The following is a 55604-nucleotide window of genomic DNA, read 5'->3' as shown; positions in this document are numbered from 1 at the left end:
CGGCATCGAGGCCCGCGACCTCCAGGCCATCGCCGCCGCGCTGCCCGCGCACGGCGTGACCGTCGCCCTGGTGGAGCAGCCCTGGCGGGTCGCGGGCAAGAAGGTGGCGCCCGCACCCAGGACGCTGGACACGGGATGGCGGGGGATCTGGCCCGCCCTGGAGAAGAAGGGCCTGCCGGTGATCTCCGGCGGCCGCAGCGCCGGGGCCCGCGTCGCCTGCCGCACCGCGACCGAGCTGGGCGCCGCGGCCGTGCTCGCGCTCTCCTTCCCGCTGCACCCGCCGGGCAGGCCGGAGAAGTCCCGCGCCCCCGAACTCCTCGGCGCGGGCGTGCCCACGCTCGTCGTCCAGGGCGGCAACGACCCGTTCGGCAGGCCCGCCGAGTTCCCCGACGGTGCGTACGAACTCGTCGAGATCCCGTACGGAGACCACGGGTTCGCGGTGCCGAAGCGCGCGGAGATCGACCAGGACGAGGCCGTGAAGCTCATCACGGACGCCGTCGTCCGCTGGGCGGGAATGTTGGGCGGGTGACCTCTGTTGTGGCGAACAGACGGCAAACGCCGTCGCAGGCTGTTCGTACGAGAGGAAGTCCGCCGCATGGGTTCGACCATCTGCCCGAACCGCTCCACGTCGTCTGACCTGGAGTGGACGGTGCTGAGCGCACCCAAAACCGCATCTATTCGGGCGGCGCGGGGCACGGGTCGTCGTCTATCCTCCGATTCGAGTGGGGCTGGTTTCGGCCTCACCACGTCGTTGGAGGAGGTGGGTCCGGTCACTGGGACCGACGCAGGGACCGAGCACGGCCAGGCGGAGCGCCCGGACGAGGGTTCTGAGACGGCAGCGGAGCGCACGGCCCGCTTCGAGCGGGACGCGCTGACGTTCCTCGACCAGATGTACTCGGCGGCGCTGCGCATGACGCGCAACCCGGCGGACGCGGAGGACCTGGTGCAGGAGACCTACGCGAAGGCGTACGCGTCGTTCCACCAGTTCCGCGAGGGCACCAACCTCAAGGCGTGGCTGTACCGCATCCTCACCAACACTTTCATCAACTCGTACCGCAAGAAGCAGCGCGAGCCCCAGCGCAGTGCCGCCGAGGAGATCGAGGACTGGCAGCTGGCGCGCGCCGAGTCGCACATGTCCACCGGTCTGCGCTCCGCCGAGTCGCAGGCGCTGGACCACCTGCCCGACTCGGATGTGAAGCAGGCGCTGCAGGCGATCCCCGAGGAATTCCGCATCGCCGTCTATCTGGCCGACGTAGAGGGCTTTGCGTACAAGGAGATCGCCGACATTATGGGGACACCCATCGGCACGGTGATGTCCCGACTGCACCGGGGCCGACGCCAACTGCGCGGCATGCTGGAGGACTACGCCCGTGAGCGAGGGCTGGTCCCGGCGGGTGCCGGGGAGTCGAACGGAACGAAAGGCTCGGGCTCATGAGCTGCGGAGAGCCGCACGAGACTGACTGCAGTGAAGTCCTGGATCATCTCTATGAGTTCCTGGACCACGAAATGCCGGACAGTGACTGCACCAAGTTCGAGACGCACTTCGAGGAGTGCTCTCCGTGCCTGGAGAAGTACGGCCTCGAGCAGGCCGTCAAGAAGCTGGTGAAGCGCTGCTGCGGCCAGGACGACGTGCCCGTCGACCTGCGGGCCAAGGTCATGGGGCGCATCGACCTCATCCGCTCCGGGCAGGCCGTGCCCGAGCAGGACGTCACGCAGGACGTGACGGCCTCGGAGGCGTGAACCACCGGGCGATGCCCGGTGGTTGAAGCAAAGACGAGAACTGGGCAGGCCGTGTGACCCACGCGGCCTGCTCTTCGTTTCCGGCCCCGTTCTCCCCTCCCGTCACTCGAACGTGCTAATTGGCGCCACTCGGGCGCTGGGCGGGAGGCCGCCGTTCTAGTCTCCGGACCTGAACGGGGAGGAGAACTCCATGCGGTCGGTGCCGGCGGGGGCCCGCGTCTACATCCTGTGCGTCGCCCTGGCGGGCGCTTTCTGTGCCGTGCCCGCGCTCACGCCCGCCACGCCGTGGCCCGCCGTCGCGCTGCTCGCCGTGCTCTACGCCGGGTGCGAGCAGATCACCCGGTGCCGCTTCGTCGGCCGCCGTGCCCCGCGCGGCCTCGGCACCTTCTTCCCCGTGCTGCTCGCCGGGGTCTTCCTGCTGCCCGCGCCCGCCGCCGCCCTCGTCGCGGTGCCCGGGGCGCTGCTCGCCCGCGTCGACCGCCACCCCCGGTGGGTGCGCCGGATGTGGCGCGCCGCCCAGCTGGCGCTGGCCGCCTGGGCGGCGACACGGGTGTACGGCGCGCTCGGCGGGCCCGCCGCCTGCGCCGCGCCCGACTTCCCGTACGTGCTCGCGCCCGCGGGCGCCGCCGTCCTCGCCTTCTCCGCCGTGCTCGCCGCCCTCGACGGCGGGGTCGTGGCGACCGCCGAGCGGGTCCCCATGCGCACCGCCTGGCGCGGGCTCTTCCTGCACTCCCTCGTGCCCGTCGTCGTGCACGGGCTCGCCGGGCTGATGATGGCCGTGCTCTGGACCAGTCCGTACGGCCCGCCGGCCGCGCTGCTCGTCCTGCTCCCCATGGGCGTCTCCTGCTGGCTGTTCGCGCAGTACCACCGCGAGCGCGCCGCCCATCAGGCCACCATCCGGGCACTCGTCCAGGCCGTCGACATCAAGGACAGGTACACGCGCGGGCACAGCGAGCGGGTCGGCCGCGCCTCCGTGATGATCGCGCGGGAGCTGGGCATGGACGACGAGCGCGTCGAGGTCCTGCGGTTCGCCGGGATCCTGCACGACGTCGGCAAGCTCGGCGTACCGACACGGCTGCTGCGGAAGGACGGGCCCTTGACCCCGGAGGAGCGGCGCGTCATCGAACTCCACCCCGAGTACGGGCACGAGATGGTGCGCGGCATCGAATTCCTGGGGGAGGCGCGGGCGGCGATCCTGCACCACCACGAGCGGATCGACGGCAGCGGGTACCCGTACGGGCTCGCGGGGCCGCAGATCCCCGAGTGCGCGCGGGTGGTGGCGGTGGCGGACGCGTTCGACGCGATGACGTCCACGCGGTCCTACCGGCGGGCGCGGCCCGTGCCGGTGGCGCTGGAGGAACTGGACCGGTGCGCGGGGGAGCAGTTCGACCCCGTGATGGTCACGGCGCTGGCGCGTGCGCTGGCGCGGGAGGGCTGGCACGCGGGGGTCACCTCGGACGTGCCGGAGCAGGGGAGCGCGCCCTCCGAGGCGCCCGTGTCCGCACCCGCGGTGCCGGGCCCGGCACCCCGGTGAGCGCCCCCGTCCCGGCACCCGGCACCGGGGGCCGCGCCCGCCCCGCCCCGGGCGCCCGGCCGCATACGGCCACAGGACACCCCGCGTGCCGCGCGGAACGCCTGCTCACGGCGGTGACGACCGGGCTCGCCGGGGCACTCGCCGTGGCGTCCCTCGGGTGGACCCTCCGGCACGGGGTCACCGAGGGGCGGGTGGCGCTCGTCTTCGGGGTGCTGATCGCGCTGGGGGAGCTGGCCCGGTGGGGGATCGGGACGGAGCGGGAGCCCGCGCCGCTCGGGGCCGCCGGCGCGCTCGCGTACGCGCTGCTCGGCGAGAACGCCGGGCAGGCCACCCACCACGGCGTCCTGCAGGTGATCGCCGTGGTCGTCGCGGCGGCCCTCGTGGGCGCCGTGCCGCACGTGGCGCTCGGCCGGGGTCCCGTCCTCGACCAGCTGGCGCGGCGCGTACTGACCGTCGGCTTCGCGGCCGCGTGCTTCCAACCCCTCTACAACTCCGGAAAGTTGGGCGAGTGGGTCGGGCACGGCCCCTACTTCGCGCTCGTCATCGTCGCCGTGCTCGTCCTGACCGCGCTCTGCGACGCCGTGCTCGCCGCCGCCACCGCCCACGCCCGTACGCGGTGGCCGTTCGGGCCGCTGCTCCGTGACGAGCTGCGCGCCCTGCTCGGCATCGGCTCGGCCGTGTGCGCGACGGGCGCCGTGATGGCGCTCGCGGTGGCCGTGGCCGGGCTCTGGGCGCTGCCCGTGTTCAGCCTTCCGCTGCTGCTCACCCAGCTCTCCTTCCGGCGGTACGCGGCGGTCCGCGCGACCTACCGGCAGACCATGGCGTCCCTGGCCAGGGCCACCGAGATCGCCGGATACACCCCGCAGGGCCACGCCCACCGCGTCGCGGACCTGAGCCGGGCCGTGGGCCGCGACCTCGGACTCTCCGAGCCGGACCTCACCGTCCTGGAGCACGCGGCCCTGATGCACGACATCGGGCAGCTCTCCCTCGTCGACCCGGTCCCCGAGGGCGCCACCGCGGCCCTCCCCGAGGCGGAGCAGCGCCGGATAGCCCTGCTCGGCGGTGCCGTCGTGCGGCAGACGGGGGTGGACTCCGCGGTCGCCGTCGTGGTGGAGCGCCAGGCCGATCCGTACCGCGATCAGCCGCTCACCGCACGTATTGTGCGCACCGCGAACGCGTACGACGAGATGGCGCGGGGAGAAGGCCCGTCGGGGGCCCTCGGCGGGCCGCTGAACGCCCTGGAGCGGCTGCGCCTGGCCACCGGCCGCGACTACCAGCCGGAGGTCGTGGAGTCCCTCGCGCGGGTGCTGTCGAGGGGCGGCCTTAGCTCGCGCCCGGTTGGGTAACCCATGGGTAATGAGCGGCCGTCCGACCGTACGTGGTTGGATGCGAAGAAGAAGGTGCACGGGGGTACGGCGCGCCTTCTCGACATATGGCTTCCGAGAAACTTTCCGAAAACGTACAGGCGGGAATCAGGCGGGAATCGTGAGGATCTTCGGCAAGGGACGGCACCGGCCCTCCGCCTCATGGCGGCAGGCGACCGACCGCGCGTTCACGCTGATCGGCGACGGCCGGTACGAGGACGCGGGGGCACTGCTCACGCGCGCGGCGGATCTCGAACCCTGGCTGTCCGAGTCCTGGTTCAACCTCGCGCTGCTGCACAAGTTCCGCCACGACTGGGAGCAGGCGCGGGCCGCCGGTCTGCGCGCCGTGGCGCTCCTGGACCGCTCCGCGGGCGCCCCCGACTGGTGGAACGTCGGCATCGCGGCGACCGCCCTGCAGGACTGGCCGCTCGCCCGCCGCGCCTGGCAGGCGTACGGCCTGCGGGTGCCGGGCGGGGTGGCCGCCTCCGGCGAGCCCGGGGGCATGGAGCTGGGCAGCGCGGCCGTGCGGCTCTCCCCGGAGGGCGAGGCGGAGGTCGTGTGGGGCCGGCGGCTCGACCCGGCCCGCATCGAGGTCCTGTCCATCCCGCTGCCCTCCTCCGGGCGCCGCTGGGGCGAGGTCGTGCTGCACGACGGCGTCCCGCACGGCGAGCGGACGACGGCGGCCGGGCACTCGTACCCCGTCTTCGACGAGATCGAGCTCTGGGCGCCCTCGCCGGTGCCGACCTGGGTGGTCCTCCTGGAGGCCGCCACCGAGGCCGACCGGGACGCCCTGGAGCAGCTGGCGGCCGACGCGGGCTTCGCCGCCGAGGACTGGTCGTCCTCGGTGCGGCTGCTGTGCCGGATGTGCTCGGAGTCGCGGATGCCCAGCGACGAGGGCGACGGCGAGCACCTCGACCCGCACGACCACAGCGAGCCGGGCCATCCGGGTCCGCTCGGCCACCGCAGTCCCGGCGCGCTCTGGGTGCCCGAGCGCGAGTGCGGCATCGCGGCGCCCGCGGGCCTGGTGCGCGGCCTGCTGGACGGCTGGGTCGCCGACAGCCCGGACTCCCGGGACTGGCGGGATCTCGAAGAGGTCTGCTGACGCTTCGCCGTAGGCTGTACCGGCACAAACTCTTGAGGGTTCCAAGGAAGGCGTACGGCGGACATGGCGCAGGACACTGAGCAGCAGTACTCCGACGGGGTTCTCCCCGTCGACGACGAGGGCTTCGTCATCGACACGGAGGACTGCGAGGAGCGCGAGACGGCCTACCGCGAGCGCGGCACCTCCCGGCCGATCACGGTCGTCGGCAACCCTGTGCTGCACAAGGAGTGCAAGGACGTCACCGCCTTCGACGACGAGCTCGCGAAGCTCGTCGACGACATGTTCGCCAGCCAGCGGACCGCGCAGGGCGTGGGCCTGGCCGCCAACCAGATCGGCGTCGACCTGAAGGTCTTCGTCTACGACTGCATGGACGACGAGGGCGTGCGCCACGTCGGCGTGGTCTGCAACCCGGTGCTGCAGGAGCTGCCCGCCGACCGGCGCCACCTCGACGACTCGGGCGAGGGCTGCCTCTCCGTCCCCACCGCCTACGCGCCGCTGGCCCGCCCGGACTACGCCGAGGTGACCGGTCAGGACGAGAAGGGCAACCCGATCAAGGTGCGGGGCACGGGCTACTTCTCGCGCTGCCTTCAGCACGAGACGGACCACCTGTACGGCCACCTGTACATCGACCGCCTCTCCAAGAGGGAGCGCAAGGACGCACTGCGCCAGATGGAAGAGGGCACTCCGCGCTACCCCGTGGTGGCCAATGACTGACTCACGCGACGCCTGAGAGGCGTGGGCACCGCGTGACGCGAGCGGCCCCTGGTCCGGGAACTCCTCCCTGACCAGGGGCCGTTGGCATGAGCCGCTCGCGTGTGCGAGCAGAATCGGCTGATGGAGATCCATATTCAGTCACGTAAGGGGAGGTTCTCGGCACTGGGGGGTAGTGAATGGCGCAAATCTGTTCCCTGAACGGTCAGTTGTGGTGCTGAATGGAAAGCGCGGGGATACGCAACGGCGCGCGCCCGGCACGGCGGGAGGGGCGTGGGCCCTCAAGCGGATGAAAGGGGTTTGTTCGTGCCTGCATATTCCGGAAGCACTTCACAGACACATCCACACACGCGACCTCGCACACCGGTGGTCTCGGTTCCGCCGGCAGTGGCTCTCCCAGTGATCGAAGCCGCGTTTCCTCGCCGCCTGCATCCGTATTGGCCAAAGCTTCAGGAGAAGTCGCGGACATGGCTGCGGGAAATGCGCCTGATGCCCCCGGACAAGGTCGAGCGCTACGCGGACAGCCTGTGCTACACGGATCTGGTCGCGGGCTACTACATTGGCGCCCCGGACGAGTTGCTGACCGCGATAGCGGACCTCAGCAGCTGGTTCTTCGCCTGGGACGACCGGCACGACCGGGACTCGGTGCACGGCAGGACGGCACAGTGGCGGCGGCTGTGCCGGGGCCTGCACGCCACCCTGAACGCGCCCCGGCAGTACCTGCACCACAGGGATCCGTTGGTCGCGGGGTTCGCGGACTGCGTCCTGCGCCTGTACTCCTTCCTGGGCCCCAGCTGGAACGCCCGCTTCGCCCGGCACTTCCACCCGGTCATCGAGGCGTACGACCAGGAGTTCAGGAACCGGCGCTGCGGCGCGGTGCCCACGGTCGAGGCGTACATCGAGCTGCGCCGCCTCACGTTCGCGCACTGGGCGTGGATCGACCTGCTCGAACCCACCGCGCGGTGTGAACTGCCGCGCGGCATAAGGAAGCACCCCGCATATCGGCGGGCGGCACTGGCGACCCAGGACTTCTCGGCCTGGTACAACGACCTGTGCTCGCTCCCGAAGGAACTCGCGGGAGACGAGCTGCACAATCTCGGGATCAGCCTGATCCATCACGAGGGAATGCGGCTCGAAGAGGCGGTGCGGGAAGTCCACCGGCGCGTCACCCGATGCGTATCGGATTTCCTGGAAGCCGAACCGGAAGTAATGCTGCTCGCCGATGAATTGGCGGACGGCACCCCGGAGGGAACCGAACTCGCGGACGCGGTCAGGTCCTGCGTCTTCAATATGCGGAATTGGTTCTCTTCCGTGTACTGGTTCCATCATGAATCAGGTCGCTATCGGGTGGACAGCTGGGACGACAGGGCCATTCCCCCGTATGTGACCGAGGACAGCCTGGCGGAAAACGAACTGGTTGGTGAGGAATGAGCGTCGAATCCGCAATACCCGCGCCCGCCGCGTCAGGACCGGGCCCGCTGCGCACCCCGCCCCTCGTGGGCGGTGGTGTGCCCCTGCTCGGTCACGCCTGGAACCTCGTGCGCGACCCGCTCGCCTTCCTCGCCGCGCTGCGGGACCACGGTGATCTCGTACGGATCAGGCTGGGGCCCAAGACGGCGTACGTGGTCTGCGATCCCGAGCTCGTCGGCGCCATGCTCAAGAGCCCCGAGTACATCGTCGGCGGGCCACTCTGGGACACCCTTGAAGTGCTCCTGGGCAAGGGCGTGGCGACCAGCAACGGCAGGCTGCACCGGCGTCAACGCCGCATGATGCAGCCCGCGTTCAGGCCCGAGCGGATCGCCGACTACGCCAAGGTGATGGAGGAGGAGGCGCGCGCCACGGCGGCCCGCTGGCGCCCCGGCGAGACGGTCGACGTCGGCGCGGAGATGTTCCGCACGGCGGTGCGCATCGTCTCGCGCTCGCTCCTGGAGGTCGAGTCGATCGGCGAGAAGGCGGACCGCATCGCCGACTCGCTGCACACCGTCTTCGACGGCCTCTACCGCCGGATGGTGCTCTCGGCCGGACCGCTGTACCGGGTGCCGACGCCCGCCAACCGGCGCTTCGAGAGCGCGCTCGCCGATCTGCACGCGCTCGTCGACGAGATCATCGCGGAACGCCGCGCGGCCGGCCCCGGACCGGATGATCTGCTCGCGGAATTGCTGCGGGCCAAGGACGAATCCGGGGAGCCCCTCACCGACCAGGAGATCCACGACCACGTCGTTTCCCTCGTCGTGGCAGGTGCGGAGAATGTGGCGTCCACGCTGGCGTGGACCTTCCATCTGATGACCGAACACCCGGAGCAGGAACGGCGGTTGGTTGAAGAGGTAAATTCCGTGGCCCCGGGGCGCGCGATCACATTCGCCGACCTCAAGGAGCTGCCGCACACCCGCAATGTCATCACCGAGGCGATGCGTATACGCCCGGCGGCCTGGATATTCACGCGCCGGTCCGTGGCCGAAACCGATCTGGGCGGCTATCGCATTCCGGCGGACGCCGACATCGTCTACAGCGTCTACGCGATGCAGCGCGACCCGCGTTCCTTCGAACGGCACCTGGAGTTCGACCCGGACCGCTGGAATCCGGAACGCGCGGGCGACGTACCGGAGTTCGCGATGATGCCGTTCAGCGTCGGCAACAGGAAGTGCCCCGGCGACCACTTCAGCCTGGCCGAACTCGCCCTGATCCTCGGGACGGTGGCCCCGAAGTGGCGCCTGGAGAAGGTGGCGGAGACCGACACGGACACCCGGATCGGCATCACGCTCCACCCCAAGCGGCTCGTCCTGCGGGCCGAACCGCGCTGAGCGGAGGGTGTGCCCGCCCCACCCCCGTACCACGGGGCGGGCACACCGGGACCAGTTCGCGCCAGAGCCGTGGCGCGTCGGCGACGGCTAGAACTCGTCGTCGAAGGAGACCGAACCCTCGACCGCGACCTGGTACGCGGAGGGCCGGCGCTCGAAGAAGTTGGTCAGCTCCTGCACGCCCTGGAGCTCCATGAAGGAGAACGGGTTCGACGAGCCGTAGACCGGCGCGAAGCCCAGGCGCTGGAGGCGCTGGTCGGCGACGCACTGGAGGTACTCACGCATCGACTCGGTGTTCATGCCGGGCAGGCCCTCGCCGCACAGGTCGCGGCCGAACTGCAGCTCCGCCTCCACGGCCTCCTTGATCATGTCCGTGACCTGGACCCGGAGCGCGTCGTCGAAGAGCTCCGGCTCCTCCTTGCGGACGGTGTCCACGACCTCGAAGGCGAAGTTCATGTGCATCGTCTCGTCGCGGAACACCCAGTTGGTGCCGGTCGCCAGGCCGTGCAGCAGACCGCGCGAGCGGAACCAGTAGACGTACGCGAAGGCACCGTAGAAGAACAGGCCCTCGATGCAGGCCGCGAAGCAGATCAGGTTCAGCAGGAAGCGACGGCGGTCGGCCTGCGTCTGAAGCTGGTCGATCTCCTCGACGTGGTCCATCCACTTGAAGCAGAACTGCGCCTTCTCGCGGATGGAGGGGATGTTCTCCACGGCGGCGAAGGCGGCCGCGCGGTCCTCGGGGTCGGGCAGATAGGTGTCGAGCAGCGTCAGATAGAACTGGACGTGCACGGCCTCCTCGAAGAGCTGACGGCTCAGGTACAGCCGCGCCTCGGGGGAGTTGATGTGCTTGTACAGCGTCAGCACGAGGTTGTTCGCCACGATCGAGTCGCCCGTCGCGAAGAACGCGACCAGCCGGCCGATCATGTGCTGCTCGCCCGGCGAGAGCTTCGCGAGGTCGGCGACGTCCGAGTGGAGGTCGACCTCCTCGACGGTCCAGGTGTTCTTGATGGCGTCCCGGTAGCGCTCGTAGAAGTCCGGGTAGCGCATGGGACGCAGAGTCAGCTCGAAGCCCGGGTCGAGCAGGTTCTTCTCGGAAGACGCGGTCTTCTCGTTGCTGGTGGTGCTCATTACTGGCAGGCCTCGCAGGACTCGGGGTTTTCCAGGGAGCAGGCGACGGCCTCTTCGGGGGTCGCCTGCACGGGGACGGGCGCGGTGGCGGCGGCGCTCGTCCCGCCGGCCGCGCGGGCGATGCGCGTCGCGGGGCGCGAGCGCAGGTAGTACGTGGTCTTCAGGCCCTGCTGCCAGGCGTACGCGTACATCGAGGAGAGCTTGCCGATGGTCGGCGTCTCCAGGAACAGGTTCAGGGACTGCGCCTGGTCCAGGAACGGCGTGCGCGCGGCGGCCATGTCGATCAGGCCGCGCTGCGGGATCTCCCACGCCGTGCGGTACAGCGCGCGGACCTCCTGCGGCACCCAGTCGAAGCCCTGCACCGAGCCGTTGGACTCGCGCAGCGCCTCGCGGGTCTGCGCGTCCCAGACGCCCAGCCGCTTCAGCTCCTCCACCAGGTAGGAGTTGACCTGCAGGAACTCACCCGACAGCGTCTCGCGCTTGAAGAGGTTGGAGACCTGCGGCTCGATGCACTCGTAGACACCGGCGATGGAGGCGATGGTCGCGGTCGGCGCGATGGCGAGGAGCAGCGAGTTGCGCATGCCGGTCGTGGCGATGCGCTCCCGCAGGGCCGCCCAGCGCTCCGGCCAGGTGAGCTCGACGCCGTAGTGGTCGGGGTGCAGGACACCGCGCGCGGTGCGGGTCTTCTCCCAGGCGGGCAGCGGGCCGTTGCGCTCGGCGAGGTCCGCGGACGCCTCGTACGCCGCGAGCATGATGCGCTCGGCGATGCGCGTGGACAGGGCGCGCGCCTCGGGCGAGTCGAAGGGCAGCTTCAGCTGGAAGAAGACGTCCTGGAGACCCATGGCGCCCAGGCCCACCGGACGCCACTTGGCGTTCGAGCGCCCGGCCTGCTCGGTCGGATAGAAGTTGATGTCGACGACGCGGTCGAGGAAGGTCACCGCGGTGCGCACGGTCTCGTCGAGCCGGTCCCAGGCCAGGTCGCCGTTCTCCACGAACGCGCCGAGGTTGACCGAGCCGAGGTTGCAGACGGCCGTCTCCCCGTCGTCCGTCACCTCCAGGATCTCCGTGCAGAGGTTGGAGGAGTGGACGGTGTGGCCGGGCTCCGCGGTCTGGTTGGCGGTGCGGTTGGCGGCGTCCTTGAAGGTCATCCAGCCGTTGCCGGTCTGCGCCAGGGTGCGCATCATGCGGCCGTACAGGTCGCGGGCCGGCATGGTCTTCCTGGCGAGCCCGGCTGCCTCCGCCGTGCGGTAGGCGGCGTCGAACTCCTCGCCCCACAGGTCGACCAGCTCGGGCACGTCGGACGGCGAGAACAGCGACCAGTCCTGGTCGGCGGCGACCCGGCGCATGAACTCGTCGGGGATCCAGTGCGCGAGGTTGAGGTTGTGCGTGCGGCGCGCGTCCTCACCGGTGTTGTCGCGCAGCTCCAGGAACTCCTCGATGTCGGAGTGCCAGGTCTCCAGGTAGACCGCGGCCGCGCCCTTGCGGCGCCCGCCCTGGTTCACGGCGGCGACCGAGGCGTCCAGGGTCTTGAGGAACGGCACGATGCCGTTGGAGTGCCCGTTCGTGCCGCGGATCAGCGAACCGCGCGAGCGGATGCGGGAGTACGAGAGGCCGATGCCGCCCGCGTGCTTGGAGAGCCGGGCCACCTGGTGGTAGCGGTCGTAGATGGAGTCCAGCTCGTCCAGCGGGGAGTCGAGGAGGTAGCAGGAGGACATCTGCGGGTGCCGGGTGCCGGAGTTGAAGAGCGTCGGCGAGGACGGCAGGTAGTCCAGGCGGCTCATCAGGCCGTACAGCGCGGCGACCTCGTCGACGGCGCGGGCGCTCTCGTCCTCCGCCAGACCGCTCGCCACGCGCAGCATGAAGTGCTGCGGGGTCTCGACGACCTGCCGGGTGATGGGGTGGCGCAGCAGATAGCGGCTGTGCAGGGTGCGCAGGCCGAAGTAGCCGAAGCGGAAGTCGGCGCCGTCCGCGAGGGCGGTGTCCACGAGGGCGTCGAGACGGGCCGCGTGGGCGGTCACGAACGACGCGGTGCGGTCGGCGATCAGGCCCTCGCGGTGGCCGACCGCGATGGCGTCGGTGAAGGAGCGCACGCCCTGCGTGGCCGCCTCCTCGCGGATGCCGATCGACAGGAGCCGGGCCGCGAGCTTCGAGTACGCCGGGTCCTCGGAGATGAGCCCCGCGGCCGCCTCGGTCGCCAGCTCCCGCAGCTCGGCCTCGTCGGCGCGCGCCGACCGGCCGCGCAGGGCGGCGGCGGCGACCCGGCCGGGGTCGGCGTCGGGGAGGTCGGCGGTGAGGTCGGTCAGGGTGCGCAGCAGCGCGGTCCCTGGCCCGTCGGTACCCTCGGCGGTCGGCGTCGTCGGCGCTGACGCGGGTTCGGCAGGCGCGATGGTCACGTGGAGCTCTCCCTCGCTCGGCTCTGGGCCTGGGGGAGGGGAACGGCACACACGGGCGCGCCCGGGCAGGGCGGCGTCGCGTCCACCGGCCCATTCCACGAGGCCCGGACGGTCGGCACCCGGGCCGGACGGCTCGGGTGCACTGTCGGCAGGTCCTCGGACTTGCGCGTACGACAAAGACGTACACATACACCGTTGCGGGACAGTTCCGGACTTGCACCGGATTCCCCTGCGACGACAGCGAGCACGAGCATACATCTTGTGCCGGGTTCTTGAAGCAGGCCCACATCTTGTGTCGGTCGGTCAGGTGCGTGAAGGCCGTACTGTTCCGGGGGCGGGGCGCCGCCGCGCCCGGGACGGGGGCGCCGCGGCCCCTGGGGCCGGGTTCTAGAGCCTCAACTCGTAGGTGAGCAGCGACACGTCGTCGATCGGCTGCCAGTCCCGCTCGGGCGTCCGCACGAAGCCCAGGCGCTCGTAGAGCCGGTGGGCGGCGTGCATCGAGGCCTGGGTGGACAGGACCAGGGCGGTGCGGCCCGCGTCCCTGGAGCGCCGTATGCACTCCCGCATCAGTGCCTCCCCGGCGCCCCGGCCGCGCACCGCGCCGGCGACGGCCAGCATCCGGATCTCCGACTCGTCCGCCCGGGACACCTCGGCCATCGCCCCGCCGGACGGGACGAAGGTGACGCCGCCGAGCAGCTCGTCGTCGGCCACGGCCACCAGGACCTCGGCCCGGGCGGCCCGCGCGGCCACGTCGCGCAGCACGTCGAGGTAGGGGTCCTCGGCCCCGAAGTCCAGGTGTCCGCCGTCGAGGTAGGCGTGGGCGGTGAGGGCGCCGAGCGCCTCGTACTCCGCGGGCAGGGCCCGCCTGATCGTGATGTCCATGGGGCGAAGTCTGCAACAGGGGCCGGGCGTGGCGAAGGGCCGCCGGGGGAGTCCCGGCGGCCCTTCGTGGCGTGCGTGCCGCGCCGTGCGCGGAGCGCGGGGTCAGTGCCCGGAGCCCGCCCCCACCTTGGGGAGCTCGACCGAGACGCCCTTGTCGCCGGCGTCCGCGGTGTAGTCCTCGGGCGAGGTCTCGTCGACGCCCTCGGGGGCCTTCAGCGCCTTCAGGACGAAGGTGAGGACCACCGTCACGACGACGTTCAGGACGAACGCGGTGAGGCCGATGTAGCCGATCTCGCCGATGCCCGGGATCGTGTCGGAGGAGCCGCCGAAGTGCTTCTGCGTCGGCGAGGCGACGCCGTACGCGGCCAGCGTGCCGTAGACCATGCCGACCGCCCAGCCGGCGAGCAGCGCCCAGCGGTGGAACCACCGGGTGAACAGGCCGCCGACCAGCGCGGGCATCGTCTGGAGGATCCAGATGCCGCCGAGCAGCTGGAAGTTGATCGCCACGGTCTTGTCCATGCCGAGGACGAAGACCAGGGCGCCCACCTTCACCAGGAGCGAGACCAGCTTGGAGACCTTGGTCTCCTGCTCGGGCGTCGCGTCGGGCTTGAGGAAGTCCTTGTAGATGTTGCGGGTGAAGAGGTTCGCGGCCGCGATGGACATGATGGCCGCGGGGACGAGCGCGCCGATGCCGATCGCCGCGAAGGCCACACCGGTGAACCAGTCGGGGAACATGTCCTCGAAGAGCTGCGGGATCGCCAGCTGGCCGTTGTCGACCTTGATCCCGGCCGCGATCGCCATGAAGCCGAGCAGCGCCAGCAGGCCCAGCATCAGCGAGTACAGCGGCAGGATCGTGGTGTTGCGGCGGATCACGTTGCGGTTCTTGGAGGAGAGCGTCGCCGTGATCGAGTGCGGGTACATGAACAGCGCGAGGGCCGAGCCGAGCGCCAGCGTCGCGTACGTCCACTGGCCGGCCTCCGGCGGTGCGAGCGCGCCGCGCGGCTTGTCGGTCGCCGGGTTGGTCTGCGAGAAGGCCTCACCGGCCTTGGCGAAGATCTCGTCGAAGCCGCCCAGCTTGATCGGGATGTAGATGATCGCGACGGCGATGACGAGATAGATCAGGCCGTCCTTCACGAACGCGATCAGCGCGGGCGCGCGCAGGCCCGAGGAGTACGTGTACGCGGCGAGCACCGCGAACGCGATCAGCAGCGGCAGGTCCTTGATGAACCAGTTGGTGTCCGGACCGCCGCCGATGCCCATGACGTCCAGGACGGCCTGGATGCCGACGAGTTGGAGCGCGATGTACGGCATCGTGGCGAGGATGCCGGTGACCGCGACGGCCAGCGAGAGCCCCTTGGAGCCGAAGCGCCCGCGCACGAAGTCGGAGGTGGTCACATAGCCGTGCTTGTGCGAGACCGACCACAGGCGCGGCAGGAAGGTGAAGATCAGCGGGTAGACGAGGATCGTGTACGGCACGGCGAAGAAGCCGGCCGCGCCCGCCGCGTAGATCGCCGCGGGGACGGCCACGAAGGTGTACGCGGTGTAGAGGTCGCCGCCGAGCAGGAACCAGGTGACCCAGGTGCCGAACGACCGTCCGCCCAGGCCCCATTCGTCCAGGCTCTGCTCGTTCTCCGCCCTGCGCCAGCGGGCGGCCAGGAAGCCCATGACCGTGACCGCGACGAAGAAGAAGATGAAGACGCCGAGCGCGACGCCGTTGACGCCGCCCGAGGCGAGCGTCTGTGTTCCCGATGCGTACGTGTTCACTGTCCGGCACCCCCGTGGGCCTGCTCGGCCTTGCGGGCGCGCTGGTCACGCTGCCACAGCTTGTAGGCGATCATCGTGAGCACCGTGGAGATGAGCACCCACAGCATCTGGTACCAGTAGAAGAACGGGATGCCGATGAAGGTCGGCTCGATCCTGGCGTACGAGCTGACCCAGAGCATCGCCACGAACGGTGCGACAAGACAGACGGCGATGACCACGCGGACCGGCGTGACCACCGGTCTGTTCACTTCAGGCGCATCTGACATATCGCGGCTCCGTTCCCTCACTTATCCCATGCTTAACGTGCGGGAAATCTAAGCCACAGTCTCGCGGTATGGAACCCCTGTCCGGATAACGGACAGATGAATGTGCCCAGTTCAGCGAGGCGCGTCGGCCCCGACGGCAGACATGCCCGCCTCAGCAGCAGCGGAATCCCTGGCGCGGGTCCGACTCCTCACGGTCCGTCCGCATGCGCTCGAACTCGCGGCGGCTGGGCACGGCCGCGGCGGGATGCGCCTTGCGTACGTGCGTCACATAGCGGTCGTACGCCGACTCGTCGGTCAGTTCGCGGACGTACCACCGCATCCAGCGCACCCCGCGCAGCAGCCAGGTCATCGCACCGGCTCCCGCTTCGTCCCGCGCCTGTCCTCGCGCTTTGCGAAGAGGCCGTCCGGTGCCGTCAACTTCGACTCCACGTAGGGTGCTTCGCTCAGGCGGGAGGAGTGCGGGTCGCGGACGTGCCGGACGCAGATCCGGGCCGCGTCCAGGATCACGACGACGACGAGCAGGGCGAGCGCCGCCGAAAGGACGCCGTCCACCGTGGAGTTGGTGACGACGGTGTGCATGTCGTCCATGGTCTTGGCGGGCGGCAGGATCTTCCCCTCGTCGATGGCGTCCTGGTAGTTCGCGCGCTGCTGGAAGAAGCCGACGCGCGGGTCGCTGGAGAACACCTTCTGCCAGCTCGCGGTGAGCGTCACCGTGGCGTCCCAGACGAGCGGGATCCCGGTGACCCAGGCCCACTTGAGGCGTCCGGACTTCACGAGCAGTGTCGTGCAGACGGCCAGTGCGACGGCCGCGAGGAGCTGGTTGGCGATGCCGAAGATCGGGAAGAGCTGGTTGATCCCGCCGAGCGGCTCGTGCACGCCGACCCACAGGAAGTAGCCCCACAGGCCGGTGACGACGGCGCTGGTCGCGATGAGTCCGGGCTTCCAGCTCACCCGCCTGAAGGGCTTGTAGACGTTGCCCAGCATGTCCTGGAGCATGAAGCGGCCCACGCGCGTGCCCGCGTCGAGCGCGGTCAGGATGAACAGCGCCTCGAACATGATCGCGAAGTGATACCAGAACGCCCGCATCGAGCCGCCGGTGACCTTGGAGAAGATCTCGGAGACGCCGATCGCGAGCGTGGGGGCGCCGCCGGTGCGCGAGAGCAGCGAGGATTCCTCGACGTTCTTGGCGGCCTGCGCCAAGTCGTCCGGGGAGATGCTGTACCCGAAGCTCGCGACGGCCTTCGAGGCCTCCTGGACGGTGTCGCCGACGACGCCCGCCGGCGCGTTCATCGCGAAGTAGAGACCCGGGTCGATGATCGACGCGGCGACGAGCGCCATGATCGCGACGGACGACTCCATCAGCATGGAGCCGTAGCCGATCATCCGGACCTGCGTCTCCTTCTGGATCATCTTCGGCGTCGTGCCCGAGGAGATCAGCGCGTGGAAGCCGGAGAGCGCCCCGCACGCGATGGTGATGAAGACGAAGGGGAAGAGCGAGCCCGCGAAGACCGGCCCGTCGCCGCGCGAGGCGAAGTCGGTCACCGGGTCCATCTTCAGCGTGGGCAGCGCGATCACGACGCCCAGCGCGAGCAGCACGATGGTGCCGATCTTCATGAACGTCGACAGGTAGTCGCGCGGCGCGAGCAGCATCCACACCGGCAGGATCGAGGCGATGAAGCCGTACGCCACCAGCCAGACGACCAGCGTCGAGGGCGCCAGCGTGAAGGTGTCCGCGAGGGGCGACTCGGCGACCCAGCGGCCGGCGACGAGCGCGAGCAGGAGCAGCGCGACGCCGATGAGCGAGACCTCGCTGACCCGGCCGGGCCGCAGGACCCGCAGGTAGAAGCCCATCAGCAGCGCGATCGGGATGGTCATCGCGATGGAGAAGGTGCCCCAGGGCGACTCGGCGAGCGCGTTGACGATGACGAGCGCAAGCACCCCGAGCAGGATGATCATGATGGCGAAGGTGGCGAGCAGCGCGGCGGCCCCGCCGAACGGGCCGATCTCCTCGCGCGCCATCTGCCCGAGCGACCTGCCGTCGCGCCGGGTCGAGAAGAACAGCACGACCATGTCCTGCACGGCGCCCGCGAAGATCACGCCGACGATGATCCAGATGGTGCCGGGCAGATAGCCCATCTGCGCCGCGAGGACGGGCCCCACCAGCGGTCCCGCGCCCGCGATCGCCGCGAAGTGGTGGCCGAGCAGCACCCGGCGGTCGGTCGGGTGGAAGTCGATGCCGTTGTCGAGCCGCTCGGCCGGGGTGGCCCGGGTCCGGTCGACCTTGAGGACCTTGTACGCGATGAACTTGGCGTAGAAGCGGTACGCGATGGCGTACGAGCCGAGGGCCGCCGCCACCATCCAGGCGGCCGACACCTCCTCGTCGCGCGCGAGTGCCAGGACGGTCCAGCCCGCGGCGCCGACCAGCGCGACGAGGGACCAGATGACGATGGATCGAGGATCTGCTCTGCGCACCGGGTCGTCCTCCCGTTCATCATGCGATGACGGGAGGAACGTAGAGCAGCGCGGTGATCTGCGCCAGACCCCGGGCGGCGCCGGTGGCGAACCCCGTGCGCCGGGGCCCGGGGGGACGGGCTCAGTCCGTGGGGCGCTTGAGGCGGGCGACGAACTTGTAGCGGTCGCCGCGGTAGACGGAGCGCACCCACTCCACCGGCTGGCCGTCGCCGTCCAGCGAGTGGCGGGACAGGAGCAGCATCGGCAGGCCGACGTCGGTGCCGAGCAGGCCGGCCTCGCGCGGGGTGGCCAGCGAGGTCTCGATGGTCTCCTCGGCCTCCGCGAGATGTACGTCGTACACCTCGGCGAGGGCGGTGTAGAGCGAGGTGTACTTGACCAGGGAGCGGCGCAGGGCGGGGAAGCGCTTGGCGGACAAATGGGTCGTCTCGATCGCCATGGCCTCGCCGTTGGCCAGCCGGAGCCGCTCGATCCGCAGCACCCGGCCGCCCGCGCTGATGTCGAGGAGTCCGGCGAGGGTGTCGTCGGCGGTGATGTAGCCGATGTCCAGGAGCTGGGAGGTCGGCTCCAGGCCCTGGGCCCTCATGTCCTCGGTGTACGAGGTGAGTTGGAGGGCCTGGGAGACCTTGGGCTTGGCGACGAACGTGCCCTTGCCCTGGATGCGCTCCAGGCGGCCCTCGACGACCAGCTCCTGGAGGGCCTGGCGCACGGTGGTGCGGGAGGTGTCGAACTCTGCGGCGAGCGTGCGCTCCGGGGGGACGGGGGTGCCCGGCGGCAGCGTCTCCGTCATGTCGAGCAAGTGGCGCTTCAGGCGGTAGTACTTGGGCACGCGCGCGGTGCGGCCGACGGTCGCGGCCTCGGTCGAGGGCGCGCCCACCTCGGTCCCGGTACTGCCCGCCTCAGTGCCCATCGGTTGCCTCTCCGGCTCCTGTGCTGCTGCCGTCACCGGCTCCTCCGTCTGTCGCGGCTCACATCGTGGCACGGTACGGGCCGAGCAGACTCCGCCTGCTCAGGTGTCGGTCCGATAACGGACGTGACTGCCCTTCTTATACACCCTTGACACCCCTAAAGGTCTAGGCCAAGCTCCCCGTACTGGTCTACACCATTAAAGACCAGGTTCCAGTCCCACGGGCAGATCTCGGTCCATTCGGTCGCTGCGGGTGGGGGGTTGACTGGCATCCCTTGAGGAGGGTGACGTGAAGCGCAAGCTCATAGCGGCCATCGGTGTCGCGGGCATGTTGGTCTCGATCGCGGCCTGCGGCAGTGACGACGACAAGAAGGCCGGCGGAGCCGACGGCTTCAAGGGCGAGACCCTGACGCTCTGGGCGATGGACGGTTCGACGCCCGACCAGTGGCAGAAGGACGTCACGGCGGCCTTCGAGAAGAAGACCGGCGCCAAGCTGAAGTTCGAAGTCCAGCAGTGGAACGGCATCCAGCAGAAGCTGACCACCGCCCTCTCCGAGGAGAACCCGCCGGACGTCTTCGAGATCGGCAACACCCAGACCGCCGCGTACGCCAAGACCGGCGGCCTCGCCGAGCTCGACGACCTCAAGAAGTCGATCGGCGCCGACTGGACCGAGTCGATGAACAAGGCCTCGGTCATCGACGGCAAGCAGTACGCCGCCCCGTGGTTCGTCCTCAACCGCGTCGTGGTCTACAACAAGAAGATCTGGGCCGACGCCGGCATCAAGGACACCCCCAAGACCCGCGACGAGTTCCTCAAGGACCTCAAGCAGATCGGCGCCAAGACCGACGCCGAGCCGATCTACCTGCCCGGCCAGAACTGGTACCACTTCGTCGGCCTGACCATCGGTGAGGGCGCCGAGCTGGTCAAGAAGGACGGCGACAAGTACGTCTCCAACCTGGACGACCCGAAGGTCGCCAAGGCCATGAAGACGTACAAGCAGTTCGCGGACCTCTCCAAGGCCCCCAAGAACAAGGACGAGGCCACCCCGCAGCAGGCCGAGGTCTTCGCCAAGGGCAAGACCGGCGCCTTCATCGGCATGAGCTGGGAGGCCGCGACCGCGATCAAGGCCAACAAGAAGATCGAGAAGGACATCGGCTTCTTCACGATCCCCGGCGCCACGGCCGACAAGCCCGAGGGCGTCTTCCTCGGCGGCTCCAACCTCGCCATCGCCGCGACCAGCAAGAAGCAGGAGCTCGCCAAGGAGTTCCTGAAGATCGCGCTGTCCGACAAGTTCGAGGGTCAGTTCGCCAAGGAAGGCGGCACGATCCCGAACAAGAAGGCGCTGGAGTCCAACCTCAAGGGCAACCCGGCCGCCGAGGCCGCCGCCCCCGCCACCGCCGGCGGCGGCACCACCCCGCTGATCCCGGAGTGGGCCGCGGTGGAGAACCCGCCGAACCCGATCAAGAACTACATGACCGCGGTGCTCAACGGTAAGTCGCCTGCCGCCGCCGCCAAGCAGGTCGAGGGCGAGCTCAACAAGCGCCTGGCGCAGAAGCAGTAACAACGCGTCCTCTTGCCGGGGGTGGCGGGTGACGTGACCCCGCCGCCCCCGGCGTACCCATGAGTACCGAGCGTTCTCCGTCGCGTACTCCGCGTTCTCCGCGCCGATCACGGCGCCCGCGCTGATCACGCGCCCTCCGCGCTGCTCACAGCGCTTCGCGTTGCCCACGAAAGAGATGGCGAGCATGACCGTGCAGAAGACCGAACGGCCGCCCTCCGGCCCGACGGAGGTGCAGACACCGGATGGCGGACCACGGCCAGGAAGTCCGGGATCCTCTCGGCGGCTGGCCGGCCTGACGCCCTATCTGCTGCTGACCCCCGCGATCGTCGCCACCCTGCTGCTGCTCGGCTGGCCGTTGGTCAACAACGGGATCCTGTCGTTCCAGAACCTCAACATGCGGCAGTTCATTCTGCACTTGACCGAGTGGAACGGATTCGACAACTACAAGGAAGTCCTCACCGGTCCGGACTTCTGGCGGGTCACCGGCCGCTCGGTCGCCTTCACCGCCGTCAACGTCGTACTGATCATGGCCCTCGGCACGCTGGTGGGACTGCTCCTCGCGCGCCTCGGCCGCAAGATGCGCACCTTCCTCCTGCTCGGCCTCGTGCTCGCCTGGGCGATGCCCGTCGTCGCGGCGAGCACCGTCTACCAGTGGCTGTTCGCGCAGCGCTTCGGCGTCGTCAACTGGGTGCTCGCCAAGATCGGCTTCGAGTCGATGGCCGACCACGACTGGCTCGCCACGCAGTACTCGACCTTCTTCGTCGTCCTGCTGCTGATCGTCTGGATGTCCATCCCCTTCGTGGCGATCAACCTGTACGCCGCCACGACCACCATTCCCAAGGAGCTGTACGAGGCCGCGGCGCTGGACGGCGCGGGGGCCTGGAAGCAGTTCACCCAGGTGACGCTGCCGTACCTGCGGCCCTTCCTCTACGCCACGACGTTCCTGGAGATCATCTGGGTCTTCAAGGCGTTCGTGCAGGTCTTCACGATCAACGAGGGCGGTCCCGACCGGCTCACCGAGATCCTTCCCGTCTACGCCTACATCGAGGGCATGGGCAACCAGCACTTCGGCATGGGTGCCGCGATCGCGCTGCTCACCATCATCATCCTGCTGGCCATCACCTCGTTCTACCTGCGGATCGTGCTCAAGCAAGAGGAGGACGAGCTGTGAAGCGCTCGCTGTTCGGCCGCATCTGGCCCAACCTGACGGCCGTCATTCTCTTCGTCCTCTGTGTCTTCCCCGTGTACTGGATGTTCGCGACGGCCTTCAAGCCGACCGGCGACATCATCAGCGAGGACCCGGTCTGGTTCCCGACCGACGCCACCCTTGAACACTTCAAGACGGCGATGAGCGTGGACCACTTCTGGACCATGGTCGGCAACTCGATCACCGTCACGGTCCTCGCGGTGCTCTTCTCGCTCATCATCGGCGTGACCGCGGCGTTCGCCCTCGCCCGCATGCGCTTCAAGGGGCGGCGCGGCTTCATCATCGGCTTCATGCTGGCGCAGATGGCGCCGTGGGAAGTCATGGTCATCGCGATCTACATCATCGTGCGCGACGCGGACATGCTGAACAGCCTGATCCCGCTGACCCTCTTCTACATGGTGATGATCCTGCCCTTCACCCTCCTCACGCTGCGCGGCTTCGTCGCCGCCGTGCCGAGGGAGCTGGAGGAGTCCGCCATGGTGGACGGCTGCACCCGCATGCAGGCCTTCCGCCGGGTGATCCTGCCGCTGCTCGCGCCGGGCCTGATGTCGACCTCGCTCTTCGGCTTCATCACGGCCTGGAACGAGTTCCCGATGGTGCTCGTGCTCAACAAGGAGGCGGACGCCAAGACCCTGCCGGTGTGGTTGTCCAGCTTCCAGACCGCCTTCGGCGACGACTGGGGCGCCACGATGGCGGCGGCCTCGCTCTTCGCCGTCCCGATCCTGATCCTCTTCGTCTTCCTGCAGCGCAGGGCCGTCAGCGGCCTGACCGACGGCGCAGTGAAGGGATAACGCACACCATGACGACACTGACCCACGCCGGTGACACCCTCACCCGCAACGCCCTCGCCGTCCTCCAGCCCGGCTTCGACGGCACCACCGCCGTGCCGGACTGGGTACGCCGCCGGATCGGCGAGGGCCTCGGCTCCGTCAGCCTGTTCGGCCGCAACGTGCGGACCGCCGAGCAGGTCACCGCGCTCACCGCGCAGCTGCGCGCGGAGCGCGAGGACCTCATCGTCGCCATCGACGAGGAGAGCGGCGACGTGACCCGCCTGGAGGTGCGCACCGGCTCCTCCTACCCGGGCAACCACGCGCTCGGCGGCGTCGACGACACGGCGCTCACCCGCGAGGTGGCCGCCGACCTCGGCCGCCGCCTGGCCGCCTGCGGCATCAACTTCAACTGGGCGCCGTCCGCCGACGTCAACGCCAACCCGGACAACCCGGTCATCGGCGTACGCTCCTTCGGCGCCGACCCGCTCCTGGTGGCCCGGCACACCGCCGCGTATGTCGAGGGCATGCAGTCCGCCGGCGTCGCCACCTCCGCCAAGCACTTCCCCGGGCACGGCGACACCGCGGTCGACTCGCACCACTCCGTGCCGGTGATCGACGTGGACCGGGACGTGCTCAACTCCCGTGACCTGGCGCCGTTCCGCGCGGCGATCGCCGCCGGCACGCGGGCCGTGATGAGCGCCCACGTCCTGGCCCCGGCGCTCGACCCGGACAACCCCGGGACGATCTCCCGCCGCATCCTCACCGGCCTGCTCCGCGAGGAGTTCGGCTACGACGGCCTCATCGTCACCGACGGCATGGACATGCAGGCCATCGCGGGCCGGTACGGCTTCGAGCGCGGCTGCGTGCTCGCCGTCGCCGCGGGCGCCGACGCGATCTGCACGGGCGGCGGCCCCTCGGACGAGGGGACCGTGCTGCGCCTGCGGGACGCCTTCGTCGAGGCCGTGCGCTCGGGAGAGCTGCCCGAGGAGCGGCTCGCCGACGCCGCGGAGCGCGTGCGGTCGCTGGCGCACTGGGCCGTGACGTCGAGGGGGCCGGGCGCGGGTTCGGGGGGCGTGCCCGACACCGGGATCGGCCTGGTCGCGGCCCGCCGCGCCCTGACGGTCACGCGCGGCGAGACGTACACGGCCCCGGTCACCGAGGCCCCCTACGTCGCCTCCTTCGGGGCCGAGGCGAACATCGCGGTCGGCGACGAGACCCCGTGGGGCGTCGCCGACGAACTCACCCGCCGCTTCCCGGGCACGGAGTCCGGCAGCCACTCCGGCGCCGACGCCGGCGCGCGGGCCCTCGCGGCGGCGGGGGAGCGCCGCGTCGTCGCGGTGGTCCGCGACGCCCACCGCCACGCGTGGATGGCGGACGCCGTGAAGACCCTGGTCGAGGCCCGCCCCGACACGGTCGTCGTCGAGATGGGCGTCCCCCAGTCGACGCCGACCGGTGCCCTCTACATCGCCACCCGCGGCGCGGCACGCGTCTGCGGCGAGGCGGCGGCGGAGGTCATCGCGGGCGAGTAGGCCCGGGGCCGGACGTACGACGGAGGGGCGCCACCAGCCTGGTGGCGCCCCTCCGTCGTACCGTCCACAGCCGCCCGCCGGCGGCCGGACGTGCTTACAGACCCTGCCAGTCCGGCTTGTTGACGTAGGTGTGCCGGAAGTAGTCCGCGAGCTTCAGCTTGGACGCGGCGGCCTCGTCCACGACGACCGTCGCGTGCGGGTGCAGTTGCAGCGCGGACGCCGGCACGACGGAGGCGACCGGCCCCTCCACCGTCGCGGCGACCGCGTCCGCCTTGCCCTCACCCGTGGCGAGGAGCACCAGATGACGCGCCTCCAGGATCGTCCCGATCCCCTGCGTGATGACGTGGTGGGGCACCTGCGCGATGTCCCCGTCGAAGAAGCGCGCGTTGTCCACCCGCGTCTGCTCCGTCAGCGTCTTGATGCGCGTGCGCGAGGCGAGCGACGAGCACGGTTCGTTGAACCCGATGTGCCCGTCGGTCCCGATCCCGAGCAGCTGAAGGTCGACGCCCCCGGCCTCGGCGAGCGCCTTGTCGTACGCCTCGCACGCCGCCTGCACGTCCTCGGCGCTGCCGTCCGGGCCCATGAAGGCGGACTCGCTCAGCCCGAGCGGCTCGACGACCTCCCGCAGGACCACGGAACGGTACGACTCGGGGTGCCCGGCGGGCAGCCCCACGTACTCGTCGAGCTGGCAGATACGGGCCCGCGAGGCATCCACGGCACCGGACGCCACCTTGGCGGCCAGCGCCTCGTAGATGGGCAGCGGGGTGGAGCCGGTGGCGACACCGAGCAGGGCGTCAGGCTTACGGCGCACCAGGGCGGCCATGGCCTCCGCGATGAGCTCGCCGCCTGCCTTGGCGTCCGGGACGATGACAACTTCCACGCTGGGCCTGCCGATCTGGAGAGGGGCTCAAAGGACTGGTGGTATAGACCAATCTAGCAGAGCTGTGCCGTCAGAACAGTCGTTTCCTGCCGTCCATGCTGGGCTCTCGCCGGACTCCGCGCCCGTCGAGCGCCACCACCCCCGAAGCCGCCCCCTCGCCTTTCCCTCGCCTGTCCTCCGCCCTCCCCTCGCCCGCCCCGGCACACCGGCCCCCGGCACCACCGCCCCGCTCCCGCCGCACCCCCATCCCACCTGCACGGGCCCTGCTCCCGTCCGCATGGACGGGTCCCGCTGCCGTCCGTGCGGACGGCCTCGGACCCGCCCGCACAGGCGCCCCACGCTCCGAGCGAGCACAGTGGAAGACATGACCGTCATGACTCCCCAGGACCCGCAAGGCGGCCCGGACCGAAGGGGCGGACCGGACCCGCGGGGCGGACCGGACCTGCGGGGCGGGCTCGATCGGCGGGGCGGGCCGGAGGCGCAAGGTGGACCGGGCTTGCCGGGCGGGCCCGATCAGCAGGGTGTATCGGACCTGCGGGGTGGGCCGGACCTGCGGGGTGGGCCGGATCGGCGGGGTGGGCCGGACTCGCTGGGTGGACCGGATCGGCGGGGTGGGTCGGACTCGCTGGGTGGGCCGTACTTGCCGGGTGGGCCGGACTCACTGGGCGGGCCGGACTCGCACGGCAGCCCGGGGCAGCAGGGCGCACCGGGTCAGCAAGGCGCACCGGGGCAGCAAGGCGGGCCCGATCGGGGCGGTGGGGGCGGTGGGGGCCGTCCGCGGGACGGGGTGGGACCGCTGAGCCCGCTCGACCCCCAGGCCGAGCGCCCGGGGCGGATCATGGCCCGGGAGCTGGCCGAGCAGCCCGACGTCCTTCGGCGCATCCTCGACGAGGGTGCTCCCGGGATCCGCGAGACCGCCCGCCGCGTCGCCGCGCGCAGGCCCCGGTTCGTCCTGCTCACCGCCCGCGGCACCTCCGACCACGCCGCGCTCTACACCAAGTACCTCCTGGAAGTCCGCCTCGGCCTGCCCTGTGGACTGACCTCGATGTCCACCATCACCGCGTACGGCGCCAAGCCCGACCTCAGGGACGTCCTGGCCGTCACCGTCAGCCAGTCCGGCGGCTCGCCCGATCTGGTGGCCTCCACCCGGGCCGCCCGCGAGGCCGGCGCGATCACCCTCGCCGTGACGAACAACCCGGACTCGCCGCTGGCCGCCGTCTCCGAGCACCACATCGACGTCCTCGCCGGACCGGAGAAGGCGCCCGCGACGAAGACCTACACCGCCTCCCTGCTGGCCCTCCATCTCTTCGTCGAATCCCTGCGCGGCGCGGACGGCGACGTCGGCGCGGCCGCCGCCCCGCTGCCGGAACTCGCCGCCGGACTCCTCGCCCGCCAGGACGAGATCAAGACCCTCGCCGCCCGCTACCGCTTCGCGGAACGCATGGTCATCACCTCCCGCGGCTACGGCTACCCGACCGCGAAGGAGGCCGCCCTGAAACTGATGGAGACCAGCTACATCCCCGCGCTCGCCTACTCCGGCGCCGACCTGCTGCACGGCCCGCTCGCGATGGTCGACAACATCTCCCCGGTCATCGCGGTCGTCCCGGACGGCCGGGGCGGCGAGGCGCTCCGGCCGGTCCTCGACCGGCTGCGCGGCCGAGGCGCCGACCTGATGGTCATCGGCCCGAAGGATCAGGTCGAACAGGCCTCCGCCGGCGTCGTCCTGCCCACCGAAGGCGTGCCCGAGGAGGTCCAGCCGATCCTGGAGATCATCCCCCTCCATCTGCTCGCCTACGAGATCACGATCGCCCGCGGCCAGGACCCGGACGCGCCCCGGGCCCTCGCCAAGGTCACCGAGACCCGCTGACGCGGGGGAGCGGGGCCGCCCGGAGCGCCGGGCCCCTCCGGGCGGTCACGCGAGCGAGCCGCCCGTCGCGTCTATCCACTGTCCCGTGACCCAGCGGCCGTCGTCCGACGCGAGGAAGGCCACCACGTCCGCGATGTCCGACGGGTCGCCGACGCGACCCAGCGCCGACATCGAGGCCGAGTTCGCCCACGCGTCCTTGTTCTCCTCGCCGCGCAGCCACGCGGCGTTGATGTCGGTGTCCACGATTCCCGGCGCGACCGCGTTGACCGTGATGCCGCGGGTGCCGAGGACCTTCGAGAGGTTCCGCGTGAACACGTCCAGGGCGCCCTTGGTCATGGCGTACGTCAAGATCTCCGGCATCACGGCGGCCCGCGAGAGGCCCGACGAGATGTTGATGATCCGGCCGCCGTCGCGCAGCCGCTCCGCGCCGAGCTGTGTGATGAAGTACGGCGCCTTCACGTTCACGGAGAACAAGCGGTCGTACTCCGCCGCGTCCGTGTCCTCGAAGGAGTTCGCCGTACCGACCCCGGCGTTGTTCACGAGAATGTCCAGTCCGTCCGCGTGCGCGTCGAACGCCGACCACAGGGCCTGCGCGTCCCCCGCGACGCCCAGCTCCGCACCGATCGCGAAGGCGGCTCCGCCGGCCGCCTCGATCGCGGCCACCGTCTCCTTCGCCGCCTTCTCGTTGCTGCCGTAGTGCACGGCGACCAGCGCGCCGTCCCTCCCGAGCCGCTCGGCGATGCCGCGCCCGATGCCCCGGCTGCCGCCCGTGACCAGCGCCGTCTTCCCCGCGAGCTTCCCCTGCTGAACCCCGGCCGATGCACCCATGTCAGGCGCCCCCTCTTTCTCTAGCGGTCATTACAGAAAGGACCGTACCCGATCTCCCTCCCATTTACTAGCGCCCGCTATACAATTCACTCCATGGCGACGAAACAGCGCGGACGCCCCCGCTCCTTCGACCGCGACACGGCCCTGGAACAGGCGATCCGCACCTTCTGGGAGCACGGGTACGAGGGAACGTCCGTCTCCGACCTCACGCGGGTCATGGGCATCGGCGCCCCCAGCCTCTACGCCGCCTTCGGTGACAAGCGGACCCTGTTCGACGAGGTCGTCGTGCGGTACGGCCTCACGCACGGCGCCTTCACCAGCCGCGCCTTCGAGGAGGAGCCCACCGCGCGCGGCGCCGTCTCGCGGATGCTGCACGAGGCGGCGGCCGAGTTCACCGACCCCGCCCATCCCCGCGGCTGCCTCGTCATCTCGGCGGCCGCCAACTGCACGACCCCGGAGGTGGAAGAGGCCCTGCGCGAGCGGCGCAACGCCAACGTGGCGGTCATCGAGACCCGCATCCGCACGGGCGTCGCGGCCGGCGAGCTGCCCGAGGGCACCGACCCCGCCGCCCTCGCCCGCTACACGGCGGCGGTCTTCCAAGGGATGTCGCAGCAGGCCAGGGACGGTGCCACCCGCGATGTCCTGGAGGCGGTAGCCGATCTCGCCATGCAGGTGTGGCCGCCGGTCCAACCCGCGGGGAACGAGCCCTGACCTTCGGAGAAAGAGACGACAACAAACATCCGCACACGCATAGACATGGGAGAATGGTCTAGTCCACAATGCGTGGGTAAAGCCTCCGCTCTTCCCGCACAGGAGAGCGGACCGAGGACCCGGCGCTCTCTGCCCTGACCGCGTCGGATCCTCCCGATCGGCCGACCAGTACCGCACATTCTGGCGGCCGATGCACCTGAAGGGCTGCGGTGCCGTGGGCGGGTTGAGGGTCCCGCCCTGGCGCCGCGGCTCGTCGGGACTCTCCGGGCCCCCGCGGGGGCGACCCGGATTCCCGGCGAAATCCCAGGGGAGCGGGCCCGCCGGACGCGAAAGGTACGCTCGCACACGTGCCCTCCATGAACGACCTCGTACGCCAGCACACCGCCCTCGGTGACTCCGACCTCGAGTGGCTGCATCTGCTGGTCTCGGAGTGGCAGCTGCTCTCCGACCTCTCCTTCGCCGACCTCGTGCTCTGGGTCCCCACGCGCGACGGCACCCGCTATGTCTCCGTGGCGCAGATGCGGCCCAACACCGGGCCCACCTCCTACCAGGACGACATGGTGGGCCACCTCGTCCCGCGCGGTCGCCGCCCGCTCCTGGACGCCGCCCTGGACGAGGGCCGCATCGTGCGCGAGGGCGACCCCGAGTGGCGCGAGGAAGTCCCGGTACGGGTCGAGTCCATCCCCGTACGCAGGGAAGGGCGCGTCCTCGGCGTCATCGCCCGCAACACCAACCTGCTGACCGTGCGCACGCCTTCGCGACTGGAGCTGACCTACCTCCAGTCGGCGTCCGACCTGGCGCAGATGATCGCCGCGGGGTCGTTCCCGTTCCCGGGCCAGCAGGTCGACATGGACGCCTCCCCGCGCGTGGGTGACGGTCTGCTGCGCCTCGACGCCGACGGCATCGTGCAGTACGCGTCGCCGAACGCCCTCTCCGCTTACCACCGCCTCGGTCTCGCCGCCGACCTCGTCGGGCACCACCTGGGCACGGCGACGGCCGAACTCGCACCGTCCCGCGGTCCGGTGGACGAGGCCCTGGCCAAGCTCGCCAGCGGCTGGGCGCCGCGCGAGTTCGAGATCGAGGGCGGCGACGGGGTGATCCAGCTGCGCGCGATCCCGCTCAAGCCCAAGGGACCGCGCATCGGTTCGCTCGTACTCCTGCGCGATGTCACCGAACTCCGCCGTCGCGAGCGGGAGTTGATCACCAAGGACGCGACCATCCGGGAGATCCACCACCGGGTGAAGAACAACCTCCAGACGGTCGCCGCGCTGCTGCGGCTCCAGGCCCGCCGGATCGACTCGGCCAAGGGCCGCGAGGCGCTCGAAGAGGCCGTGCGCCGCGTGGGTTCCATCGCCATCGTCCACGAGACGCTCTCGCAGAACCTGGACGAGCGCGTGGAGTTCGACGAGATCGCCGACCGGGTCCTCGCGATGGTCGCCGAGATCTCGCCCGGCAAGGTCACCGGCCGGCGCACCGGCCGCTTCGGCATCCTCGACGCCGAGGTCGCGACACCGTTGTCCATGGTGCTCACGGAGATCCTGCAGAACGCCCTGGAGCACGGATTCCGCGAGGGGGACACCGGTACGGTCGAGGTCTCCGCGGTGCGCGGCGGCACGACGAAGGACGCCCGGCTCCTGATCACCGTCCAGGACGACGGCGTCGGCCTGCCCGACGACTTCGACCCCCACCGCTCCGGCAACCTCGGCCTGCAGATCGTCCGCACCCTGGTCGAGGGGGAGTTGGGTGGCACCTTCGACATGGTCCGCGCCCCGGAGCGCGGCACGCAGGTGCTCCTCGACGTACCGGTGCGCGGCGACAAGTAGCGCCGGCGAACGGGCGCGGGCGCCGACGAGGACGGAACGCGCCCCGCACAGACGAAAGCAGTGAGCCCCGGACCGATGTGGTCCGGGGCTCACTGCTCACGTTGCGATGCGCATCGGGGGTACTGCGCGGCTGCGGCTCGGGGGCGGGAGTTGCGTACTCGCTGTACGCGCCGCCAAGCTCAGGCTCGTCAGGGGTGTGGGCGTCAGGCGCTGGCCTGGCGTGCACGGTTGCGAGCGGCGCGGCGCTTCATCGCGCGGCGCTCGTCCTCGCTGAGGCCACCCCAGACGCCGGAGTCCTGGCCGGACTCGAGCGCCCACTGCAGGCACTGCTCCATGACGGGGCAGCGGCGGCAGACGGCCTTGGCTTCCTCGATCTGCAGCAGCGCAGGACCGGTGTTGCCGATGGGGAAGAAGAGCTCGGGGTCTTCCTCGCGGCAAACGGCGTTGTGACGCCAGTCCATGGCTGCTACCTCTCCTTGGTATTACATGCGGGTTGCTTGTGAATGTGAACGCTTTCACGAATCCCCCCGCACGGGAAGGGCCGACAACCAGTCGCCTGGTGTGGACCTGTGGTGGAGGAGGGGTTCTGGCTCTCTGTGGGGCCGATGTTGCGGGCCGTCCCGATCGCCATGTAGAGATTCGCAAACCTCGGCGGCGGATACAACCCCTTCCGGAAAGTTTTTTTTGATTCCTCAGTGTCGACTGGGTCACAGCCGTACTTCCATGGGGTGGATCCTGGCCTAAACGTTCGAGTGAAAGGACTTTAGGCCCTTCCACTCACACAATCACACGCAGTGCACGGCGTACGCCTGTGAACGTCACGCTTGTCCGCAGCCCCAGGTGGTCACCGTCCATCTGGAGGGGCAGGGGCACCTTCGAATGCAAGGTGAAGTCCGTGAGGTCGTGGAGCGTGACCGCGTGCTTACCGTGCGGTCCGCGCTCCGGCGTCGACGTCAGCAGCTGGGTGCCGTAACGGGCCACCGCGGCGGTCGAGAGCTTCTTCAGACCGAGCACGTCCAGGCCCGTGTCGAAGGAGGCCTGCGGGGACGCGTACAGCGGGCGATTGCCCAGGTAGGAGTACGGAGAGGTATTGCAGACTATCGACATCACCAGGTCGGTCACCGGGTCCTCGCCGGGCCGCTCCAGCGTGATCATGCCGTGCCTGCGGTGGGGCTCGTCGAGGAACTGACGGAGCACTTGGCGCACATAGAGGGCGTGCGTCGAGCGCCGGCCGAGCTCCCGCTGCTGTTCGACCCTGCCGACCACGCCGCCGTCGAAACCGAGCCCCGCGCAGAACGTGAACCAGCGCGAGGGCACCGCCTCGTCCTCCGTGCCCGGAGTGCCGCCCGCGATGCCGAGGCCCACCGTGCGCTCACTGCCCTCGCGCAGGGCGTCCAGCAGGGCGCCGGTGGCCTCCACGGCGTCGTTCGGCAGGCCGAGGGCGCGCGCGAAGACGTTGGTGGAGCCGCCGGGGACGACGGCGAGGCGGGGGAGGCGGTCCGGGTCGGGTCCGTGGTGCAGCAGGCCGTTGACGACCTCGTTGACGGTGCCGTCGCCGCCGAGGGCGACGACCAGCTCGATGTCCTTGCTCTCCGCGGCCTGCCGGCCGAGGTCCCTGGCGTGCCCGCGGTACTCGGTGGTGACCGCCTCGAGCTTCATCTCGCTCGCCAGCGCATGGACCAGTACGTCACGCGTGCGCGCACTGGTGGTGGTTGCCGCCGGGTTGACCACGAGGAGTGCACGCATGCGCAGCAGACTACCTAGCGCTCTTTACCCGGCCTAGACCGAGGTCCCGGGGCGGCCCGGACCGACGTGCCGGGGCGGGGGCGCGCGGGGCTACCCTGCTGGAGTGAGCACTGAGCGGAAAACCACCCCCCAAGCCCCGGAACCGGCCGCGTCGGGCCCGCGTCCCGGACGGCTGACGGCCGCCGCGGCCCTGGCGGCGCTGGAGGGCCTCGCCCTCCTCGCCGGGGGTGTGTACATGCTCGTGATGGGACTCGCGGGCTCGCCCGACGACCCGCGCCAGGCCGAGACCGGCGGGATCACGCTGATCGTCCTCGCGCTGCTGCCGCTGCTGGCCGCGCGAGGGCTCCTGAAGATGCGCCGGTGGAGCCGCGGCCCCGCGATCATCACGCAGATCATGGCGCTTCCGGTGGCCTGGCAGCTGCTTCAGGCCGACAGCGCGGCGATCCCGGCCGGCATCGTCCTCGCGGTCGTGGCGGTCGCCGCGCTGGTGCTCCTGGTGAACCCGGTGACGACCGAGGCCCTCGGCATCCGGGGCCCCGGCGACGTACAGGATCAGAAGTAGCCGCCACTGGTGCGGCAGTGCCGCCAGTGACGCGGAAGTGAGCTCTATGGATCGGGAGCGACCGCTACGTCGCTACGGAGGGTGACTACTCCTCGACGAGCAGCTTCTCCCGCAGCTGCGCGAGCGTGCGCGCGAGGAGCCGGGAGACGTGCATCTGCGAGATGCCGACCTCCTGCGCGATCTGCGACTGGGTCATGTTGCCGAAGAAGCGCAGCAGCAGGATGCGCTTCTCGCGCGGAGGCAGGTCCTCCAGGAGGGGCTTGAGGGACTCGCGGTACTCGACGCCCTCCAGTGCCTCGTCCTCGGCGCCCAGGGTGTCCGCGACGGCCGGTGACTCGTCGTCCGTGTCGGGGACGTCCAGGGACAGCGTGGAGTAGGCGTTCGCCGACTCCAGGCCCTCCAGGACCTCCTCTTCGGAGATGGCCAGTTTCTCGGCGAGCTCGTGCACGGTGGGGGAGCGGCCGTGCAGCTGGGAGAGCTCGGCCGTGGCCGTGGTCAGCGCAAGACGCAGCTCCTGGAGGCGCCGCGGGACGCGGACCGCCCACCCCTTGTCGCGGAAGTGCCGCTTGATCTCGCCGACGACCGTCGGGGTCGCGTACGTGGAGAACTCCACGCCGCGCTCCGGGTCGAAGCGGTCCACCGACTTGATCAGACCGATCGTGGCGACCTGGGTGAGGTCGTCGAGCGGCTCGCCGCGGTTGCGGAAGCGGCGGGCCAGGTGCTCCACGAGCGGCAGGTGCATGCGGACCAGCTGGTTGCGCAGCTCCGCGTACTCCGGAGTGCCGTCCTTCAGGCCGCGCAGCTCGACGAACATCGCGCGTGCGCCGCTGCGGTCCTGTGGATCGTGCCGGCTGTGCTCGTGCTCGTTCATGTTTCCCGCCCGTCGCCCGCCGCCCCGGCCGGCGAGCCGCTTGAGCTCGTCCTTGGCGGTCGGCTCTGCCTGCTCCGACACATCGGCCACCGCCGGCGGACCCGACTGCTCGGGGTCCTCCGGGTGCGGTTTGGCCTGCTGCTCGGGGATCCCGGTGGTCATGCGGCGCGTCCCCTCCCTGCCGCCGACGGGCAGACTCCGTGTGCCGCGCTCATCGTCCCGCACCGGCCCGTCCCCGTTCCTCACGCCGGCCCGGGTCCCGCGCCGCGCTTCTTGTAGAGGCTGATCGAGACGGTGTTGTCCTCGGCGACGGTGGAGTCGACCTGGCCCGCGAGGGCCGACAGCACAGTCCAGGCGAAGGTGTCCCGCTCCGGGGCCCGGCCGTCGGTCGTGGGTGCCGAGACCGTCACCTCCAACGAGTCGTCGACGAGCCGGAAGACGCAGCTGAGCACCGAGCCCGGCACGGCCTGCTGAAGCAGGATCGCGCAGGCCTCGTCGACCGCGATGCGGAGGTCCTCGATCTCGTCGAGAGTGAAGTCCAAACGCGCCGCGAGGCCGGCCGTCGCCGTCCGCAGCACCGACAGGTAGGCGCCCGCAGCCGGAAGGCGGACCTCCACGAAGTCCTGATTCCCGGGCTCGCCTGCGATCTGGGACACCCTCACCTCCAAGGTGGTACAAGCACTTTCGGGGCTCCGGAATCGCCGTCCAACGGCGGTCCGGACTGCGTCACACGGGTAACGCACCACGTAGTTCCGCGGGTGACGCTACCGCGCTCCCCAGTTCCGTGTCCCGGGGACCCCGCCCCGATGCTGTCACTCATAGTAAGCCCATGAGCACGGACAGTGGCTAGGGGTCTCGCACGCCCAATTGGAAAGAACAGGCGTCGGGTTGACGTACCCAGGGCTCAGACGATCGAACCGTCCGCGAAGCACCAGCGCCAGCTCTCGCCCGGTTCGAACGTCCGCATCACAGGGTGACCGCTCTCCTTGAAGTGTGCCGTCGCGTGCTGGAACGGCGAGGAGTCGCAGCACCCCACGTGTCCACACGTCAGGCACAGACGAAGCTGGACGGGGTGGCTGCCGACGGCCAGGCACTCGAGGCACGTTTCGCTCAGCGGGGGCACCTCGGGGTGGGGCAGCCCCGCGACGTGCAGGCACTCGTTCATGATTGCCAGGTTACGACGCGAACACGGAGGGCGGAGGGGTCTGCCGATGGATGTATTGCCGCTGGTGGCACTGATCGCGGCAAGCGCCGCGGTGGCCGGGGCAGCACGCAGGACCCCGGTGCCCGCACCGCTGCTCCTGGTCGGCGTGGGACTCATCGCCGCCTACGTCCCCGGAGTGCCCGACTACCACCTCGACCCGCACATCGTGCTGCCGCTGATCCTGCCCCCGCTGCTGCACACGGCCGCCCTGGAGAGCTCGTACCTGGACCTGCGCGCCAACATCAGGCCCGTCGCGCTCCTCTCGGTCGGTTACGTCCTGTTCGCCACGGTCGCCGTCGGCTGGCTCGCGTACCTGCTGATCCCCGATCTGCCGCTGACCGCGGCGCTGGTCCTCGGCGCGGTCGTCGCGCCGCCGGACGCGGTCGCGGCGACCGCCATCGCGCGCAGGGTGGGGCTCCCCTCGCGGATCACCACGATCCTGCAGGGCGAGTCCCTGGTGAACGACGCGACCGCGATCACCGCCTACAAGGTGGCGCTCGCGGCGGCGATCGGCGAGGGCGCGAGCTGGTCGGGCGGCGTGCGGGAGTTCCTGGTGGCGGCGGTCGGCGGAGTCGGCGTCGGCCTGCTCCTCATGGTCCCGATCCACTGGCTGCGCACCCATCTGAAGGAGGCGATGCTGCAGAACACGCTGTCGCTGCTGATCCCCTTCGTCGCGTACGCCGCAGCGGAACAGGTCGGTGCCTCCGGAGTGCTCGCCGTGGTCGTGGTCGCCCTCTACCTGGGGCACCGTTCCTGGCAGGTCGACTTCGAGACGCGGCTCCAGGAGGCCGCCGTCTGGAAGGTCGTGTCGTTCATCCTGGAGTCGGCGGTCTTCGCGCTCATCGGGCTCCAGCTGCCCGTCGTGCTCAAGGGGCTCGGCGAGTACAGCGTCGCGCAGGCGGTCTGGTACGCCGTCGGGGTCTTCGTGGTCGTCGTCGTGGCCCGCTTCGTGTGGTCGTACCCGGCGACCTATCTGCCCCGCTGGCTGTCCGGGCGGATCAGGGACCGCGAGGACGACATGGACTGGCGGCGGCCGCTGATCGTCAGCTGGGCGGGGATGCGGGGCGTGGTCTCCCTGGCCATCGCCTTCTCGATCCCGCTCGTGATGGACGACGGCGAGCCGTTCCCGGCGCGCAATCTTGTCCTGTTTCTGACGTTCACCACCGTGATCGGCACGCTCGTCGTGCAGGGGCTCTCGCTGCCGTGGCTGATCCGTGTCCTGAAACTGCCCGGCCGTGACGCGCAGGCCCAGACGCTCGCCGAGGCGCAGGCGCAGAACGCCGCCTCACAGGCCGCGGAGGCACGGGTGGAGGAACTGATGCGGGACGAGCGCAACAGCCTCCCACCACCCCTTCAGGACCGTCTGCGCACCGTTCTGGAGCGGCGCCGCAACTCCGTGTGGGAACGGCTCGGCCAGTCCAACCCGGTGACGGGGGAGTCGGCGGACGACACCTACCGCCGCCTCGCGCGCGAGGCCATCGCGGCCGAGCGCGAGGTGTTCGTGAGGATGCGGGACGAGCGGCGCATCGACGACGAGTTGATGCGGACGCTGCTGCGCAAGCTGGACCTGGAGGAGGCGGCCGCCTACCGGGAGGTCGAGGACTGACCCTTCGGCCCCGTCGGCGCGGGGTCATCGCGCGTGCCGGTGATCACCGCGGTGAGACGGGTCCCGGGCGGGAAGGCGCCCTCTTCGGAGAGGACGGTCAGGGCGTACAGGAGCTTGGCGACGTAGAGGCGCTCCACGGTGAGGCCGGTCGCGGCGCCGTGGCGGGCCTCGAAGTCCTCGGCGAAGTCGAGCAGTTCGGGCGGGGTGCGGGCGTAGCCGCCGTGGTGGAAGCGCTCGTCCAGGCGCCAGTTCCCGGCAGGCCCGCCGAACGTCCGCCGCTGCAGGTCCGCTATGTCGGGGCCCAGGAAACCGCCCTTGAGGACCGGTATCCCAAGGGCCCGCCGGTCCGGCCCGAGGCCCGCGGCCAGGCCCGCGAGCGTACCGCCGGTGCCGCAGGCCACGGCCGCCACGTCGGTGTGCGCCCGCAGCTCCTCGCCCAGGGCCGTGCAGCCCTGTACGGCAAGGGTGTTGCTGCCGCCCTCGGGGATCACGTACGCCCCCTCGGCGCCGCTCTCGCGCAGCAGCGCGGCCAGCGTCCCCGGCTCGGTCTTGCGCCGGTACGTCGACCGGGCGACGAAGCGCAGGCGCATGCCGTCGGCCGCGCAGCGGGCCAGGGAGGGGTTCAGGGGGCGGTCGGCGAGTTCGTCGCCGCGGACGACGCCGACCGTGGCGAGGCCGAGGAGGCGGCCCGCGGCGGCGGTGGCGCGCAGGTGGTTGGAGTAGGCCCCGCCGAAGGTGAGCAGGGTGTCGTGGCCCGCCTCGGCGGCGGCCCGCAGGTTCAGGACGAGCTTGCGGTACTTGTTGCCCGGCAGGTCCGGGTGGATCAGGTCGTCCCGCTTGAGGAGCAGCTCCACGCCACGGCGGCCGAAACGGTCGTCCGTCACGCGCTGCAGCGGCGACGGCAGCCGGGGCGGCCGGCCGAGCGGGGCGGGTGGGACGGGCGGGGTGGGGTGCACCCCGCCATTGTCACTCGCGGGTCACTTCAGACGCTCGCCGATGCGCTCCCGCATCCAGTCCATCGTGAAGCCGCGGGGGTCGACCTTGCCCGGCTGCCACTCCAGGTGGCCGATGACCGAGCGCTCCGTCCAGCCGTGGACGCGGCAGACCGCCGCCGCGGCCCGCGCGATGGCCTCCAGCTGGGCCTCGGGCCACGGGTCCTCGCCGTCGCCGAGGTTCTCGCACTCGAAGCCGTAGAAGTGGCGGTTGCCGTCGGTGTTCGCCTCGTTGTCCGGCGGCAGGCGCTTCTCGGCGATGACGGCGCGCAGCACGTCGTCGTCGCCGAGGCCCGCGTGGTTGGCGCGGCCGTAGCCCACGAGGTGGACGCGGCCGTCCTTGGTGATGACACCGTGGCAGAGCGGCCCCGGCAGCGAGGCGAAGCCGTCGCGGCAGATCTCCACCGTGCGCTGGCTGCCCGACGTCACGGTGTGGTGGATCACCACACCGTGCACGGGACCCCAGGGGCCTTTGTGGTTGCGGTTGTGGTGCTCCCAGTCGCCGACCTCGACGACGGTCACGCCTTCGTCCCGCAGCGCGTTCAGGAAGGTGCTCGCGGACATGGGTGGGGCCATGGCCGCCTCCTTTGCAGGGCGCGACGGCCGCCGGTCGCGGGCCGCCTCGTACGCCCTGCTTGTACCCGCAACCACGGTGCCCGGACCAGCTGTTCGGAGGTGATCCGTGGCTTGTTCGGGCACCGTGCGAGCCGATCCGGTCAGTTGCCGCGCAGGAAACCGTCGCCGTTCGTCGCGATGTGGGACTCCAGGGCCTGCAGCGCCTGCTGGGTGGCCTGCGGGGAGCCGGTGCCCCGGCGCTCCTCGTAGTACGCGGCGCCGAGCTTCTTCAGGAGGGCGTCGCCGGCGCGCTTCTCCTGGACCTCGTCCAACTTCTGCTTGCCCTGCGTGAGGCCCCGCTGCGCCTGCTCTTTGGCGCGGTCCAGGAAGCCTGCCATTGCTGTCTCCTGCCGTTGATACGAAAGGTGCGGGCGGTGCGGTTGCCCCGCGAGGGGTGAACGGACGCGCAGATCTTGGAGTTCCCGGGCACCCGCTCGGGCCCCGCGCCTCACCCGGATGCCGCCCTCACCCGGATCCCGCCCCCGCCGGGGCCCGCCCCGCTCGCGCCCGCGCGCTTCCCGCCGGGCCTAGGCGGTGAGCTTGCGCATCAGCCGGACGCCCTGCGCCGGCTTCATGTGCGGCAGGTACGCCTTGCCGATCGCGCGCGTGATGCTCGGCAGGGCCGCCGGGTCCGGGTAGCACATGTACATCGGACGGTATTCGGGCTGGAACTTGGCCTTGAAGTTGAGCAGCGAACGGAAACCGTAGACCGGCTCCAGGGTGCGGCCCGCGTAGTCCAGGAGGCGCTGCAGCGCGGCGGGCGGCGCCCCGGTGTCGGAGCGGGCCAGCGGGGCCCCGGAGAGACTGAGGAATCGGGCGCCCTCCTCCTTGAAGCCGAGCGCGGCGGACGCGATCAGGAACTCCATCGAGCCGCGGAACCCGTCGGAGCGGCGGCGCATGAAGTCCAGGGTCCAGCCCACGGGTTCGCGGGCGGAGCCTTCGGAGGAGGAGTCCCCGTACACCGGCATCCAGCTCGTGATGCCGTGCACCGTGCGGTCCTCGTCGACCGCGAGGAGGCACCGTACGTCCGGGTCGTCGAGCTCGTCGAGGCCGCCGAGCGTGAATCCCATCTCCGGGAGGCCCTTGTCGGCGACCCACTCCTCGGAGATCGAGCGGACCTGGTCGGTCAGCGCGATGGGCGCCTCCGGGAAGGTGTGCCACTCCGCGGTGATGCCCTGCTTCTTGGCCTTGTTGAGGGCCGTGCGCACGTCCTGCCACTTCTTGCCCGTGAACGCCAGCTCCGGGAGCGGTACGACGGTGTCCTCGGCGACCTGCACCGAGCTCCAGCCCAGCGCGTCCGTACGGGACTTGGCGTCGGCGGTCACGCTGTAGAAGCACGGTGTCCAGCCGCGCTCGTCGCAGTACTCGGCGAAACCGTCGACCGCGTCCGCGCGCGCGGACGGCACCCCGAAGGGGTCACCGGTGGTGAGCGCGACCGTGGAGTGCACGCGGTAGGCGACCGCGGCCCGGCCGTCCGCCGAGAACCAGTAGTGGTTGCCCGGCCAGGTCGTCAGATACGAGAGCGTGGACCCGCCGTGCGCGCGGAGCAGGGCACGCGCGCGTGTGGCCGCGTCGGGATCGGCGTGCATCTGGGGGCGCCGGAACGCCACGAAGAGGGCGATCAGGGTGACCACCCAGAACAGCATCCCGCAGTACTCGTACAGGGACAGGGCGGTGCCGCCGACCGGGACGGGGGCCTGGCCCTGGAAGAAGAACGGTTCGTAGCTGGGCGGGAAGAACTGCGTGGGCAGGCCCGACACCAGCTTCGCGAACGTGGCGTCCGGAGTGAACTGGTCGCGCACCGCGTAACCGATGCCCACGTACGCGGCACAGGCGAGCAGCAGCGTGCCGCCGACCGTCCCCGCGAGCCAGGTCACGGTCGCGCGCGACACCCGCTGGTCGAAGACCCTGCGGGTCAGGAAGAGCAGCACCAGGACGAGCAGCGGCAGCATCATCTGCTCGACGACCGCCTGGACCATCGCGGCCTTCTGGTCGGACAGGTCGCTGCCCTCCAGGACGTACCGGTCGGGGTGCGAGACGATGTCGCTCAGCAGGAACGCCATGAGCCCCAGCCACAGCAGCTGCGCGGCCACCGTGATCCGCCAGGACAGCCGCAGACCGCGCCGCAGCCCCTCCGCGAGCACGAGCAGCAGCAGGGGGATCGCGATCCCCATGAGCATCGCCGGGGAGCCGTAGAAGTGGTCCTGGGCGTGGATGCGGGCGCAGTCCGTGCTGGACGCCCGCACGCAGGCATTCGCGATGTCCTGGGCGCTCGGCCCTCCGGAGACGTACAGATCGAGGACGTTGAACGGGCCGAGCGAATCCTTGTAGAGCGTGGCGATCAGGGGGCCGAGGGCGGAGGCGGCCACCACCAGGGCGACCAGGACGCGGCCCTCGGAGTGCGAGGCGTGCGGCATCCGCAGCCGGTGCGTGTGCCGGTGCGCGAGGGCGCCCAGGCCCAGACCCACGACCGTGCCGGCCAGCCGCAGCACCCCCTGGAGATGCCCGACGTACAGCGCGAGCATCAACGGGAACACGATCAGGCACAGCTGGAGCCTGCGCCGCCACAGGGCGCTGAGCCGGAAGCTGAGGAACGCGCCGACGGCGCAGGCCCCGATGCCGGGGGTCGCCGTCAGGTCCTGCGCGAGGTCGTTGAGCCAGTCCTCGCCGGCCAGTTCGCCGAGCTTCACGACGCCGGTGCCGAGGAGCGCGCCGAGCACCTGGCCCGCGACCAGGACGACGGCGGTGCGCACCGAGCCCATGCGCTGCTCGGCCGCCGAGCCGAGCAGCAGCAACAGCAGCGTCGAACCGATGTAGTTGCCGATCCCCGAGCACCACAGGATCGAGGTCAGCGGCGTCCACCAGCGGCCGTCGGCGAGCGCGGGCACGCCCACGCCGACGTCGTCCAGGAGCGAGGTGGGCGGACCGCCGCCGAGGCTGCCGGTGAAGGCGCCCACGGCCCACAGCGCCACCACGGCGAACACGGTCACCGGCGCGCGGCGGACCGGCTCGAAGGCCCGGCCCGCGGCGCGCAGCCAGCGCACCGGGCCGCGCTCGCCCGGCGGGGCGAGTGGCGCCGCCGGGGCCGGCTCGGGCGCGACGGCGTCGGCGGAGGCCTCGGAGGTGTTCATTTCCCGAGCCCACCAGCCTGCCCTGCCGGGCACATCCCGAGTTGGGCCGAACGAGTGGAAACGCCCCTCCTGCCCCGCCGAAGCGTGATCCATTCCCGCTCTTTTGTGTAATGGCGCGGGCACGTTCCGTGCTGGGAGGCTGCTGTGTGCAGATCATCCTCGGCACTCGGGAGGCACAGTCCATGTCGGTAGGCGAAGAGATCCGTACGGAGTCGGAGAAGCCGCAGCAGAGCCTCGGCACATCGGCCGCACGGAATCTGGCCACGACCACCAAGTCGGCGCCGCAGATGCAGGAGATCAGCTCGCGCTGGCTGCTGCGGACGCTGCCCTGGGTGGATGTGCAGGGCGGCACCTACCGCGTGAACCGAAGGCTGAGCTACTCGGTCGGCGACGGCCGGGTGACCTTTGTGAAGACCGGCGACCAGGTGCAGGTCATTCCGGCGGAGCTCGGTGAGCTGCCCATGCTGCGGGACTTCGAGGACCAGGAGGTCCTGGGGGAGCTCGCCCAGCGCTGCCAGCAGCGCGAGTTCGCCACCGGCGAGGTCCTGACCTCCTTCGGCAGCCCGGCCGACGAGGTCTTCCTGCTCGCGCACGGGCGCGTCGAGAAGATCGGCACCGGTCCGTACGGCGACGACACCGTGCTCGAAACCCTCGCCGACGGTGCCTACTTCGGAGAGCAGTCCCTCCTCGACTCCGAGGCCATCTGGGAGTACACCGCGCGCGCGGTCACCGCCTGCACCGTGCTCGCCCTGCCCCGCCAGGAGCTCGAGCGGGTCGCGGAGCGCAGCGCACCGCTGCGCGACCACCTCCAGCAGTTGCGCTCCATCCCGGCCCAGCGCACCAACACGTTCGGTGAGGCGTCCATCGACCTCTCGGCGGGCCACGTCGGCGAGGCCGTGCTGCCCGGCACCTTCGTGGACTACGAGGCGCACCCGCGCGAGTACGAGCTGAGCGTCGCCCAGACCGTGCTGCGCATCCACACGCGCGTGGCCGACCTCTACAACCAGCCGATGAACCAGACCGAGCAGCAGCTGCGGCTGACCGTCGAGGCGCTCAAGGAACGCCAGGAGCACGAGCTCGTCAACAACCGCGAGTTCGGCCTCCTGCACAACTGCGAGTACGACCAGCGGATCCAGCCGCACGACGGCGTGCCCGGCCCGGACGACCTGGACGAGCTGCTCAGCCGCAGGCGCGGCTCCAAGCTGTTCCTCGCGCACCCGCGCGCGATCTCCGCGTTCGGCCGCGAGCTCAACAAGCGCGGTCTCGTGCCCGAGACCATCGACATGGGCGGCAACCGCATCCCCACCTGGCGCGGTGTGCCGATCTTCCCGTGCAACAAGATCCCGGTCACCGAGGCCCGGACGACGTCGATCATCTGCATGCGTACGGGCGAGGAGGACCAGGGCGTCGTCGGTCTGCGCCAGAGCGGCATCCCGGACGAGATCGAGCCCAGCCTGTCGGTGCGGTTCATGGGCATCAGCGAGCAGGCGATCATCTCGTACCTGGTGTCGACCTACTACTCCGCCGCGGTGCTCGTGCCCGACGCGCTCGGCGTGCTGGAGAACGTCGAGATCGGCCGCTGGAGGTGAGTCCCGGCCCGTGTCCCCGGCCGCGACACGGGGTACACCCTCTCCGTACGCGCCCACAGGCCGAGGAACCGCCACCGTCCGCATCCTCTTCGGGGTGAGTCCATGACGGACACGACGACGACAGGCGCGGTGGACGCGGCGGGACACGAGGCCGCGGAGATCCTGGCGTCGGCGCGGACGCACGTCGATCCGGAGCTGCGCAGGGCGATCGACTCGCTGCCCGGATCGATGCGCCGGATCGCGCTCTACCACTTCGGGTGGGAGCACGTGGACGGCACACCCGCGGCCGGGCACCCGGGCAAGGCCGTCCGGCCCGCGCTCGTGCTCACCGCGGTGCGCGCGCTCGGCGGTGAACCCGCCACGGCCGTGCGGGCCGCGGCGGCGGTGGAGCTGATCCACAACTTCACGCTCCTGCACGACGACGTGATGGACCGCGACACCACGCGCAGGCACCGGCCCACCGCCTGGACCGTGTTCGGCGACGCCGACGCGATCCTCGCCGGTGACGCGCTCCAGGCACTGGCGCAGCGGCTGCTCGCCGAGGACCCCCACCCGGGGGCCCCGGCGGCGGCCGCCCGCCTCGCCGCCTGTGTCGTGGAGCTCTGCGCGGGCCAGCACGCGGACTGCGCGCTGGAGCGGCGCGGCCCGGACGAGGTCACGCTCGACGAGTGCCTCGCCATGGCCGAGGCCAAGACGGGGGCGCTGCTCGGCTGCGCCTGTGCGCTTGGGGGGCTGTACGCGGGCGTGGGCCAGGAGGAGGTCGACGCGCTCGACGGGTTCGGCAGGGAGGCCGGGCTCGCCTTCCAGCTCATCGACGACGTCATCGGCATCTGGGGCGACCCCGGGCGCACCGGCAAGCCGGCGGGCGCCGACCTCGCGGCGCGCAAGAAGTCCCTGCCCGTGGTCGCGGCCCTGGCCTCGGGCACGCCCGCCGGGGCGGAGCTCGCCGAGCTGTACGCGCGCCCGGCCGCCGGGGGCGGGCCGGGGAGCGAGGCGGCGCACGCGGCGCGGGCGGCCGGTGCCGTGGAGCGGGCGGGCGGCCGCGACTGGGCGCAGGTGCACGCCGCCGACCGGATGTCCCGGGCGGTGGGCCAGCTCGCCCGGGCGATCCCGGACCCGGAGGCGGCGGGCGGGCTGCTGGCACTCGCCGAGTTCGTGACACGGCGTACGCACTGAGGGTGCGGGGACGTGGGGGCGCGGGGGGACGTACGGACGCGCAAGGGGGCGCGGCGCGCGGCGGCGGAGCGGGGAAGGCCCCGGCCGACACCCCGGTCCTTGCGAAAGCCAACAAGCCAATCGCGGCGGATCGGCCGGTGCCGGTCCGGGCCGCGGCGCGGACGGCGGTCGACGAACGGGCGACGGACCGCGACGGCACACGCGCCGGGAGCGTGCCCGGCGATTCGCTCTGCGGCGTCCGAAAGAGCCCCGCAGTCCACCGGGATCAGGCCACGCTGTGAGGCCCCTCGGTGTGTACGGATGCGATCACTTAGGCTTCAACCGGCGTGCCGTCGTGTGGACTTGACGGATGGATATGCGCGCCGTCGGGCGAGTGAGAGCGGTAAGGGGCGGGCTGTGGGTGTGGCGATACGGCGGGCCGGGGAGGGTGACCGGGAGGGCGTGGTCCGGCTGCTCGACGCGGCGTTCATGCAGGACCCGGTGAGCAGTTGGGTCCTGCCCGGCGAGGAGTACCGCCTGCGCACGCACGGCGCGTTGATGGGGGCCTTCTTCGACATCGCGCTCGACGAGGGGTACGTCGACATCACGGAGGACGGCACGGCCGTCGCGCTGTGGTGGTCCGTGCCCGCCGGGGCGCGCGAGCCGGGCGATGCCACGGATTCCGAGAGCCCCGGGAGCGCCGAGAACGCCGAGAACTCCGAGGTCGGCGCGGCCGCGGAGGACGCCGAGGACGGTCCCGTACTGCTGCGGCAGGCCGTCGACCCGGACAACGAACGGGTCGAGCTGATCGGCAGGCTGACGGACGCGATCCACCCGACCGACCGGGCGCACCAGTATCTGCACCTGATCGCCGTGCACCCCGACCGGCAGGGCGAGGGCCTCGGCACCGAGCTCGTCGCCGCCGTGCTCGCACGGTGCGACCGGGAGGGCCTGCACGCCTATCTGGAGGCGAGCAACGCGCGTAGCCGTGACCTGTACGCGCGCCTGGGCTTCTCCTTCATGGGCACGGCGCTCGACCTGCCCGACGGGCCGCGGATGTGGCCGATGTGGCGTGAGCCGTGTGTGGCGGGGAGCGACGGCTGACGCCGCTGTTGCACCTGCGAACTGTCGTAGTCGTTCAGGATTCGGAGGGTGGCGTGGAGTTCCTGCAGGATCTGACCGTCCGCTGTGTGGATCTGCTCGGGGTCTCGGGGGCGGTGGTGCTGCTGGAGAGCGGTGCCGTCGAGGCCTCGGACGAACGGACCCGGGCACTTGAGGTGTCCGCCGTCCGGCAGGGCGAGGGACCGTGCCTGGAGAGCTGCCGCTCGGGGGTCGCGATGATGGACGTCGACATCGGCGGGGCGGAGTCGGTCGCGCGGTGGCCGCGGTACGCGGAACAGGCGCGGGCGGCCGGGTTCGTGGCGCTACAGGTGCTGCCGTTGCGGCAGGAGACGCCGGCGCCGGAGGACGCGCAGGCCGTGGGCGCCCTCGGTCTGTTCCACGCCGAGGACGCGGAGCCGGTGGTCGGCGCCCAGTGGCTCGCTGGGTGCGCCGAGGGCGCCGACCGGGCCGGTTCGCTGAGCGAGGACCGGGTCGCCTTCGCGCAGACCCTCGCCGATCTCGCGGCGGCCGCGGTCCTGCGCCAGCAGTCGCTGGAGCGGAGCCTGGTGGAGCGCGGGCAGTTGCAGTCGGCGCTCACCAGCCGTATTGCGGTCGAGCAGGCGAAGGGCGTGCTCGCCGAGCGGTGGCGGTGCTCCGTCGACGAGGCGTTCTCGGCGCTGCGTGCGTACGCGCGCTCCCGGCGGCTGCGGCTCGCGGAGGTCGCGCGGCAGGTGGTGGCCGGTGAGGACGACGCCGTGGAGATCCGGCGGCGCTGGGCGGAGGAGGGGGTCGGGCGGCGCTGAACGGCCGCGGTGTCCGGGCCGGGTGAGGCGAGGTCGCGCATCGTGGTGCTCGGGCGGCGCGCGGCCGGGTGGACGGCGCTCCGGCGGCGCCCACGAGCCGGTACGAGCCGTGTCGTAGGGCTGCCCCGGCGGGCCGGACCGGCCTAATCTGGCCGTATGGGCAACGAAGGGCCTCGGCCCGGCCCCGCCCCGCAGGACGAGCCGGTCTGCGGCGGCTGCGGGCGGCCGGTGGGCACGGCGATCCGGCGGCGCAAGGTGCTCGGGGTGTTCGTCCCCGAATGGGGCCCCGGGCCGTGCCGCAACGACCAGTGCGCGCTGTACGTCACCGAGGACGCCGAGCGCGCGGCGGGCGCACGGCGCTCCCGGTCGCGGCACGTCAGGAGGCGTCTCGCCGCCGGTGGCGACGAGCGCAAGCGACGCTCCGACGAGGGTGGTTGACGTACCCCTGTGCTGTCGTGCCACGCGGCGCGGCGGTAGGGTCCCACGGTTCGGTTGAGCCGCCTGGGGAGGGGTCCGATGAAGGCGCGGTGGGGTGTACTCGCCCTGGTGGGCGCGGTGGTGGTGGGATTCGGCTCCGGCGCGTTCGGCGAATCCGCCTCTCCGGAGGGTTTCGCGGGCGGGCCCGGCGTACCGCGCGTGAAGACCACGAGTGACTTCCCCGAACTGCCCCTCGACCGCTACGAGTTCAGCAGGCGCGACGACAAACGGATGGAAGAGGCGGCGGCGCGCCGCACGCAACAGTGCATGCGCTCCTACGGGTTCGCCGACTTTCCGCTCCACCCCGCGCGGAGGACCGCGCAGAGCCTCGGGGGGAGCACCTTCTCCATGACGGTCTCCACGGTGTCCCCGTACGGCATGCTCGACCTCGCCCACGTCCGCCGCTGGGGCTACGGATTCGACCCGGACCGCGTGACGTCCTGGCGGGAGGAGGCATTCCCGGAGGGCCGGGCCCTGAAAGAGGGGGAGCACGAGGTGCTGTACGGCCCCCTCCGCGGGGACGCCGTCGAGGTGAAGGGCCGCGAGGTGCCCAAGGGCGGCTGCTCCGGGCGGGGCCAGCGGGAGGTCATGGGTGACCCGGTGAAGACGATGCGCGTGCGCGGGTACGTCGGCGAGCGCACCCGGGAGCTCGACAAGGCCGTCGCCAAGGACGCGCGGGTGCTCAGGGCCTTCCGCGACTGGTCGCGCTGTGTCCAGGGCAGGGGCCTCGGGCGGTACGAGAGCCCGGTCCAGGCCTTCCACGACAAGGCGTGGCGCGAGGGAGTCCAGGGCGGCAACACCGCGCGTACGAAGCGGGAGTTGGACACCGCCGTCGCCGACGTCGAGTGCAATCGGAAGCTGAACACCGCCGGGGTGTGGTGGGCCGTCAGCAACGAGAAGCAGCGCGCCGACCTGCGGCGTCACGCGTCCGGGTACGCGGCCGTGCGCGCGGACCAGGAGCGGGTGCGGGCGGCGGCCGACGAGGTGCTCGGCGAGGAGTGAGCCGCGCCGGGGGACGGTCTCAGCCGCGCCCGCGCGCCCGGTGCCGCGCCACCGCGTCGTTGTTGGCGCACCGCACCGAGCAGTACGCGCGCCGTCCGTTGCGCGAGGTGTCGACGAAGGCGAGCCCGCACCCGGCGCGGGCGCAGCGGCCGAGCCGGTGGGCGTCGGCGAAGCAGACGACGTAGGCGAGGCCCGCCGCCGTGAGGGCGCGGACGTGGGCGGCCGGGTCGGCGGCGGGCGCGCTGTAGTGGAAGTGCGGGCGGCCGTCGTGCAGGGAGATGCGCGGGGTGCTGGAGGCCTGGGCCAGCAGGGCGTTGACGGTCTCGCAGCGCCTCGGGAGGTCCTGCGGCCCGAAGCACTCGGCGAGCCGCGCGGCCCAGTCGCGCAGGGCGGCCTCCTGGGCGGCGGTGAGGGCGTGGTCCACGACGCCGTGCGCGGCGAGCAGCGGTGCCAGGGGCGGTGCCGTCGGCAGCGAGTTGACCAGCGCGGCGGCGAGCAGCGCGGCCTCGCCCCCGTAATGGTTGAAGTGCACAAGGCCATGACATCACGCTGTGGCCCGTGAGACGCGCCGAGCGGTGAAGAGCGGGTCCACACCGACGGATGCGGGGCGGAGGAGGCGTGGTGACGGGTGGGGCCGGGTCGGACGGTGGGGGGACGGCGGCGGATGGTTCGGCCGGGCCGGATGGTGGGGCCGAGGCAGTCGGGGAGGGGAGAAGCGGCACCCGGATGGGGCGCCGTGGCGGTTCGGCGCGGGGCGCCGTGCCTGGCGGGGGAGCCGGGGCGGACACGAGCGCTGGGGTGCGGCGACGGTTCGGTGCGGGCCGAGGGCCGAGTGCTGGACGGGAAGGCCGGGTCGCAGGGGGCGGGCGAGCCGGGGCGGGTGGCGGGGTGGCTTCTGCGGTGGGTGAGGGACGGGACGTGGGGGCGGGGCGGAGCCCGGATGGGGAGCGGCAGGGCGGTGGCGCTTCGGCTCGGGGAGCCGTTCTGCTCGTACTCGCGCAGGTCGTCAGCCTTCAGCTCGGGTCCGCGGTCGCCAAGGGCGCGTACGGGCAGGTCGGGCCCACCGCGCTCGCGGGGATGCGGCTCGGCTTCGCCGCGCTCGTCCTGTGGGCGCTCGTCAGGCCGCGCCTCACGCGCCTCACGGCGGACCAGTGGCGGGCCGCGGCCGGCCTCGGCGTCGTCCTCGCCGGTATGAACGCCGCGTACTTCCAGGCCATCCGGCACCTCCCGCTGGGCGTCGCCGCCACCCTCGAACTCCTCGGCCCGCTCGCCCTCGCGCTCCTCCTCGCCCGCAGGGCCGCGCACCTGATGGCCGGGCTGCTCGCCCTCGCCGGGGTGCTCCTCCTCGCCGTGCCCGGCGGCACGCTGTCCGGCGCGGGCATCGCGGCGGGCGCGACGGCGGCGCTCTGCCGCGCCGGGTACGTGGTCCTCAACCAGCGGGTGGGGCGGCTCTTCCCCGGCTGGGACGGGCTCACCGTGGCCCTCGGGATCGGCGCCTGCCTGCTGGTGCCGGTGGCGGCCGTGGCCGACGGGCGGTCCGTCGCCGCGCACCCGGCCGTCCTCGGCACCGGGCTCCTGGTCGCGCTGCTCTCCTCGCTGGTCCCGTACTCCCTGGACCTGCTGGCGCTGCGCCGCATCGGCGCGCGGAGCTTCGGCGTCCTGCTGGCGCTCGGGCCCGCGGTGGGCGCCGCAGTCGGATTCGCGGTGCTGGGGGAGCGGCTCGGGCCGCGCGAGTGCGCGGCGACGGCGCTGGTGGTGGCGGCCGGGGTGTGGTCGGTGCGGACGGCGGAGTGAGACGGTGCGCGGCGGTGCGCGTGTACGCCGCCGGGCCCGGCCGTCCGGCCCGTGGGGCGGCTCGGCATGATGGGGCGATGAGTGAACTCAGCCGCACGCCCGAGCAGATGGGGTCGGAGCTGCCGGAATCCGTGGACTTGGCGGGGCTTTTCGACCTCGCGGAGGCCCATCACGCGCGTGCGGTACGGGCGTTGGGGACCCGCGAGGCAGGCGGTCACCTCGTGAAGGTGTACGCGGTCGAGGCGCCGGGCCGGACGGTGACGGAGGAGGCGGAGGCGACGGCGCTCGGGCTCGCCGGGTCGCATCTGGCGCTCGGCCGCGCGCGCGGCTCGCTCGGCCTCGCCGTGCTGATCGTGCACGCGGGCGGTGACGGCGACTACGTCCTCGTCCACACCTGGATCGAGGGGTACATGTCCGACCTCGCGGTCTTCGTCGGTCCCGCGGGGCAGTCGGGCGAACTCCGCCCGGGGCGGGCCGGGTTGGCGCCCTGCGTCTGGGAGGCGGCCGTCCTCGCGCACGAACGGGACGCGTTCGCGCGGCACGTGCTCGACGGGACGGGACCGATGGCGGAGCGCCTCGCGGCCTGGCGCGTGGACGTCGTCGAGGGCGAGGCCCGCTGACCGCCGGAGCGGCCCACCAGCACCGAAGGGGCGGTGTGCGGAGCCGCAGGACAGCCAGCCGTAGGGCAGCAGTGACTCAAGTGACGCAGCGGCCCGCGGCCCCGCGGCCCCCGACGGCCCCGCGGCCCACCACCGTCTCCCGGCCCACCACCGTCTCCCGCTCCACCCGCGACAGCTTCTCTGGGTTCCGCACCGCGTACAGCCCGGTGATGAGCCCGTCGTCGACGCGCACCGCCAGGACGGTGTCGACCTCCTCGCCCCGCCGGAGGACCAGCGCGGGACAGCCGTTGATCCGGGCCTGCCGCACGGACAGCCCCCCGTCGAGCCTGCCCAGCACCGCCGCCACCCGCTCCGCGCCCACGACGGGCGCCACCGCGGCCCGCACCACCCCGCCGCCGTCGGTCAGCAGGACGACGTCCGGCGCGATCAGGTCGAGCAACTGCCGCAGGTCGCCCGTCTCGATCGCCTGCCGGAACGCCGTGAGCGCGCCGCGGGTCTCGGCGGCGGAGACGGTTCCGCGCGGCCGTCGCGCCGCGACGTGGGCCCGCGCGCGGTGCGCGATCTGGCGGACCGCGGCCGGGCTCCTGCCGACGGCCTCCGCGATCTCCGCGTACTCCAGGCCGAACACCTCGCGCAGCACGAACACCGCACGCTCGGTCGGCGCGAGCGTCTCCAGGACCAGCAGCATCGCCATCGAGACGCTCTCGGCCAGCTCGACGTCCTCCGCCACGTCGGGCGCGGTCAGCAGCGGCTCGGGCAGCCAGGGGCCGACGTAGGACTCCTTGCGCCTGCTGAGCGTACGCAGCCGGGTCAGCGCCTGGCGCGTGGTGATCCGGACCAGGTACGCGCGCCGCTCCCGCACCGTGCCGAGGTCGACGTCCGCCCAGCGCAGCCAGGTCTCCTGGAGGACGTCCTCGGCGTCGGCCGCGGAGCCGAGCATCTCGTAGGCGACGGTGAAGAGCAGGTTCCGGTGGGCGACGAACACCTCGGTCGCGGCGTCGGTCCGCCCGTCGTGCCCGGTTTCTGGTTCCTTCATGACCGGCTCCCGCCTGTTCGACGTTCCTGTGGACCGTTGGCCCGTGTCACGCACAGGACGCCGGCCCCCGCCGTCCTGTGACAGCCCGGCGCGGTGGCCTGCGTCACACCGTCGTGCTGTCACAGGAGCCCGGCGGCCGGCATCTCGTGTTCGTCAGGACGCCGGGCGGACGAGCCGCCCGGCACACGACGTCACCCGTGAGGACACCGTCATGGAACCCCGTATGGACCTGTTCGCCCACGAGACCGGCGCCAGGATCGGCAAGCGGATCTACGCCGTCAGCCTGGTGATCCAGGAGTCGTCGCTGCCCAGGGCCACCCAGGAGCTGGTGCAGCTGCGCGCCAGCCAGATCAACGGCTGCGGCTTCTGCGTCGACATCCACGCCAAGGACGCGGCGGCCGCCGGTGAGGGCGCGGCCCGCCTCGCCCTGGTGGCCGCCTGGCGGCACTCCACCGTGTTCACCGGGGCCGAGCGGGCCGCGCTGGCGCTCACCGAGGAGGGCACCCGCATCGCCGACGCCTCCACGGGTGTGGCCGACGAGACCTGGGCGGCGGTGCGCGCGCACTACGACGAGGAGCAGACCGTCGCGCTGGTCTCCCTGATCGCCATGATCAACGCGACCAACCGGCTCGGCGTGATCCTGGACAACCAGGGCGGTGCCTACGCGCCGGGCGCGCTCGCCGGGGTCGCCGGCTGAGGTTCCAGCAGGGCCCCGCGCAGCGCGTCGACGAACTCCTCGTCCACTCCGAGGAGTTCGGCGGCGTACCCGCGGACGGAGCCGTGCCGGCGCGTCAGCTCGGCGAGGAACAGGCGCATCACCTCGGCGGGCGCGTGGGGGTACGCGGGCCAGATCTCCCCGGCGTCGGGGTGCGCGGCCCGCCAGTCCGCGAGCAGCCGCTCCGAGGCGAGTTCGGTGAGCGCGAAGTCCGCCACGACCTCGTCCTCGGGGACGCCGAGCAGTGCCAGGACGAGGGCGGCGATCAGGCCCGTGCGGTCCTTGCCGCCCGCGCAGTGGAAGACGAGCGGCGCCTCGTCGGCGGCCGCCGCCACGATGACGTCGAGCGCGGCGCGGATCTCCTTGACGCCGTCGTGCGCCACCTCCATGTACCGCTCGGCGAGGTACGGGCCCGGCAGCACCTCCGGGCCGAGGGAGGGCTGGTCGTACGGCCGGTGCTCGATGCTCAGGTGGTGGTAGGCGGCCTCCGCCCGCTCCGGTAGGCGGCCCCTGGCGTCGATCTCCCAGCCGTGCCGCAGATCGATGACCGCGCGGACGCCGAGCGAGCGGAAGCGCGCCCAGTCCGCGCGCTCGGCCTCGTCGGCCCCCTCGTCGGCGCGCAGCTTGCCGAGCGAGTCGGCGCGGTACAGCAGCCCCCACCGCACGGCGCGGCCGTCGGCTGTCCGGTAGCCGCCCAGGTCACGGAAGTTGTGCAGGCGGGCGAACGGTATGTGTCTGTCGTCGGTGCTCACACCGTCGGACGGTACGTGAGGCACCGGCATCCCGTCCCGGGACCGCGTGATAGACACATGCGATGACGACGATCTCCGGCCGGGCGTTCGACGCCGTACTGAGCGACCTCGACGGCGTGATCCGCTTCTACGACATGGCGGAACTGGAACAGGCCGAGCGCGACGCCGGACTGCCGCGCGGCGCCACCGCCGAGGTCGCCTTCGCGCCCGGGACCGATCTGCCGCTGATGCGCGGCGAGATCACCAAGGAGCAGTGGATCGAGGCGATCGCCGACCAGCTCGCGGACCGGGTGCCCAGGGAGCGCGGGCGCGCGCTCGGGACGACGCTGGCCGAGGCCAAGTTCCGCGCCGACGAGACGGTGGTCGGGCTGCTCCGGCAGGCCCGCGCGGCCGGACTGCCCGTCCTGCTCGTCACCAACGCGACGCCCTGGCTCGCCGACGACCTCGCCCTGCTCGGCCTCACCGGCCCCGACGGGCTCGTGGACGACGTGATCGGCAGCGCCGACCTCGGCGTCGTCAAGCCGGACCGCCGCATCTACGAGACGGCGGCGCGGCGGGCCGGGGTCGCCCCGGACCGCTGCCTCTTCGTGGACGACCGCGAGGAGAACGTGACCGCGGCCGAGGCGCTCGGGATGACCGGCCTGCTGTACCGCGAACCGGCCGACCTGCGGGCGGTGTTGGCGCCGGTCATCGGGGCGTAGACCTGCGCGGTGGCCGGCCGGCCGCCGTCCCGGCACGGCCCCGCGGCGGCCGGTCCTAGCCGCCCGCGTGCTCCGCGAAGTCGTCGAGCACCGCGCCGAGATGGCGCAGTGACGCCGTCACCCGTTCCGGGATCGCGAAGAACGGGTCGTCCGGCACCGGCAGCGACCCGGCGAGCGCCAGGCCGCGGGCCCGCGCCCACGTCGCGTCGTCCATGTCGACCGCCGCCCGGAAGGCGTCCCGTGCCGACGCGGGCAGGAACATCCAGGCGGGGATCAGATCGCAGGCGGGGTCGCCCACGGCCAGCGTGCCGAAGTCGATGACGGCGCTCACGTGCCCGTCCACGGCGAGCAGGTTGCCGGTCGCGAGGTCCCCGTGCAGCCACACCGGGTCGCGGTCCCACGCGGGTGCCGCGAGCGCCGCCTCCCACACCGCCGTCACGGCGGCCGTGTCGACGATGCCGTCCAGCTTCGCGATCTTGGCGCGGACGAGCGAGTCGGCGGCCAGCGAGTCGCACTCGGTGCCCACGCGCTCGCCGCGGAAGGCGTTGCTCAGGTTCGGCGCGGGGCCGTCCGTCGCGTCCGCCTTCTGCAACGCCCTGATGAACCCGGCGAGTTCGGTCGCCGTCCGCACCGGGTCGGCGAGCCCGTCGGTGGTCGCGGCCTCGCCCTCCAGCCAGCGGTAGACCGACCAGGGGAAGGGGTAGCCCTGGCCGGGTCCGCCCCGGGCGACCGGCGTGGAGACGGTGAGCGGGAGCTGCGGGGCGAGCCACGGCAGCCACCGCTGTTCGCGCTCCACCTGCCCGATCCACCGGGAGTGCCCCGGCAGCCGTACGGACAGGTCGTCGCCGAGCCGGTACGTCGCGTTGTCCATGCCGGGGCGCGGCACCGGGGCGATGGGCAGGTCCGCCCACTGCGGGAACTGTTCGGCGAGCAGCCGGCGGACGAGGTCGGCGTCGATCTCCATGGGTAACTCCTTGGGCCAGTACTGGTCGTGAGGGTTGCGGAAGTGGTCATTACTGTTCATCCCGGTCGTCACGTGTGTGGGGGCAGATCCGTCACCGTGGTGACGGAACGCGACGGGAGAATGTGACAGATGAACGAGAAGGCATCGGAGCAGGCCGTCCTGGCGGCCCGGTTCGAGGAGCACAGGCCCCGCCTGAACGCGGTCGCGTACCGCATGCTCGGCTCGCTGAGCGAGTCGGAGGACGCGGTCCAGGAGGCGTGGCTGCGGCTGAGCCGCACCGAGGGTGCCGCGGGCCGTGGGGAGGGCTCGGGCGAGGTGCAGAACCTCGGCGGCTGGCTGACGACGGTCGTCGGCCGGATCTGCCTGGACCTGCTGCGCTCGCGGCAGTCGCGGCGCGAGGACCCCCTGGACACCTCGGAGCGGTCCGCCCTGGAGGCCCATGTGCCGGACCCCGTCGTGAGCCGGGTCGACGCCGTGGACCCCGAGCAGGAGGTGCTGCTCGCCGACTCGGTCGGCCTCGCGCTGCTCGTCGTCCTGGAGACCCTCGCGCCCGCCGAGCGCCTCGCGTTCGTGCTGCACGACATGTTCGCCGTGCCCTTCGACGAGATCGCGCCCGTCGTGGAGCGCTCGACGGCCGCGACCCGGCAGCTGGCCAGCCGCGCGCGCCGCCGGGTACAGGGCTCGGCCCCCGCGCCGGAGACGGACGTCGCCCGGCAGCGCGAGGTCGTCGACGCCTGGATGGCCGCCACGCGCGCCGGCGACTTCGAGGCGCTGCTCGCGCTCCTCGACCCGGACGTCGTGCTGCGCGCGGACACCGGCGAGCTGTCCTCGGGCCTGTCGAAGGTGATCCGGGGCGCGGCGACGGTGGCCGGGCAGGCCGCGATGTTCGCGGCGATCGCCGACCACCAGTACGTGGTGCTCGTCAACGGCCTGCCGGGCCTGGCCGCGGCGCCCGGCGGCGAGGTCGTCTCGCTCGGCTCCTTCACCGTCGTCGACGGCAGGATCACGGAGATCAACATCATCGCGGACCGGGACCGGCTGCGGGAGCTCGGCATCCCGGCGGCGGGCGCCTGAGCGACGGCGGCCGCCTGAGCGGCGGCCCGCGGCGGGAGGAAGGCGTCAGACACCGACACCGGCCTCCCGCCCCCCGCCGCTCGTGCGGCGCACCACCCGCAGCAGATAGTCCTTGCGGTGGAGCGGGTCGTGGTCCGTCCGCTCGCGCGTGGGGACCGTGCCGCCGCGCACGGGCTCGTAGTGGTCGAAGGCGGACTCCAACTCGCCCTCGCCGCGCGTGAGTCCGGGCAGCTGCTGCTCCAGCGCGTGCACCTGCTGCGCGGGGACGTCCCCTTCCAGGAGGTACGCCGCCCCGCTCGCCGACTGCGTGTGCGGCACCGCCCGCAGCCGCGCGAGCAGGGGCAGCACCGCCCCGACCGTGTCGGCGGGCACCTCCAGGCGGAAGCGGTGCATCGGCTCGTGCACCACCGTGCCCGCCGCGCGCAGCGCGTCCATCAGGACCAGCGGCGTCAGGTTCCGGAAGTCCCCGGCCGTGCTCGACATGCTCTTGTCGAAGGTGCCGTGCGCATGGCTCTGGCGCGGCCAGTACCCGGCGTGCGTCATCGTGACCACGCAGTCGGGGACGCGCCAGCCGTGCAGGCCCTGGTGCAGCGTCTCCCGCACGGTCTCCTCGACCGCGCGGAAGAACGCGTACGGCATCGAACCGAGCTCGACGCCGAGCCGGAACTCCACCCCGGCGCCGACCGGCGCGGGCGCCACCCGCAGGCCGACCGTGGCGAGGAACGGGTTGGGGTCCTTGTCGATGATCTCGAACGCCGAGCCCGTGCCCGCGACCCGCTCCACGCAGATCGTCGTCGTCTCCCGGAAGGAGACGCCGAGCCCGAAGTCCTCGGCGAGCGTGGCCTGGATGACCTCCTTCT

Annotated in this window: 53 protein-coding genes and 1 riboswitch (2 of these 54 cut by a window edge); of the genes, 29 read left to right on the top strand and 24 right to left on the bottom strand. The window is 71.7% G+C overall.

The genetic code is table 11. The features are described from left to right. The 9 genes from AB0L89_RS09945 to AB0L89_RS09905 form a co-directional block, all read left to right on the top strand. Nucleotides 1-529, top strand: the 3' portion of a protein-coding gene (locus AB0L89_RS09945) for an alpha/beta family hydrolase (protein ID WP_365137121.1). 113 nt of this gene lie to the left of the window's left edge; the window shows 529 of its 642 coding nt (coding positions 114-642); its start codon lies off the left edge, out of view; its stop codon occupies nucleotides 527-529. A 231-nt stretch (nucleotides 530-760) separates the two neighbouring features. Continuing rightward, entirely contained in the window at nucleotides 761-1435 is a 675-nt protein-coding gene (locus tag AB0L89_RS09940; RefSeq protein ID WP_055700425.1) for a sigma-70 family RNA polymerase sigma factor, read from the top strand. Continuing rightward, complete coding sequence (gene rsrA, locus AB0L89_RS09935) at nucleotides 1432-1740, top strand: mycothiol system anti-sigma-R factor (protein WP_055700424.1); 309 nt, start codon at nucleotides 1432-1434, stop codon at nucleotides 1738-1740. Before AB0L89_RS09940 ends, rsrA begins: the two co-directional genes overlap by 4 nt. Before the next feature lie 190 nt (nucleotides 1741-1930). After that, entirely contained in the window at nucleotides 1931-3274 is a 1344-nt protein-coding gene (locus tag AB0L89_RS09930) for an HD-GYP domain-containing protein (RefSeq protein ID WP_365137116.1), read from the top strand. A gap of 101 nt (nucleotides 3275-3375) precedes the next feature. Beyond that, the gene (locus tag AB0L89_RS09925; protein WP_365137237.1) at nucleotides 3376-4620 is read left to right on the top strand and encodes an HD domain-containing protein; all 1245 of its coding nucleotides are present in this window, start codon (nucleotides 3376-3378) and stop codon (nucleotides 4618-4620) included. A gap of 139 nt (nucleotides 4621-4759) precedes the next feature. Further along, nucleotides 4760-5740 (top strand): hypothetical protein, encoded by a 981-nt coding sequence (locus AB0L89_RS09920; RefSeq protein ID WP_365137113.1) that lies wholly within the window; start codon nucleotides 4760-4762, stop codon nucleotides 5738-5740. Between the two features lie 63 nt (nucleotides 5741-5803). Further along, entirely contained in the window at nucleotides 5804-6454 is a 651-nt protein-coding gene (gene def / locus AB0L89_RS09915) for a peptide deformylase (protein WP_365137110.1), read from the top strand. Nucleotides 6455-6751: 297 nt separating this feature from the next. Further along, on the top strand, nucleotides 6752-7882 hold the full coding sequence (gene cyc1 / locus AB0L89_RS09910) for an epi-isozizaene synthase (RefSeq protein ID WP_365137107.1): 1131 nt from the start codon (nucleotides 6752-6754) through the stop codon (nucleotides 7880-7882). After that, nucleotides 7879-9252, top strand: a complete 1374-nt coding sequence (locus AB0L89_RS09905; RefSeq protein WP_365137104.1) for a cytochrome P450 — start codon at nucleotides 7879-7881, stop codon at nucleotides 9250-9252. The genes cyc1 and AB0L89_RS09905 overlap by 4 nt, the downstream gene beginning before the upstream one ends. 87 nt (nucleotides 9253-9339) lie before the next feature. On the opposite strand, the gene AB0L89_RS09900 is transcribed toward AB0L89_RS09905, so the two are convergent. The 8 genes from AB0L89_RS09900 to AB0L89_RS09865 form a co-directional block, all read right to left on the bottom strand. Further along, nucleotides 9340-10377 (bottom strand): ribonucleotide-diphosphate reductase subunit beta, encoded by a 1038-nt coding sequence (locus tag AB0L89_RS09900; protein WP_365137101.1) that lies wholly within the window; start codon nucleotides 10375-10377, stop codon nucleotides 9340-9342. Continuing rightward, nucleotides 10377-12770: a ribonucleoside-diphosphate reductase subunit alpha gene (locus tag AB0L89_RS09895; RefSeq protein WP_365137098.1), complete on the bottom strand. Its 2394-nt coding sequence runs from the start codon at nucleotides 12768-12770 to the stop codon at nucleotides 10377-10379. Before AB0L89_RS09895 ends, AB0L89_RS09900 begins: the two co-directional genes overlap by 1 nt. A gap of 129 nt (nucleotides 12771-12899) precedes the next feature. Beyond that, a riboswitch (cobalamin riboswitch) is annotated at nucleotides 12900-13041 on the bottom strand. A 116-nt stretch (nucleotides 13042-13157) separates the two neighbouring features. Further along, nucleotides 13158-13652: a GNAT family N-acetyltransferase gene (locus tag AB0L89_RS09890; RefSeq protein ID WP_365137095.1), complete on the bottom strand. Its 495-nt coding sequence runs from the start codon at nucleotides 13650-13652 to the stop codon at nucleotides 13158-13160. Nucleotides 13653-13754: 102 nt separating this feature from the next. After that, complete coding sequence (gene mctP / locus AB0L89_RS09885) at nucleotides 13755-15317, bottom strand: monocarboxylate uptake permease MctP (RefSeq protein WP_365137234.1); 1563 nt, start codon at nucleotides 15315-15317, stop codon at nucleotides 13755-13757. Nucleotides 15318-15412: 95 nt separating this feature from the next. Then, nucleotides 15413-15682: a DUF3311 domain-containing protein gene (locus tag AB0L89_RS09880; protein ID WP_365137092.1), complete on the bottom strand. Its 270-nt coding sequence runs from the start codon at nucleotides 15680-15682 to the stop codon at nucleotides 15413-15415. A gap of 151 nt (nucleotides 15683-15833) precedes the next feature. After that, complete coding sequence (locus tag AB0L89_RS09875) at nucleotides 15834-16031, bottom strand: YbdD/YjiX family protein (protein ID WP_365137089.1); 198 nt, start codon at nucleotides 16029-16031, stop codon at nucleotides 15834-15836. Continuing rightward, a complete protein-coding gene (locus AB0L89_RS09870) occupies nucleotides 16028-18154 on the bottom strand; it encodes a carbon starvation CstA family protein (RefSeq protein ID WP_365137086.1) in 2127 nt (708 codons plus the stop codon). Before AB0L89_RS09870 ends, AB0L89_RS09875 begins: the two co-directional genes overlap by 4 nt. Before the next feature lie 121 nt (nucleotides 18155-18275). Then, nucleotides 18276-19061 carry a GntR family transcriptional regulator gene (locus AB0L89_RS09865; protein ID WP_069885717.1) on the bottom strand — a complete coding sequence of 262 codons (786 nt, stop codon included), beginning with the start codon at nucleotides 19059-19061 and terminating at the stop codon, nucleotides 18276-18278. A 286-nt stretch (nucleotides 19062-19347) separates the two neighbouring features. On the opposite strand from AB0L89_RS09865, the gene AB0L89_RS09860 reads away from it, so the two are divergent. The 4 genes from AB0L89_RS09860 (at nucleotide 19348) to AB0L89_RS09845 (ending at nucleotide 24125) form a co-directional block, all read left to right on the top strand. After that, nucleotides 19348-20619: an extracellular solute-binding protein gene (locus AB0L89_RS09860; protein WP_055700412.1), complete on the top strand. Its 1272-nt coding sequence runs from the start codon at nucleotides 19348-19350 to the stop codon at nucleotides 20617-20619. A gap of 184 nt (nucleotides 20620-20803) precedes the next feature. Further along, nucleotides 20804-21790: a sugar ABC transporter permease gene (locus tag AB0L89_RS09855; RefSeq protein WP_365137082.1), complete on the top strand. Its 987-nt coding sequence runs from the start codon at nucleotides 20804-20806 to the stop codon at nucleotides 21788-21790. Then, complete coding sequence (locus AB0L89_RS09850; protein WP_365137079.1) at nucleotides 21787-22617, top strand: carbohydrate ABC transporter permease; 831 nt, start codon at nucleotides 21787-21789, stop codon at nucleotides 22615-22617. The genes AB0L89_RS09855 and AB0L89_RS09850 overlap by 4 nt, the downstream gene beginning before the upstream one ends. An 8-nt stretch (nucleotides 22618-22625) precedes the next feature. After that, nucleotides 22626-24125 (top strand): glycoside hydrolase family 3 protein, encoded by a 1500-nt coding sequence (locus AB0L89_RS09845; RefSeq protein ID WP_365137076.1) that lies wholly within the window; start codon nucleotides 22626-22628, stop codon nucleotides 24123-24125. Between the two features lie 94 nt (nucleotides 24126-24219). Here the strand turns inward: AB0L89_RS09845 and nagB are convergent, their stop codons facing one another. Further along, nucleotides 24220-25005, bottom strand: a complete 786-nt coding sequence (gene nagB / locus AB0L89_RS09840) for a glucosamine-6-phosphate deaminase (protein ID WP_365137073.1) — start codon at nucleotides 25003-25005, stop codon at nucleotides 24220-24222. Between the two features lie 838 nt (nucleotides 25006-25843). Between nagB and AB0L89_RS09835 the strand changes: the two genes are divergently transcribed. Continuing rightward, complete coding sequence (locus AB0L89_RS09835; protein WP_365137231.1) at nucleotides 25844-26872, top strand: SIS domain-containing protein; 1029 nt, start codon at nucleotides 25844-25846, stop codon at nucleotides 26870-26872. A 45-nt stretch (nucleotides 26873-26917) separates the two neighbouring features. On the opposite strand, the gene AB0L89_RS09830 is transcribed toward AB0L89_RS09835, so the two are convergent. Then, nucleotides 26918-27700 carry an SDR family oxidoreductase gene (locus tag AB0L89_RS09830; RefSeq protein ID WP_365137070.1) on the bottom strand — a complete coding sequence of 261 codons (783 nt, stop codon included), beginning with the start codon at nucleotides 27698-27700 and terminating at the stop codon, nucleotides 26918-26920. Between the two features lie 93 nt (nucleotides 27701-27793). Between AB0L89_RS09830 and AB0L89_RS09825 the strand changes: the two genes are divergently transcribed. Then, nucleotides 27794-28411, top strand: a complete 618-nt coding sequence (locus AB0L89_RS09825; RefSeq protein ID WP_365137068.1) for a TetR/AcrR family transcriptional regulator — start codon at nucleotides 27794-27796, stop codon at nucleotides 28409-28411. A gap of 356 nt (nucleotides 28412-28767) precedes the next feature. Continuing rightward, nucleotides 28768-30234: a PAS domain-containing sensor histidine kinase gene (locus AB0L89_RS09820; protein ID WP_365137228.1), complete on the top strand. Its 1467-nt coding sequence runs from the start codon at nucleotides 28768-28770 to the stop codon at nucleotides 30232-30234. Between the two features lie 203 nt (nucleotides 30235-30437). Here the strand turns inward: AB0L89_RS09820 and AB0L89_RS09815 are convergent, their stop codons facing one another. After that, nucleotides 30438-30695, bottom strand: a complete 258-nt coding sequence (locus AB0L89_RS09815) for a WhiB family transcriptional regulator (RefSeq protein WP_016639615.1) — start codon at nucleotides 30693-30695, stop codon at nucleotides 30438-30440. Between the two features lie 316 nt (nucleotides 30696-31011). Beyond that, nucleotides 31012-31980: a diacylglycerol kinase family protein gene (locus tag AB0L89_RS09810; protein WP_365137065.1), complete on the bottom strand. Its 969-nt coding sequence runs from the start codon at nucleotides 31978-31980 to the stop codon at nucleotides 31012-31014. Between the two features lie 103 nt (nucleotides 31981-32083). On the opposite strand from AB0L89_RS09810, the gene AB0L89_RS09805 reads away from it, so the two are divergent. After that, on the top strand, nucleotides 32084-32542 hold the full coding sequence (locus AB0L89_RS09805) for a hypothetical protein (RefSeq protein WP_365137062.1): 459 nt from the start codon (nucleotides 32084-32086) through the stop codon (nucleotides 32540-32542). Nucleotides 32543-32627: 85 nt separating this feature from the next. Here AB0L89_RS09805 and AB0L89_RS09800 read toward each other — a convergent pair whose 3' ends face one another. From AB0L89_RS09800 to AB0L89_RS09790, 3 genes are all read right to left on the bottom strand, one after another. Beyond that, the gene (locus AB0L89_RS09800; protein ID WP_365137059.1) at nucleotides 32628-33659 is read right to left on the bottom strand and encodes an RNA polymerase sigma factor SigF; all 1032 of its coding nucleotides are present in this window, start codon (nucleotides 33657-33659) and stop codon (nucleotides 32628-32630) included. After that, the gene (locus AB0L89_RS09795) at nucleotides 33656-34069 is read right to left on the bottom strand and encodes an anti-sigma regulatory factor (protein WP_030780840.1); all 414 of its coding nucleotides are present in this window, start codon (nucleotides 34067-34069) and stop codon (nucleotides 33656-33658) included. The genes AB0L89_RS09800 and AB0L89_RS09795 overlap by 4 nt, the downstream gene beginning before the upstream one ends. Before the next feature lie 248 nt (nucleotides 34070-34317). Continuing rightward, nucleotides 34318-34578 carry a UBP-type zinc finger domain-containing protein gene (locus AB0L89_RS09790; protein ID WP_365137054.1) on the bottom strand — a complete coding sequence of 87 codons (261 nt, stop codon included), beginning with the start codon at nucleotides 34576-34578 and terminating at the stop codon, nucleotides 34318-34320. 46 nt (nucleotides 34579-34624) lie between these two features. Here AB0L89_RS09790 and AB0L89_RS09785 point away from each other — a divergent pair, with 46 nt between their 5' ends. After that, entirely contained in the window at nucleotides 34625-36223 is a 1599-nt protein-coding gene (locus AB0L89_RS09785; protein ID WP_365137051.1) for a Na+/H+ antiporter, read from the top strand. Here the strand turns inward: AB0L89_RS09785 and AB0L89_RS09780 are convergent. The 4 genes from AB0L89_RS09780 to AB0L89_RS09765 form a co-directional block, all read right to left on the bottom strand. Next, nucleotides 36202-37179, bottom strand: coding sequence for a pyridoxal-phosphate dependent enzyme (locus AB0L89_RS09780; RefSeq protein ID WP_365137048.1), 978 nt, complete (start codon nucleotides 37177-37179; stop codon nucleotides 36202-36204). The two genes, AB0L89_RS09785 and AB0L89_RS09780, sit on opposite strands and share 22 nt — an antisense overlap. 21 nt (nucleotides 37180-37200) lie before the next feature. Continuing rightward, nucleotides 37201-37791: an N-acetylmuramoyl-L-alanine amidase gene (locus tag AB0L89_RS09775; protein ID WP_365137045.1), complete on the bottom strand. Its 591-nt coding sequence runs from the start codon at nucleotides 37789-37791 to the stop codon at nucleotides 37201-37203. A 140-nt stretch (nucleotides 37792-37931) separates the two neighbouring features. Then, a complete protein-coding gene (locus AB0L89_RS09770) occupies nucleotides 37932-38168 on the bottom strand; it encodes a hypothetical protein (protein WP_055702912.1) in 237 nt (78 codons plus the stop codon). A gap of 189 nt (nucleotides 38169-38357) precedes the next feature. Next, nucleotides 38358-40961 (bottom strand): DUF2156 domain-containing protein, encoded by a 2604-nt coding sequence (locus tag AB0L89_RS09765; RefSeq protein WP_365137042.1) that lies wholly within the window; start codon nucleotides 40959-40961, stop codon nucleotides 38358-38360. 182 nt (nucleotides 40962-41143) lie between these two features. Between AB0L89_RS09765 and AB0L89_RS09760 the strand changes: the two genes are divergently transcribed. The 6 genes from AB0L89_RS09760 (at nucleotide 41144) to AB0L89_RS09735 (ending at nucleotide 47088) form a co-directional block, all read left to right on the top strand. Beyond that, a complete protein-coding gene (locus AB0L89_RS09760) occupies nucleotides 41144-42550 on the top strand; it encodes a family 2B encapsulin nanocompartment shell protein (RefSeq protein ID WP_365137039.1) in 1407 nt (468 codons plus the stop codon). A 102-nt stretch (nucleotides 42551-42652) separates the two neighbouring features. Continuing rightward, nucleotides 42653-43726 (top strand): family 2 encapsulin nanocompartment cargo protein polyprenyl transferase, encoded by a 1074-nt coding sequence (locus AB0L89_RS09755; RefSeq protein ID WP_365137036.1) that lies wholly within the window; start codon nucleotides 42653-42655, stop codon nucleotides 43724-43726. A gap of 396 nt (nucleotides 43727-44122) precedes the next feature. Beyond that, nucleotides 44123-44809, top strand: a complete 687-nt coding sequence (locus AB0L89_RS09750) for a GNAT family N-acetyltransferase (RefSeq protein WP_365137033.1) — start codon at nucleotides 44123-44125, stop codon at nucleotides 44807-44809. Nucleotides 44810-44862: 53 nt separating this feature from the next. Next, entirely contained in the window at nucleotides 44863-45609 is a 747-nt protein-coding gene (locus AB0L89_RS09745) for an ANTAR domain-containing protein (RefSeq protein ID WP_365137030.1), read from the top strand. A 156-nt stretch (nucleotides 45610-45765) separates the two neighbouring features. Beyond that, complete coding sequence (locus AB0L89_RS09740) at nucleotides 45766-46047, top strand: hypothetical protein (protein WP_365137027.1); 282 nt, start codon at nucleotides 45766-45768, stop codon at nucleotides 46045-46047. Nucleotides 46048-46125: 78 nt separating this feature from the next. After that, entirely contained in the window at nucleotides 46126-47088 is a 963-nt protein-coding gene (locus AB0L89_RS09735; protein ID WP_365137024.1) for a hypothetical protein, read from the top strand. Between the two features lie 19 nt (nucleotides 47089-47107). Here the strand turns inward: AB0L89_RS09735 and AB0L89_RS09730 are convergent, their stop codons facing one another. Further along, complete coding sequence (locus tag AB0L89_RS09730; RefSeq protein WP_365137021.1) at nucleotides 47108-47620, bottom strand: CGNR zinc finger domain-containing protein; 513 nt, start codon at nucleotides 47618-47620, stop codon at nucleotides 47108-47110. Between the two features lie 368 nt (nucleotides 47621-47988). On the opposite strand from AB0L89_RS09730, the gene AB0L89_RS09725 reads away from it, so the two are divergent. Both AB0L89_RS09725 and AB0L89_RS09720 read left to right on the top strand, forming a co-directional pair. Then, nucleotides 47989-48882 (top strand): EamA family transporter, encoded by an 894-nt coding sequence (locus tag AB0L89_RS09725; protein ID WP_365137018.1) that lies wholly within the window; start codon nucleotides 47989-47991, stop codon nucleotides 48880-48882. Nucleotides 48883-48959: 77 nt separating this feature from the next. Beyond that, entirely contained in the window at nucleotides 48960-49502 is a 543-nt protein-coding gene (locus AB0L89_RS09720) for a hypothetical protein (protein WP_365137015.1), read from the top strand. Between the two features lie 76 nt (nucleotides 49503-49578). On the opposite strand, the gene AB0L89_RS09715 is transcribed toward AB0L89_RS09720, so the two are convergent. After that, nucleotides 49579-50538 carry an RNA polymerase sigma-70 factor gene (locus AB0L89_RS09715; RefSeq protein ID WP_365137012.1) on the bottom strand — a complete coding sequence of 320 codons (960 nt, stop codon included), beginning with the start codon at nucleotides 50536-50538 and terminating at the stop codon, nucleotides 49579-49581. Between the two features lie 211 nt (nucleotides 50539-50749). On the opposite strand from AB0L89_RS09715, the gene AB0L89_RS09710 reads away from it, so the two are divergent. After that, nucleotides 50750-51235 carry a carboxymuconolactone decarboxylase family protein gene (locus AB0L89_RS09710; protein WP_365137009.1) on the top strand — a complete coding sequence of 162 codons (486 nt, stop codon included), beginning with the start codon at nucleotides 50750-50752 and terminating at the stop codon, nucleotides 51233-51235. Here AB0L89_RS09710 and AB0L89_RS09705 read toward each other — a convergent pair. Continuing rightward, nucleotides 51199-52005 carry a tyrosine-protein phosphatase gene (locus AB0L89_RS09705; RefSeq protein ID WP_365137006.1) on the bottom strand — a complete coding sequence of 269 codons (807 nt, stop codon included), beginning with the start codon at nucleotides 52003-52005 and terminating at the stop codon, nucleotides 51199-51201. The two genes, AB0L89_RS09710 and AB0L89_RS09705, sit on opposite strands and share 37 nt — an antisense overlap. A 62-nt stretch (nucleotides 52006-52067) precedes the next feature. Here AB0L89_RS09705 and AB0L89_RS09700 point away from each other — a divergent pair, with 62 nt between their 5' ends. After that, entirely contained in the window at nucleotides 52068-52706 is a 639-nt protein-coding gene (locus AB0L89_RS09700) for an HAD family phosphatase (protein WP_365137003.1), read from the top strand. A gap of 55 nt (nucleotides 52707-52761) precedes the next feature. Here the strand turns inward: AB0L89_RS09700 and AB0L89_RS09695 are convergent, their stop codons facing one another. Beyond that, nucleotides 52762-53670, bottom strand: coding sequence for an aminoglycoside phosphotransferase family protein (locus tag AB0L89_RS09695; protein ID WP_365137000.1), 909 nt, complete (start codon nucleotides 53668-53670; stop codon nucleotides 52762-52764). A 129-nt stretch (nucleotides 53671-53799) separates the two neighbouring features. Between AB0L89_RS09695 and AB0L89_RS09690 the strand changes: the two genes are divergently transcribed. Then, nucleotides 53800-54744, top strand: a complete 945-nt coding sequence (locus AB0L89_RS09690; RefSeq protein WP_365136997.1) for a sigma-70 family RNA polymerase sigma factor — start codon at nucleotides 53800-53802, stop codon at nucleotides 54742-54744. Between the two features lie 45 nt (nucleotides 54745-54789). On the opposite strand, the gene AB0L89_RS09685 is transcribed toward AB0L89_RS09690, so the two are convergent. Continuing rightward, nucleotides 54790-55604, bottom strand: partial view of a translation factor GTPase family protein gene (locus AB0L89_RS09685; RefSeq protein WP_365136994.1) — the 3' portion only. The gene runs 1315 nt beyond the window's last position; the window shows 815 of its 2130 coding nt (coding positions 1316-2130); its start codon lies off the right edge, out of view; the stop codon is at nucleotides 54790-54792.

The sequence above is a fragment of the Streptomyces sp. NPDC052114 genome (assembly GCF_040680155.1).
Lineage (GTDB): Bacteria > Actinomycetota > Actinomycetes > Streptomycetales > Streptomycetaceae > Streptomyces.
This window is presented reverse-complemented; position numbering and strand designations above follow the sequence as displayed.

Bases quoted from the DNA above. Each gene is read 5' to 3' on its own strand.
- AB0L89_RS09765 (WP_365137042.1), bottom strand. From the start codon at position 40,961: ATGAACACCTCCGAGGCCTCCGCCGACGCCGTCGCGCCCGAGCCGGCC.
- AB0L89_RS09720 (WP_365137015.1), top strand. From the start codon at position 48,960: ATGAGTGAACTCAGCCGCACGCCCGAGCAGATGGGGTCGGAGCTGCCG.
- AB0L89_RS09875 (WP_365137089.1), bottom strand. From the start codon at position 16,031: ATGACCTGGCTGCTGCGCGGGGTGCGCTGGATGCGGTGGTACGTCCGC.
- AB0L89_RS09930 (WP_365137116.1), top strand. From the start codon at position 1,931: ATGCGGTCGGTGCCGGCGGGGGCCCGCGTCTACATCCTGTGCGTCGCC.
- AB0L89_RS09700 (WP_365137003.1), top strand. From the start codon at position 52,068: ATGACGACGATCTCCGGCCGGGCGTTCGACGCCGTACTGAGCGACCTC.
- AB0L89_RS09865 (WP_069885717.1), bottom strand. From the start codon at position 19,061: ATGGGCACTGAGGCGGGCAGTACCGGGACCGAGGTGGGCGCGCCCTCG.
- AB0L89_RS09890 (WP_365137095.1), bottom strand. From the start codon at position 13,652: ATGGACATCACGATCAGGCGGGCCCTGCCCGCGGAGTACGAGGCGCTC.
- AB0L89_RS09825 (WP_365137068.1), top strand. From the start codon at position 27,794: ATGGCGACGAAACAGCGCGGACGCCCCCGCTCCTTCGACCGCGACACG.
- AB0L89_RS09710 (WP_365137009.1), top strand. From the start codon at position 50,750: ATGGAACCCCGTATGGACCTGTTCGCCCACGAGACCGGCGCCAGGATC.
- AB0L89_RS09815 (WP_016639615.1), bottom strand. From the start codon at position 30,695: ATGGACTGGCGTCACAACGCCGTTTGCCGCGAGGAAGACCCCGAGCTC.
- AB0L89_RS09715 (WP_365137012.1), bottom strand. From the start codon at position 50,538: ATGAAGGAACCAGAAACCGGGCACGACGGGCGGACCGACGCCGCGACC.
- AB0L89_RS09760 (WP_365137039.1), top strand. From the start codon at position 41,144: ATGTCGGTAGGCGAAGAGATCCGTACGGAGTCGGAGAAGCCGCAGCAG.
- AB0L89_RS09785 (WP_365137051.1), top strand. From the start codon at position 34,625: ATGGATGTATTGCCGCTGGTGGCACTGATCGCGGCAAGCGCCGCGGTG.
- AB0L89_RS09905 (WP_365137104.1), top strand. From the start codon at position 7,879: ATGAGCGTCGAATCCGCAATACCCGCGCCCGCCGCGTCAGGACCGGGC.
- AB0L89_RS09900 (WP_365137101.1), bottom strand. From the start codon at position 10,377: ATGAGCACCACCAGCAACGAGAAGACCGCGTCTTCCGAGAAGAACCTG.
- AB0L89_RS09755 (WP_365137036.1), top strand. From the start codon at position 42,653: ATGACGGACACGACGACGACAGGCGCGGTGGACGCGGCGGGACACGAG.
- AB0L89_RS09855 (WP_365137082.1), top strand. From the start codon at position 20,804: ATGACCGTGCAGAAGACCGAACGGCCGCCCTCCGGCCCGACGGAGGTG.
- AB0L89_RS09735 (WP_365137024.1), top strand. From the start codon at position 46,126: ATGAAGGCGCGGTGGGGTGTACTCGCCCTGGTGGGCGCGGTGGTGGTG.
- AB0L89_RS09775 (WP_365137045.1), bottom strand. From the start codon at position 37,791: ATGGCCCCACCCATGTCCGCGAGCACCTTCCTGAACGCGCTGCGGGAC.
- AB0L89_RS09880 (WP_365137092.1), bottom strand. From the start codon at position 15,682: ATGTCAGATGCGCCTGAAGTGAACAGACCGGTGGTCACGCCGGTCCGC.
- AB0L89_RS09810 (WP_365137065.1), bottom strand. From the start codon at position 31,980: ATGCGTGCACTCCTCGTGGTCAACCCGGCGGCAACCACCACCAGTGCG.
- AB0L89_RS09845 (WP_365137076.1), top strand. From the start codon at position 22,626: ATGACGACACTGACCCACGCCGGTGACACCCTCACCCGCAACGCCCTC.
- mctP (WP_365137234.1), bottom strand. From the start codon at position 15,317: ATGGGCTTCCTGGCCGCCCGCTGGCGCAGGGCGGAGAACGAGCAGAGC.
- AB0L89_RS09695 (WP_365137000.1), bottom strand. From the start codon at position 53,670: ATGGAGATCGACGCCGACCTCGTCCGCCGGCTGCTCGCCGAACAGTTC.
- AB0L89_RS09830 (WP_365137070.1), bottom strand. From the start codon at position 27,700: ATGGGTGCATCGGCCGGGGTTCAGCAGGGGAAGCTCGCGGGGAAGACG.
- AB0L89_RS09770 (WP_055702912.1), bottom strand. From the start codon at position 38,168: ATGGCAGGCTTCCTGGACCGCGCCAAAGAGCAGGCGCAGCGGGGCCTC.
- AB0L89_RS09740 (WP_365137027.1), top strand. From the start codon at position 45,766: ATGGGCAACGAAGGGCCTCGGCCCGGCCCCGCCCCGCAGGACGAGCCG.
- AB0L89_RS09690 (WP_365136997.1), top strand. From the start codon at position 53,800: ATGAACGAGAAGGCATCGGAGCAGGCCGTCCTGGCGGCCCGGTTCGAG.
- AB0L89_RS09790 (WP_365137054.1), bottom strand. From the start codon at position 34,578: ATGAACGAGTGCCTGCACGTCGCGGGGCTGCCCCACCCCGAGGTGCCC.
- rsrA (WP_055700424.1), top strand. From the start codon at position 1,432: ATGAGCTGCGGAGAGCCGCACGAGACTGACTGCAGTGAAGTCCTGGAT.
- def (WP_365137110.1), top strand. From the start codon at position 5,804: ATGGCGCAGGACACTGAGCAGCAGTACTCCGACGGGGTTCTCCCCGTC.
- AB0L89_RS09835 (WP_365137231.1), top strand. From the start codon at position 25,844: ATGGCCCGGGAGCTGGCCGAGCAGCCCGACGTCCTTCGGCGCATCCTC.
- AB0L89_RS09820 (WP_365137228.1), top strand. From the start codon at position 28,768: ATGAACGACCTCGTACGCCAGCACACCGCCCTCGGTGACTCCGACCTC.